We start from the raw sequence: 55,197 nt of genomic DNA, 5'->3' as shown, positions 1-55,197 counted from the left end.
GGCGATCGCGCTGGCCGAGACGCACGGCCACGCCGAGCACGCCCCCTACGCGCTCAGCAACACCGCCGGTCTGTACGGCCTGGCCGGTGATCCGGCCCAGGCGCTGCGCCGGGCCCGGGAGGCCAGGGCCCTGCTCGTCGAGCACCCGCTGGCCGTCTTCCACCTGTCCGCGATGATCAACGAGGCGCACGCCCTGCAACTGCTCGGCCGCCACGCCGACGCGGAGGAGGCCTGGCGGCAGACGGTGGAGCGCTGCCGGTTCGCCGGCGCCGTCCATCTGCACGCGGTCGCCGAACGCCACTTCGCCGACTTCCTGCTGGCGACCGGCCGCACCCCGGAGGCCGTCGGCACCCTGCGCGCGGCCCGCGGACTGTACGGGCGGCTCGGCGACACCACGGTCGTCGGCGAACTGGACCGGCGGCTGGCGGTGTTAGCCGGCTGAGGCGCGTCCGGACCCCGGGTCCCCCACCCCGGGCTCCCCCTGCCCCGCCAGCTCGGCCGTCAGCATCGTGACGCCGTCCTCGCCGAAGCGGTGCAGCAGCAGCGCGACCCACGTCACGGCCTCGGCCCGTTCCCGCGCCGTCCACGCGCCCGCCGACGGGTGCTCGTCCACCACCAGGGCCTCCGCGACCAGCCGCAGCCCCTCCGGCACCACCGACGGCGGACCGTCCCCGGCCAACCGCCGGGCGGCCGCGACCACCACCGCCCCGGCCGCCGGGGGCACCGCCCACCCGCCGCCGGGCCCGTCCTCACCGGTCCGCTCCGCCGCGAGCCACCCCGCGACCAGCTCCCGGACTCCCGCCTCACCCACCGCTTCCGCCATGGCGGCCAGCTTGCCAGCACCACGTCCCGAGGTCATCACTGTCACACCGACGGATACGGCCCGGACCCCGCCGCGCGTTCACCGGACCGGACGGTCCGGGCCCGGTCCGGCACCGACCGGGCGGCCGCCGGACGGCCTCAGGCCCCGACCTCCCCGTCGATCGCCTCGCGCAGGAAGTCCGCGTGCCCGTTGTGCCGCGCGTACTCGTGGATCAGGTGCAGCATCACCAGCCGCAGCGAGACGTCCGCCTGCCAGCGCGGCTGGTACCCGGTGACGTCCAGCGACGGCGCCTCCCGCTCGATCCGGCGGGCGTGCTCCACCTCCGCCTCCCAGGCCGCGAAGGCCTCGGCCCGGTCCGCGCCGCTCGCGTCGTAGGCGGCCTGGTAGTCGCCCTCGGCGGACCACACCAGCGGGACGTCCTCCCCGTCGATCACCCGCCGGAACCAGGTCCGCTCGACCTCCGCCATGTGGCGCACCAGCCCGAGCAGGGTCAGCGTGGACGGCGGACTCGACCGCAGCCGCAGCTGCTCGTCCGTCAGCCCGGCGCACTTCATCGCCAGGGTGGCCCGGTGGAAGTCCAGGAACGCCCGCAGCGTCTCGCGCTCGCCCCCGGTCAGCGGCGGGGCGATCCGCCCGTCCCCCGCGCCGCTCGCCGCGCCGACACCCGTACCCGTACCCGTACCCGTACCCGTACCCGTACCCATGGTGCTCCCCGTCCCCTTCGGATCCGAACGATCGATCGGCGCCCAGTCTGGCAGGCCGACCGCCCCGTCGACAGCGAGTTCCCGTCCGTCCCTCCTGACCTGCTGCGCCCCTCCTGAAACCACCTCCTTCGGGTAGTTCCACCGGTGGCCGGTTTGGGTACGTACTGCGGCGCGCGCCCGCGGGAGGCCCGGTCCACCGGCCCCTCCCCGCCCGCACCGTCACCCCGGCCACCGCCGTCACCCGGCCGTCACCACGACACACGAGGAGCCCGAGCGAACCATGAACCAGGACCGCATCCCAGGACCGGTACGCCGGACCTACGGCGCCGACGACCTCTCGCAGGCCGCCTCCTTCGCGGGCGGATTCATCAACTTCGGCGACTGGAGCGGCATCCGCACCACCGACCCGACGACCGAGGACCGGATCCGCAGCCAGGAGAACCTCTACCGGCGGGTGCTGCGCACCTTCCCCGGGCCGGCCGAGTCGCTGCGGCTCGGCGAGGTGGGCTGCGGGCGCGGGCTGGGCGCGGCGCTCGCGCTCTGCGAGTTCCGCTTCGCCGCCGTCACCGGGGTCGACATCCACCCCGACCAGATCGAGCGCGCCCGCACCGTCAACGCCAAGGCGCTGGCGACCTTCCCGGACCGGCTCCGCTACACCCTGGGTTCCGCCGACGACCTGCCGTTCGCGGACGCCTCGCTGGACGGCCTGTACTCGGTCGAGGCGGCCCAGCACTTCCGTGAGCTGACCGGCTTCGCCCACGAGGCGGCCCGGGTGCTGCGCCCCGGCGGCCGGCTTGCGGTGGCCACCTTCTTCTCGGCCGAGGGGCCCGACGCGGTCGAGCGGCTGAGCATCCTGCTCGGCAGCTTCGCCAACGGCCTGGACGTCGCCCATCCGCTGGCGGGCTTCACGGCCGACCTCGGGGCGGCCGGCTTCGCCGAGGTCGCCGCCCAGTCCATCGGCCCGGACGTCTGGCCCGGCCTCGACCGCTATCTCGAGGGCACCGTCCCGCCCGGCCATTGGACCCGCAACTTCCTCCCCGCCTGGCGCGACGGCCTGCTCGACTACTACCTGCTCACCGCGACCCGCGGCTGAGCCGCCGCCGACCCGCCGCCGGTCCGTCACCGGTCCGGCGGGCCGCGCCGCCGACCGGCACCCGAGCGATCCCCGCACACCGCGGGGACCGCCCAGCCCCGGGCGGCCGCTGTGCACCGGCAGCATGCTCCGGACGGCCGACTCCGGCGCGCCCCCGATCCGGGCCCGCCCGACGCTCAGGCCTGCCGGGTCGGCAGGGCGACCAGGTGGCGGAGGTTCACATGGCGCGGACGGGTGACGGTGAAGGCGATCAGCTCGGCGATGTCCTGCGCGGTCAGCGCGGGCATCGCCTCGAACATGCCGTCGAGCTGCTGCCGCAGCACCGGGTTGTCGATGTGGCCGCCGAGTTCGGTGTCGGTGAGCCCGGGCTCGATCGCGGAGACCCGCACGTCCCGGGGGCCGAGTTCGGTGCGCAGCGCGGCGGAGAGCTGGGTGAGCGCCGCCTTGGTGGCCCCGTACACGGCGTAGTCGGGGAACAGCACGTGGGAGGCGATGGAGGAGACGTTGACCAGGTCGGCGGCGCGGCCCTCGGCGGCGGCCGCGACGAGGTCGGCGGAGAAGGCGCGGACGATCCGCAGCGCGCCGGTCAGATTGGTGTCGATCATCCGGGTCCACTCGTCGATCCGCCCGTCCGCGAGCGGATTGGGCAGCATCACCCCGGCGTTGTTGACCACCAGGTCGACCGGGCCCCAGGTGTCGTGCACGGTCCGGACGGCGGCGTCCACCGAGGACTGGTCGGTGACGTCGGCGGTGACGGCGAGGGCCCGGCCGCCGTCCGCGCTGATCGCGGCGGCGAGGGCGTCCAGCCGCTCGGCGCGGCGGGCCAGCAGGGCGACCCGGGCCCCGCCGGCGGCGAGCAGCCGGGCGGTGGCCTCGCCCATGCCACTGGCGGCCCCGGTGACGACGGCGGTGCGGGCGGCGAGGGCGGGCTGGGCGGTGCGGTTCATGTTCTGCTCCGGTGCGGTTCGTTGGCGCGGACGGCCTGACGGGACCACTCTGGTCCCACCGTCGCGCGCCACCCAGGGCCCTGTTCCACCCGGGTCCGGTGGACCCTGGGTCCGGCAGACCCTGGTTGCGCCGTCACGCCGTCACGCCGCTGCACCACCGCACCGCTGCGGCACGAGGTGCCACGTGCCGCGGACCGGGGCCGGTCCCGCCGATTTCGCCGCGGCCCCGGAAGGATCCGCGGGACCGGCCCCGGTCAGTGCTTCATCAGCAGGTGACCGGCACGGTGACGGTGGCGGTCGACGGCGGCCAGCCCCACTGGGTCACGTTGAACGTGGCCTGGACGCTGGAGCCGCAGGGCGCGGTGCCGGAGACGTTGCCGACCGGGATGCCGCCGCCGGGGATGAGCACGTAGGGCGAGTCGCTCCCGATCAGGGCGCCGCCGACGACACCGGCGGTCAGGTTGAAGGCGACCTTCTGCGGGGTCCAGGCGATGCTGGCGGGGGTCGCGTACCCGGAGAACACGACCTGGTCACCGGTCACCGAGGCGCAGAGCCTCAGGTTGACGATGCCCGGGAACCCGTCGACGCAGTTCTTGGTGCCGGGGCCGGAGGGGCCGCCGGTGGTCTGGGCGGAGGCCTGGGTGGCCCCGGTGACGGCCAGCGCGGAGAGCGCGGCGCCGGTGGCGAGGAGCGCGGCGAATCGCTTCATCTCGGTACTTCTCCTTCGGACGAACGGAGGGTGGTTTCGTTCGCGAGGCAGACATCGCAGGTGATCGCCCGTCAGGTCCGATCGCACGTCACATGTGCAATGTCACGCCTCACATGCGAGATGCTGCCACGCCCGCCCCGGAACTACCGCCCGGTAGCCCGGGTTCCGAAGATCCTTACCGGATTTGACCTTCATCTGGCGCGATTTCGCGGCCGTGCCGCAGACTCTCCGGGACGGCTCCCACCGCACCCACCCGCACCAACCCCAGCACCACCCCGCATCCGCACCAGCGCATCGGAGAACCCCCACGGTGACCACGAGTCGACAACTGGAGATACCCTTCGCCGACGGCCGCTCCGGCAGCGGCCCCGCCACCTGGGGCCAGCGAGCCATCTGGGACGTCGTCAACCGTCTGGCCCCCGCCGACCGCCCCCGCTACAACATCGGCACCGCCACCCCGCTCGACCCCGGCCTGCCGCTCCCGGTGGTCCTGGACGCCCTCGGGCACCTGCTGCACCTGCACGACTCCCTGCACACCCGGCTGCTCCCCGGCCCGGACGGCACCGGAGCACCGGACCGCACCGAGGCACCCGACGACACCGGAGCACCGGATCGCACCGAGACACCCGACGGCACCGCGCTGCGTCAGACCGTCGACCCGGCGGGCACCCTGCCCGCCCTGGTCCGGGACCTCCCGGCCGGCACCGACCGGGCCGGGCTCACCGCCGCCGGAACGGCCCTGTACCGGGAACTGACCGACCGTGCCTTCGACTGCGCCACCGAGTGGCCGATCCGGGTCGGCCTGGTCGTCGCCGACGGCCTGGTGCGGCACATCTCGCTGGTGCTCTCGCACACCGCCGTGGACGGCACCGGGATGGGCCTGCTGGTCCGCGACCTCACCGCGCTCGCCCTGGGCGCCGACCCGGCCGCGCTCCGGGCCGGCCGGACCACCCAGCAGCCCCTGGAGGAGGCCGAGTTCCAGACCTCCGAACGCGGCCGCAAGCGCGACGCCAACGCCCGCGCGCACACCCTGCGCAAACTGCGCTCCGCCCCGGCCCGGCTGTTCCCGCCCGCCCCGGCGGCCGACCCCGCCGCCCGGTTCCCGAACGCCGTCCTCAGCTCGCCCACGCTGCTCCGCGCGGTCGACACGGTGGCCGCCGCCCACCGGGCCGGCTCCTCCGCCGTGCTGCTCGCGGCCACCGCCGCCATGACGGCCCGGCTGGCCGGCCGCCCGGACGCGGTGCTCCAGGTGGTGGTCAACAACCGCTTCCTGTCCGGCCTCACCGACGCGGTGAGCGTGGTCGCCGGCGACGCCCTGCTGCACCTCCAGGACGCCGACGGCGAGTTCGGCGCGGCCGTGCGCCGCACCCACGCCGCGTCGATCGCCGCCTACCGGCACGCCTACTACGACCGGCGCCTGCTGGACGCCGAGATCGAACGCCTCACCGCCGACCGGGTGCCGCTCGCCGACCGCTCCTGCGTCTTCAACGACACCCGCGACCTGCTCCCGGGCGGCCTCTCCGCCCCGGACCCGGCCGTCGCCGGGGCCGCGGCCGACGGGGACACCACCCTGGACTGGCCGGTCGAGTTCGACCCGCGCCCCGGGCTCACCTACGCCCTGGACGCGCAGCGCACCCCGACCGCCCTGCAACTCGCCATGACGGCCGACCCCGCAGTGCTCCCCCGGGCCACGATGGAACGCTTCCTGCGCGGCATCGAGGAACTGGTCCTCACCGAGGAGCGCGCGCTGCGCCCCTGACCCGCGCCCCGGCAGAGCGCCCCTGGAACCGGGAGAGAGCACCACGGGGGAACACCCCGGGGGGAGCACCAGGGGCCCGGCCGACCGCCCGCGGGGGCGGCCGGCCGGGCCCGTGCCCGCTCCGCGCGGGCGACGACGCGTCAGCCCCGGTGCTCGTGCACCGCGTTGGTGTCCTGGATCTTCTGCCAGGACTTCGGCTGCGCCGGAGCCGCCGCCGACGCCCCCGGGGCGAGGCCCTCCGCCGCGGGCGCCGCCGCGAGCGCCGAGCCGGCCGCCGCACCCGCCGAGCCCACCGCCGGCTTGCCGGCGGTGAACAGCCAGGTGTTGAACAGCCCGCCCAGCGGCTTGCCGGAGATCTTCTCCGCATAGGCCTGGAACTGCGGGATGGTGGCGTTGCCGTACTTGCGCTCGGTCGGCCACCCCTTCAGGATCGCGAAGAACTTGTCCTCCCCGACCGTGTTCCGCAGCGCCTGGATGGCGATCGCACCCCGGTCGTAGACGGCGCCGGCGAACTGGTGGTCCGGGCCCGGGTCGCCCGGCCGCACGGACCAGAACGCGTTGTCGGCCGCGTAGTTGTTGTAGACGTAGTCGGCCAGTTCCTGCGCGGTGCCCTCGTTCTCGTGCTCCGACCAGAGCCACTGCGCGTACCGGGCGAAGCCCTCGTTGAGCCAGATGTCGCTCCAGCGCTGCACCGAGACGCTGTCGCCGTACCACTGGTGGGCCAGCTCGTGCGCCACGACGGAGGTGTTGGCACCGCGCGCGAACTGCGCGGGGCTGTAGAAGACCTGTCCCTGGGTCTCCAGGGCGTACCCGGTCGGCACGTTGGGCACGTAACCGCCCACGGTCTCGAACGGGTACGGGCCGAACACCGTGCTCAGCCAGTCGGTCAGCTCGCCGGTCCGCTCGACGCTGGCCTGCGCCGCGCCGAGGTTGACGCCCAGGTCCGGGCTGTAGGCGGTGATGACCGGCAGTCCGCCCTCGGTGGTGTCCTTGCGGATGTCGAACTTCCCGATCGCCAGCGTCGCCAGATAGGTGGCCTGCGGCTTGGTCTGCCGGTAGTTGTAGCGGGTCCAGCCGGGCCGGGAGCTGGTGGTCTGGGTGCCGTTGCTGACCACCTGGGTGCCTTCCGGGACCAGCACCGAGACGTCGAAGGTGGCCTTGTCGGTCGGGTGGTCGTTGGCCGGGAACCACCAGGCGGCGCCCTCGGGCTCGTTGGCGGCCACCCCGCCGTCGGGGGTGCGCAGCCAGGCGGAGTACCCGCCGCGCTCGACCTCGCCCGGCTTGTCGGCGTAGCGGACGACCACGGTGAGCGGGCTGCCCTTGGCGACGGTGCGGGACGGGGTGATCACCAGCTCCTGCTCGCCGCTGGTGGTGAACTTGGCGGCCCGGCCGTTGACCAGCACCTCCTTCACGCTGAGCACGAAGTCGAGGTTGAAGCGGGTGAGGTCCTGGGTGGCGGTAGCCAGGACGGTGGTGGTGCCCTCCAGTTCGTCGGTGGTGGGCGTGTATTTCAGCCGGATGTCGTAGTGCGAGACGTCGTAGCCGCCGTTGCCGGCGTTCGGGTAGTAGGGATCGCCGATGCCCGCCGCACCCGGGCCGGCCTGGGCGGCGGAGGCGGGGACGGACAGGAGCAGGGCGAGCGCGCCGGCAGCGGCAGAGACGATCAGCCTCTTGCGCACAGGGGTCCTCCACAGGGTCACTGGGACAACGGGTCGGATCGATCCTTGTCCCAACGAACCCGGTCCTACGCCTGAACGATGAAATGTTCATGAGAAGAAACAGGCCGAAATGGCCGGGCGGCCCAGTCGTGACACGACGTCACCGCCCGGCCGTCGAGGCGCCACTGCTGTACCGTCAGGCGCCCAGCGCCACCGGGGCCCGGACCAGCGAGCCGTACTCGGTCCACGAGCCGTCGTAGTTCTTGACGTGCTCGTACCCGAGCAGCTCGGTCAGCGCGAACCAGGTGTGCGCCGAGCGCTCCCCGATCCGGCAGTAGGCGATCACCTCCTGCTCCGGCCCGACGCCCCGGCCGCCGTACAGCTCCCGCAGCTCCTCGGCCGGGCGGAACGTCCCGTCCTCCCTGGTCGCCTGCGACCAGGGGATGTTGACCGCGCCCGGGATGTGCCCGGGCACCTGGGCCTGCTCCTGCGGCAGGTGCGCCGGGGCCAGCGCCTCGCCCCGGAACTCGGCCGGCGAGCGGACGTCCACCAGCGTCGCGTCCGAGCCCGGCTTGGCGAAGACCTCGGCCTTGGCCAGCACCTCGTCCCGCAGCGCCCGCACCTCCGGGCGCTCGGGCCCGGTCAGCCGGTACGGGCTGTGCTGGTGGTCCATCACCTCCGCGGTCAGCTCCCGCCCCTCCAGCTCCCACTTCCGGCGCCCGCCGTCCAGCAGCCGCACCGGGCCGAAGCCGCGCAGCCGCAGCAGCCAGAAGGCGTAGGCGGCGAACCAGTTGTTGTTGCCGCCGTAGAGCACGACGGTGGTGTCCTCCTCGACCCCGGCCGCGCGCAGCAGGTGCTCGACGCCCGCGCGGTCCACGTAGTCGCGCCCGACCGGGCTGTGCAGATCGGTGGCCCAGTTCCAGCCGACCGCGCCGGGCAGGTGCCCGCGCTCGTAGGCGCCGTTGTCCTCGTCCACCTCGACCACCCGCAGCGTGCCGTCGTCCAGGTGCCGGGCGAGCCACTCGGTGCCGACCAGTGCCTCGGGGTGTGCGTAGCCGTTGCCGGTCATCGCCGCTCTCCTTCGCTCGGGTCCTCGGGGCCTGCCCCCGCCGGGGCCCTAGGCCGCGACGGCCAGCCGCGCCACGTAGTACTGGTTGAGCGGATCGCCCTCGATCCGCGACACGTCCACCGAGCCGAAGCCGGCCTCGGCGAGCATCCGGCGCGCGGTCTGCTCGCCCCAGACGGTGCCCAGCCCGGCGCCGCCCTCGCCCAGCGAGACCGTCATGCAGTAGAAGGTCGAGAAGGTGTACAGCGCCGGGGCGAGCGGGTGGTCGATGTTCTCCTCGAGCAGGCTGCTGGCGGCGATGTCGCCCATCAGGAAGACGCCCTCGGGCCGCAGCACCCCGGCGACGGCCCGCAGGGTGCGGTCGGGGCGGGCCAGGTCGTGGACCACGTCGAAGGCGGTCACCAGGTCGTACCCGCCGGTCAGCTCGGCCGAGTCGGCGAGCACGAAGCGGGCGTTGTCCAGGCCGTGCACGGCGGCCTCGGCCTTGGCCGCGCCGATGCCCTGCTCGGAGATGTCCACCCCGGTGAACCGGCTGGCCGGGAAGGCACTGGCCAGGACGTTGACGGCGTGGCCCTGCCCGGTGCCGATGTCCACCGCGTCGATGCCCTCCCGCAGCCGCTCGGCGAGGCCGGGCACCAGCGGCACCACGGCGTCCACCAGGGCCAGGTCGTAGCCCGCCGCGCTCTCCTCGGCCTGGAGCTCCTGGAAGCGCGGGTAGGCCGAGTACGGCAGCCCGCCGCCGGTGCGGAACGCCTCGACGATCCGGTCCTCGACCTCGCCGAACAGGGCGAGGTACTGCATCATCCCGGCCAGGTTCTCCGGCCCGGCGGCCCGGGTCAGCGAGGCGGCGTGCTCCGGCGGCAGCCGGTAGGTGCCCTGCTTCGGCTCGTACTCGACGAAGCTGCCGACCACCATCGCGCCCAGCCACTCCCGGACGTAGCGCCCGTCAAGCCCGGCGGTCCGGGCGAGGTCCTCGACCGTCGACGGCGGAAGGCCGGCCATAGTGTCGAAGAGACCGGTCCGGTGGCCGACACTGGCCATGAATCCCAGGCAGGCGTCGTTGAGCACCTGCAATACGCGACCCGCGAACTCCTCCTGCTCCGCCGGGTCCGGTTCCCGTTCGGACATCGTTCCTCCTGCGCCGTGTCGGGACCTGCGCGAACCCCTCCCCCGGCCACGCTACGCCGTTCGGGTGCGTTCCACCGTCCGTGACGGCTACCGGTCCGGCCAGGGCACCTCGGGCCGGCGCTCGTAGGCGTATCCGGCGGCCTCCCAGCGGGCGCCCTCCTCGGCGAGGCGGGCCTTGAACCGTCCCCAGTCGTGGCTCGCCCGGGGCGACCAGCCCAGCTCGGCGAGCGCCGGCAGCCGGGGCAGCAGCATCAGGTCGAGCTCACCGGGGGTGTCCAGGGTCTCGGTCCACAGCGGGGCCTCGACGCCGACCACCGAGCCGTCCCGCAGCGGCAGCAGGGTGTCCGGGTCCCAGTCGTACGCGGTCCGGACGTCGATGGTGCCGGCCCAGACCAGGCCGAGCGGATAGCCCGACTCGTACTTCATGTCCAGGTAGCTGCGGCCGGACGGCGACATGATCACCTCGGCGCCGCGTTCGGCGGCCTCCCGCAGTTCGGTGTCGCGCCCGGCCCGGCCGTCCCAGAACTGCAGCAGCCCGATCCCGCCCGGCGCGGTCTGGTTCCAGCCGACGGGGGTCTTCCCGGCCGCGCGCACCTGCTCGCCGACCCGCCGGACGAACTCCGCGTACTCGGCCGGCGCGACCCGCTTCACCTCGTCACCGCCGATGTGCAGCAGCGGCCCCGGGGTGAGCCGGGCCAGCTCGGCGACCACGTCCCGGGTGAAGGCGAACACCGCGTCACCGGTCGGGCAGAGGGTGGAGAAGCCGACCTCGGTCCCGGTGTACGGCCAGGGTCGGGCGCTGCCCGTGCAGTCCAGTTCGGGGTACGAGGCGAGGGCCGCGTTGCTGTGTCCCGGCAGGTCGATCTCCGGGACGACGGTCAGGTAGCGCTCCTGGGCGTAGCGGACGATCTCCTGGTAGTCGGCCGCGGTCCAGTACCCGCCGGGGGTGCCGTCGACCTCGCTGGTCGCGCCGACCGCCGTCAGGGCGGGCCGGGCCGGGATCTCGATCCGCCAGCCCTGGTCGTCGGTCAGGTGCAGGTGCAGGTGGTTGAGCTTGTAAAGCGCGAGGCGGTCGATGAAGCCCTTGACCTCGGCCGGGGTGAAGAAGTGCCGGGCGACGTCGAGCATCGCGCCCCGGTAGCGGTAGCGCGGGCGGTCCTCGACGGTGACCGGGGCGAGCGTCCACTCCCGGCCGTCGGCGACCGGGGCCGGGCTCTCGATCCGCGGGGGGAGCAGCTGCCGGAGCGTCTGGGTGCCCCGGAACAGGCCCTCGGGGGCGCGGGCGGCGATCCGCACCCCGTCGGCGTCGGCGGTCAGCCGGTAGCCCTCGGTGCCGGTGGCCTCGGGGAGCGCGGGGTCGAGCACCAGGGCGATGCCGCCGCCGGCGGCGGGTTCCACCACCGGGAGGGGCAGTCCGGTGGGGCGGCGCAGCGCCTCGGCGAGCCGCTCGGCGATCCCCCGCACCTCCCCGGCCTGCCGCTCCTGCGCCGTGCTCACGGGCGCGGTCCGGATCACGGTGCGGTCGGTGAGCCGGTAGCCGGGCCCGGAGCCGGGGGTGACGGAGAGCGGCACCGGGACGATCCGGTCGGCGGTGCGCGGTCCGGCGGGGACGGACCGGGCGGCGGTGCCGCCCGGGGAGCCGAACACGTGCTGGAGGCCCCACCCGGTCGCGGTGAGGCCGAGCAGGCAGAGGACGGTCAACAACGTGCGGGCCCGGGCGGACAGCCCGGCGATTCTTCTCGGCACGGCCGCTCCCGGTGTCGGTTCACCGGAATGGTCTCAACCAATCGCCGGACTGTCCCGCACTTCGCCGAAGTGGGCCGGCTCAGGAGAAGACGACGGAGCGCAGCTTGAGGCGCTGGCCGAGGATCTTGCCGGGGTTCATCACGTAGTAGACGTCGCCCGCGCAGTCGAACTCGACGAAGACCGTGGCGGTCGACAGCGTGAGGTTCCGCGGCGAGTGGGCGGGTTCGTCGTCCGACGTGCCGGGCAGGTTGAGGCAGTCCTCGCTCGGCGGGTCGGTCAGCCCGTGCGGGAGGCCGGGGCCGGTCTTGTAGAGGAACTCACCGGTCGCCGCGTTGGCGGAGGAGGGGACGGCGAGGACGAGCGCGACCGCACTGGCGGCGGCGATCACGGTGTTGCGCAGACGCATGACAGGGGGCCTTTCGGGCGGCACACAGGGGTGCCGAGGGAAATGGTGTGAGATCACCCTAGAGGCCCCAAAATTGGGGAAACGATTCTGCTTGTCCATCCTTTCGGGTGGTTTATCCCTGGTTTGCGCGACCTTTTCGCGTGCAGCCCCACACCCTCGACGACTCACCCCGGCGGGGCCGTGAAGTGGTACCCGGAGTCGATCAGCACCGGCAGGTACGCCTTCAGCGCCGCCACCGTCTGCGAACGGTCCCCGCCGCCGTCGTGGTTGAGCACGATCGCGCCGGGCCGGACGTCCTTGAGGATCCGGTCGGTGATCACGGCCGTCCCCGGGCGGGCCCAGTCCCGGGGGTCGACCGACCAGGCCATGGAGCGCATGCCCAGCTCGGCGCTCACCTTCAGCGAGGCCGGGGACCAGTCCCCGCCGGGCGCCCGGAACCAGGTGGGCGCCTTCCCGGTGGTCCGGTGCAGCAGCTCGGAGGTGCGCTCCAGTTCCTCGCGGACCTTGGCCTCGGAGAGGTGGCGCAGGTCGGGGTGGGTCCAGGTGTGGTTGGCGAGGTGGTGGCCCCGGGCGGCGATCTCCCGGACCAGCTCGGGGTGCTCGACGGCGTTCTCCCCGATCAGGAAGAAGGTGGCCCGGATGCCGTGCTGCTCCAGCAGGGCCAGCACCGTCGGGGTGTGCCGGGGGTCGGGCCCGTCGTCGATGGTGAGCGCCACCACCCGCCGGTCGGCGTCGAGCTCGTACACCGGACGGCTCTCGGCCTCCGTCAGGGCCCGTGCGGGCGCCGCTCCCGCCTGGTCGCCCGAGGACGGCGCGCTCGGCGGCGCGCTCGGCACCGCGGCGGACGGGACGGGGGCGGACGGGGCGGCGGAGGCGGTCGCGGGCGGCCCGTCGGCCACCGGCGCCCCGGGCGGCGCCGCGGGCGCCGGGTCCGCCCCGGCCTCCGGCGTCGGGTCCGGCTCGGCGGAACGGAGCCGGGCGGCGGTCGCCGCAACCTCCTCCGCCCGGCCGCAGCCGGCGACCCCGAGCAGCGACATCCCCGCCGCGACCAGCAGCAATCTTCGCGAAGTAATCTGACGATCAGACAGCATGACGGATCTGTCCCCCGTTCATCCGCCCGTCTCCCAGCGGCCGCCCCGACGGGTTCGATCACCACCCCAACGGCCCAAGGCGTCCCCCGTGCACCGGCTGTTCGCCCACCCCGTGACCGGATCGCCGCCGGGCCCGCTAATCTGACCTCTCCCAGTGTGATGATCTGTCTTAAAAGGACGTGGCCATGACGACGAGTCAGGACTTCGCCGACCGGTCCGAGAACGATGCCGCCGAACTCAGCCAGTGGGAGAAGTACGGGGTCGACACCAGCACTCCGCACTCCGCCCGCGTCTACGACTACTGGCTGGGCGGCAAGACCAACTTCCCGCCCGACCGGGCGATGGGCCAGGCCATCGAGCAGGCCGTGCCCACCATGAAGGCGCAGGCCAAGGAGAACCGCGGCTTCCAGAAGCGCGCCGTGCGCCACCTCGCCGAGCGCTACGGCATCCGCCAGTTCCTCGACCTCGGCACCGGCATCCCCACCTCGCCGAACACCCACGAGATCGCCGAGTCGGTCAGCTCCGGCACCCGGGTCGTCTACGTGGACAACGACCCGATCGTGCTGGCCCACGCCCGCGCGCTGATGGTCTCCACCCCGGCCAGCCGCACCACCTACATCCACGCCGACCTGGGCAAGCCCGCCGAACTGCTGGCCGACCCGGCCCTCAACACCACGCTGGACCTGGACCGGCCGGTCGGCATGCTGATGATCGCGGTCCTGATGCTGATCGCCGACGAGGACGACCCGTGGGGCAAGGTCGCCGCCCTGCGCGACGCGCTCCCCTCCGGCAGCTACCTCGCGCTCACCCACCCCACCCAGGACTTCAACGAGGCCGCCGTCGCCCAGGTGACCGCCTCCGCCCGCGCCGCCGGGATGACCCTGGTGCCGCGCAGCAAGGAGGAGGTCACCCGGTTCTTCGACGGCTGGGAGCTGATCGAGCCCGGCGTCGCCCCGGTGATGGCCTGGCACCCGGACGGCGAACAGCCGGCCGACCCGTACGCGGCGTACTACTGGGGCGGCCTCGCCCGCAAGCCGTAGGCCGTCCCCTCCGGCGCCCCGCCGGCCCCGCCTCCTCCGGAGGAACGGGGCCGGCCGCTCCGGCGCGCGCCACCGGCGGCCGCACTACTTCAGCAGCCGGGACATCCGCCGGTCCGCGAGCGGCTTCCCCCCGGTCTGGCAGGTCGGGCAGTACTGCAGCGAGGAGTCCGCGAACGACACCTCCCGCACGGTGTCCCCGCAGACCGGGCAGGGCTGCCCGGTCCGCCCGTGCACCCGCATGCCCAGCTTCTTCTCCGCCTTCAGCTCCCCCGCCGCCAGTCCGCGCGAACGCTCCACCGCCTCCCGCAGGGTCGAACCGAGCGCCTCGAACAGCCGCGCGGTCTCCTCCGCCGACAGGTCGGCCGCCAGCTTGTACGGGGACATCCGCGCCACGTGCAGCACCTCGTCCGAGTAGGCGTTGCCCACCCCGGCCAGCACGCTCTGGTCCCTCAGCACCCCCTTGATCCGGCGGCGCTCACCGGCCAGCAGCGCCCGGAAGCGCTCCAGGTCGAAGTCCGGGTCGAACGGGTCCGGGCCCAGCCGGGCCACCCCCGGCACCTCCCCGGCGTCCCGCACCACGTACACCGCGAGACCCTTCTTGGTGCCCGCCTCGGTGAGGTCGAAGCCGTCCCCGTCCGGACCCTCCAGCCGGACCCGCAGCGCCAGCGGATTGCGGCCGCCCGGCTTCGGCGGCTCGACCGGCAGGTGCTCGCGCCAGCGCAGCCAGCCCGCCCTGGCCAGATGGACCACCAGGTGCAGCCCGTCCACCCCGATGTCCAGGAACTTCCCGTGCCGGACCACCGGGCCGACCGTCCGCCCGGCCAGTGCCGTCACCGGCGGGTCGTAGGTCTTGAGCGCGCTGATCGCCACCGGCCGCACCTCGGCGATCACCCGCCCGGTCAGCCGTGCGGACAGGAAGACGGTCAGGGCCTCGACCTCGGGCAGCTCCGGCATGTGCCCAGTCTCGCCCGACCGCCCGCCGTCCGCCTCTTCCGCCGCCCCGCCGTTCCCCACCGTCACCCCGCCGTTCCCCTCTTCCGCCGCCCCGCCCTTTGCCCGGGGCCGCCCGGCGGCGCAGTCTGGAGGGGCGGCCCGCGCGCCAACCCGAGGAGGTCCGGCCGGCCATGAGCACGCTGGAGGAACAGATCGACATCGACGCCCCCGTCCTGGCGGCCTGGGAGCAGTTGCACCGCGTCCACGAGTACCCGCGCTTCGTCGACGGCGTCCGCACCGCCCAGCCGCACGGCCGCAACCTGGCCCACCTCGGGGTGGAGATCGCCGGCGCCGAACTGGACGTCGAGACCGAGATCACCGACCGGGGCCGGGGCCGGGTGATGGCCTGGCGCACCCTCGACGGTCCGGCGCTGCACGGCGCCTTCGCGCTGCGCCCGCTCGACGCGGCGCACACCCGGGTGCAGGTCCGGATCGAGTACGACCCGGGGGTGGTCCGGGAGGTGTTCGGCGGGCCCGGCGGCTTCGCGCTGGCCGGGGCGATCGAACGGACCGTCCGGAGCGACCTGGAGCACTTCCGGGAGCTGGTCGAGGCCCGGGTCGCGGCCGCCGCGACACCGCCCGAGCCGGTCGTCGAGGCTCCCGGCACGGTCACCGTAAACGGCGTATAAGCCCAGCTCAGAGCCGGTGGTGAGGATCTTCACAGCGGGCCGGGGAGCCACTCGCCGGGCGTTCGACCTGTGGCACACTCGGGAGTCATGAACTGTGCCCGGGACACCAGGACGCTGCGCGCGGCGGTCTTCGCCGCGCTGCTCGTGCTGCTCGCCGGGCTCGGCCAGGTGCTGGTCACCGGCCGCCCGCTGCCGCTCGGCACGCTGGCCGTGGCCGGGGCCGCCGTCTTCGCGGTGGCCTTCGCGCTGTCCGGCCGCGAGCGCGGCTACCGGGTGGTCGCGGCGGTCTTCCTGCCGCTGGAACTCGGCCTGAGCGCCCTGTTCGACTTCGCCCAGTCCACCTGCCCCTCGCTGCCGCCCGGCACCGCCCGCGGCCTCGAACCGCTGCTGTGCGGCGGCGGCTCGCTCGGCGGCCTGCTGCTCGGCCACGGCCTCTCCCGGCCGGTCGGGCTCGCCCTGCTGCTGCTCCTGCACACCCTGCTCGCGCTGGCCGCCGCGTACTGGCTGCGCAGCGCCGACGCCGCGCTGTCCGGGCTGGCCCGCGCCGCGCGGATCCTCGGCGACTTCGCCCGGCGCTTCCCCGCCGCGGCCGGTCACTGGCTGACGCTGCTGACCGCACCGCTGCCGGCCCGCCCGGTGGCGCGGGTGCCGTTCCCCCGGGCCAGCCGGGTGCTGGTCCCCGCCGAGTCCGTCCGGCTCCGGCCCGCCGTCCGGCGCGGCCCGCCCGCGCGGCTGCCGGCGCCCGCCCGCTAGGAGACCCCGCGGACCCTCCCGGTCCCCCGGTCCCCGGCCGGCCGTGCGCCCGACGCGCCCGCACGCCCCGCCACGAGCACCAGGACGACCTCCACCATGAGCACCTCCCCCAAGAAGAGCACCACCCCCGGCGACCGGAAGGCCGCCCGCCGGGCCGCCACCGAGCGGATGCGCCAGGAGCGCGAGCAGGCCGAGCGCTCGGCCCGGATCCGCCGCCGGGCCGTGGTCGGCACCGCCTCCGCCGTCCTGCTCGCCCTCGCCGCGGGCGTCGCCTTCGCCGTCGGCGGCTCGAGCGGCTCCGGTTCCGGCGACACCGCGGCCTCCGGCCCGCTGGTCGTGCCGGCGAACGCGAGCGGCGCGGACGGCACCGTGGTCACCTACGGCAAGGCGGACGCCCCGCACACGCTGGAGGTCTACGAGGACTTCCGCTGCCCGTTCTGCGAGCAGCTGGAGACCACCACCGGCCCGACCGTCCAGCAGCTCGCCGACGCGGGCAGCTACAAGATCGAGTACCACCTGGCGACCTTCCTCGACCAGGGCCTCGGCGGCAAGGGCTCGCGCACCGCGCTGGCCGCCGCCGGCGCGGCGCTGAACGAGGGCGTGGACAAGTTCAAGCAGTTCCACGACGTGCTCTACGCGAACCAGCCGGACGAGCGCGACGACGCCTTCGCCGACGTCAACCACCTGCTCGACCTGGCGGACAAGGTGCCGGGCCTGAAGACCGACGGCTTCGTCAAGGCGGTCCGCGAGGGCACCTACCTGCCCTGGGCCGGCCAGGTCAACAAGGCCTTCGACAAGAGCGGCGTCACCGGCACCCCGACCGTCCGCCTGGACGGCAAGAAGCTCGACGTGTTCTCCGGCGGCAAGGCCGTCTCGCCCGAGCAGTTCACCGCGATGGTCAAGCAGGTGACCGGATGACGGCCGCCCCCGCCCCTGCCCCCGCCGCCCCGTCCCCCGCCGGCACCCGGACCGGGTACGGCGCGAGCCGCCCGTTCGCCCTGCTGCTGGTGATCGGCGGCGCACTGGGGCTGTTCGCCTCGGCGGTCCTCACCCTGGACAAGATCCGGCTGCTGAAGGACCCGTCCTACGTCCCGAACTGCAACATCAATCCGATCATCAGCTGCGGCTCGATCATGCGCAGCGACCAGGCCGAGGCCTTCGGCTTCCCCAACTCGCTGCTCGGCCTGGCCGGCTTCGCCGTGGTGATCGCGATCGGTGCCGGACTGCTGGCCGGCGCCACCTACCGGCGCTGGTTCTGGCTGGGCCTCCAGGCCGGCACGGTCTTCGGCATCGGCTTCGTCACCTGGCTGATGTACCAGGCGCTGTACCGGATCGGCGCGCTCTGCCCGTTCTGCATGGTGGTGTGGGCGGCGATGATCCCGCTGTTCTGGTACACCACCCTGCACAACCTGCGCACCGGCGTCGTCCCGGTCCCCCGCGCCCTGCGCCCGGCCGTCCGCGAGGCGGCCCGCTACCACTGGGTCGTCCCGGCCCTCTGGTACGCGGTGATCGCCCTGCTGATCCTGAAGCGCTTCTGGTACTACTGGTCGACCCTGCTCTGACCGGACACCCACGACGGCTCCCACCTGCGGTTTCCCGGGTGGGAGCCGTCGGCTTGTCCGCTCCGCGCCGCCGGGAGGCCGCCGCCGGGAGGCCGCCGCCGGGAGGTCGCCGGTGGGCAGTCGCCGGTGGGCCTCAGCGGCGCTCGACGAGCCACAGGGCGAGCCGGCCCGCGAGCGGGTCGAGGGCGGTGGGGCCGGGATCGCGCGGTCCCACCCGGGGGACACTGCCGGGGTGGTACTGGAAGAAGAGGCTCAGCTCGCCGTCGCCCGCGGCCAGGGAGGCCAGGGGAAGCGAACGGTCGACTCCGGCCGGGAAGCGCGGGCTCTCCCACTCCGGCGAGATTTCGGCGATCGGGGAGCCTCCGGCACGGTCCGGGCCGAGGAACACCACCCAGCGGGCTCCACGCATGCGGAGCGGGTAGTCGGCCACCCGGGCCACGAGATCGCCCAGGGTGGTGGCGCCGTCGACGGTGGTGTCCTGCCGGTGCGGCGCGAAGCTGTCGTCCCCCATGCACACGCTGTCGCGCGTCAGGACCACTTTCACGGTCATGCCCGGCACGGTAGCCCCGGGACCCGCTTATCGTCAATCTGACATTAATTGCGACCGGAACAGTCCGCCGGGACGCGGGCGCCGGGGCCCGGGAAGCGGTCGCCCGCCGAGCGGAGATCGCTTTCGGCCGTCCCCTCCGGACCCGGCCGACCGGTTTCGCGGGTCCCGCCTTCCGCCGGCAGCGGAACACCGGCCCCACGGGCCCGGCGCTCACTACAGTCCGGGCAATGACAACGGTTACCGCACGCACGGTCGAGTACGCGGCCGACGGCCTGACGATGATCGGGCACCTCGCACTGCCGGCCGGTGCCGGCCGCCGGCCCGCGGTCCTGGTCGGACCCGAGGGGATGGGGCTCGGCGACGTCGAGCGCCGCCGGGCCGAGGCGCTCGCCGGACTGGGATACGTGGCGCTCGCCTTCGACCTGCACGGCGGGCGCTATCTGGGCGACCCCGAGGAGATGCTGGCCCGCTGCCTGCCGCTGCTCGCCGACCCCGAGCGGATGCGCGGCATCGGCCACGCGGCGCTCGACGTGCTCCGCGCCGAGCCGCGGACCGATCCCGACCGGATCGCCGCCGTCGGTTACGGCACCGGGGGCGTGATCGCGCTGGAACTCGGGCGCGACGGCGCCGGCCTGCGGGCGATCGGGACGGTCAACGGACTGGCCACGGGCCGGCCGGGCGAGACGGCGCGCATCCGCTGCCCGGTGTGGGCCGGGGTCGGGTCGGAGGACCCGATCGTGCCGCCCGCGCAACGGGACGCGTTCACCGCCGAGATGCAGGCCGCGGGTGTCGACTGGCGCCTCACGGTCTACGGCGGCGCCCTGCACGCCTTCCACCATCCCCCGGTCGACCACGCCACGGTCCCCGGGGTCGGTCACCACCCGGGGCACGCGCGGCGGGCCTGGCGCGACGTCCTCGACCTGCTCTCCGAGTGCGTGCCCGTGGCGGAGTGACCCGGTCGGAGTGACCCCGTCGGCACGCCCCGACGGTCGACCCCGCTCCGACGCGCCGCGGCGCCGTCCCCGCTCCCGGGGGCGGCGCCGCGGGCGGCTCAGCCGCGGCCGGCGTCAGGCCCGGCCGGCGTCAGGCCCGGCCGGCGTCAGGCCCGGCCGGCGTCAGGCCCGGCCGGCGTCAGGCCCGGGCGGTGCCGAACTCGTAGGCGGCGACCTCGGCCAGCAGGGCGGCCCGGCGCTCCTCGTCGAGGAACGAGGCCCGGAAGGAGTTGGCGGCGAGCAGTCGCAGAGTGTCCTCGTCCAGGCCGAGCGCCTCGGCGAGGGCGTCGAAGGTGTCGCCCACGTAGCCGCCGAAGTAGGCCGGGTCGTCGGAGTTGACGGTGGCCAGCAGCCCGGCCGCGAGGATCGCGGGCAGCGGGTGGTCGGCCAGGGTGTCGACGCAGCGCAGCCGCACGTTGGAGAGCGGGCAGAGGGTGAGCGGGATCCGCTCCCGGACCAGCCGCTCGACCAGCGCCGGGTCCTCCAGGCAGCGCAGCCCGTGGTCGATCCGCTCCACCCCGAGCACGTCCAGGGCCTCGGTGATGTACGCGGCCGGGCCCTCCTCCCCGGCGTGCGCGACCCGGTGCAGCCCGGCCTCGGCGGCCCGCCGGTAGACCTCGCGGAACTTGGCCGGCGGGTGGCCGACCTCGGCGGAGTCCAGGCCGACCCCGGTGATCCGCCCGCCGAACCAGGGCCGGGCGGCCTCGAAGGTCTCCAGCGCCGACTCGGCGGACTCGTCCCGCAGGAAGCACATGATCAGCCGGGTGCTGATGCCGTGCCGCCGTTCGGCCCGGTCCAGCGCCCGCCCGAGCCCGTCCACGACGACCGGCAGCGGGATCCCGCGCGCGGTGTGCGCCTGCGGGTCGAAGAAGATCTCCGCGTGCCGCACCCCCTGCGCCGCCGCCCGCGCCAGATAGGCCTCGGCGAGCTCCTCGAAGTCCTCCTCCGTCCGCAGCACCGCCATCAGCGCGTAGTACAGGTCGAGGAAGGACTGCAGGTCGCCGAACGCGTACGCCCGCCGCAGCTCCTCGGCGTCCGCGAACGGCAGCACCACGCCGTTGCGCCGGGCCAGCGCGAACGCCAGCTCGGGCTCCAGGGTGCCTTCGATGTGCAGGTGGAGTTCGGCCTTGGGAATTGCCATCGACGCCTGTCCGGTGGTTTCGGTGCGAATACGAAGGTTTCATCCTACGTTTTCCCGCCTCCGCCCGGAGCCGGGCGGTCCCGGCGGCGGCCCCGGCGCGGCCCCGGCGCGCCCCCGCCCGGCTCGAACGGGTGTACCGGCGGGGCCGACGGGGCACCGGGTACTGGGGGGAGTTCCCGTTCTAGGAGGCAGTGGACATGGCGCACCCCGACACCGCGCACGCCAGGCCCGAGGGCATCTCCCCGCACGCCCTGGGCAACGACACGCTGCTGCACGAGCTGGAGCAGCTGCACCGGACCAGGCACGAGACCTTCCTGTACGGGTCGGACGACGCCCTGAAGCGGCACACCCTGCGCACCGGGCAACTGGAGGCCGAGTACCTGCACCGGTTCCCCAACCGCCTGACCACCGCCGGGCGGACCAGGGCCGGTGCCCGGGCCCGCGACGCGGCGGCCCGGGCGGAGGCGCTGCCGGAGTAGCACCGGAAGGCCCCGCGCGGCGGGACACGCCGGGCGCGGGTGGTACCCGGCGCGCGGGCGGTGGGCCAGGGTGGGAGGACCGACACCTCCACCCCCGCGCACCCCTGGGAGGGGCCCCGATGCCCATCGCAAGCGTGAACCCGGCGACCGGCGAGACCCTGGAGACCTTCGAACCGCTGGACGCGGCCGGTCTGGAACAACGGCTGGCCCGCGCCGAGGCGACCTTCCGCACCTACCGCACCACCTCCTTCGCCCAGCGCGCCGGACTGCTGCGCCGCGCCGCCGAACTGCTCGACGAGGACCGCGAGGGCATCGCCCGGACCATGACCGAGGAGATGGGCAAGCCGATCGCCGCCGCCCGCGCCGAGGCCGCCAAGTGCGCCAAGGCGATGCGCTGGTACGCCGAGAACGCCGAGGCGCTGCTCGCCGACGAGCACCCGGAGCCGGCCGACGTGGCCGACGCCGGGGCGGCCCGCGCCTATGTGCGCTACCGGCCGCTGGGCGCGGTCCTGGCGGTGATGCCGTGGAACTTCCCGTTCTGGCAGGTGGTGCGGTTCGCCGCGCCCGCGCTGATGGCGGGCAACGTCGGGCTGCTCAAGCACGCGTCCAACGTGCCGCGCACGGCGGTGGCGCTGGAGGAGCTGTTCCTGCGGGCCGGCTACCCGGAGGGCTGCTTCCAGACCCTGCTGATCGGCTCGGCGGCGGTGGAGGGGGTGGTCCGCGATCCCCGGGTGGCCGCGGTCACGCTGACCGGCAGCGAGCCGGCCGGGCGGGCGGTCGCGGCGGCGGCGGCCGACGAGGTGAAGAAGGCGGTGCTGGAGCTGGGCGGCAGCGACCCGTACGTGGTGATGCCGAGCGCGGACCTGGACGCGGCCGCGGCCACCGCCGTCACGGCGCGGGCGCAGAACAACGGGCAGTCCTGCATCGCCGCCAAGCGGTTCATCGTGCACACCGAGGTCTACGACCGGTTCACCGCGGCGTTCACCGCCGCCATGGCGGCGCTGCGGGTCGGCGACCCGATGGACGAGGCGACCCAGGTCGGCCCGCTGGCCAGCCGGCAGGGCCGGGACGAGATCGCCGAGCTGGTCGAGGACGCCCGGGCGCACGGGGCCCGGGTGGAGTGCGGCGGGCGGCGGCCGGAGGGCCTGGACGCGGGCTGGTTCTACGAGCCGACGGTGCTGACCGGCATCACCCCGCGGATGCGGATCCACCAGGAGGAGACCTTCGGCCCGGTGGCCACGGTCTACCGGGCGGCCGACCTGGACGAGGCGGTGGCGCTGGCCAACGACACCCCGTTCGGGCTCAGCTCCAACGTCTGGACCGAGGACCCGGCGGAGCAGGAGCGGTTCGTCCGGGACATCCAGGCGGGCGGGGTGTTCTTCAACGGCATGACCGCCTCGCACCCGGCGCTGCCGTTCGGCGGCGTCAAGCGCTCCGGTTTCGGCCGTGAGCTGTCGGGCCACGGCATCAAGGAGTTCTGCAACGTCACCACGGTGTGGATCGCCTGAGTCCGCTCCCCTCGCGCGACCTGTGCGCCCCCGGCCGGGGCCGAGCGCCCCGGCCGGATCCGGCCAAGTTCGGGCACTCTCGATTGCTCCGATTTGCCCGTTTGTCCCGGACCGGCGACCCGAAGGGGAACCCGCCACCCTTCACCGGGCCCGGACAGACCCTCCACAAAAACCCCTTCGACAACGAACGGCTGTGAATTGTTGAGCTGATATTCAGAGCATTTTTCCGACAACATTCCCGATGGCCGAAGAAAGACAGTCGGAACCGGCCACCATATCGCCGGGCACGCATTTCCGGATAAGTTCCACAACGACCGGCCGGAGGGCCGGTCACCACGGGAAGGAAATGCGATGAATCTCCTCCAGCGCACCGTCGCCCTCGTCGCCTCGACCGCCGTCCTGGCCGGCGGCGCGACCGTTCTGGCCGCCGGTCAGGCGAGCGCCGCGACCACCGAGATCACCCTCCAGAACGTCGCCACCAGCCGCTACCTGGACAGCAACGGCAACGGCAACGTCTACACCCTCCCCGGCAACGGCGGCTCGTACCAGCGCTGGTACGCCAGCGACCTGGGCAGCTCCACCTTCAACCTGCGCAACAAGGCCACCGGCTTCTGCCTCGACTCCAACGGCAACGGCAACGTCTACACGCTGAGCTGCAACGGCGGCAGCTACCAGAAGTGGGTCCGGGGGAACGGCCCCTACGGCCACACCTACCGGAACCTCGCCACCGGCCTCTACCTGGACAGCAACGGCAACGGCGACGTGTACACCCTGGGCGGCAACGGCGGCTCGTACCAGCAGTGGAAGTGAATGCCGATCAGATCGCCGATCGTCGCTCCAGCAAAATGATCTGACGATCAGACAGAAATGATCACCCTCCCCGGCGCCTCAATCGCCGGGGAGGGCTTCTCCATGCTACGGTGCCCGCCCGGGGGCCGACACGCCCGGCGGCGTTCGCCCGTGGCTGAACCCGCCCGCCACCCCGAGGCGTCGAACAAGAATCGGCCGCAGACCACTCGCACCCGGAACGACGGGGATGTTCAGTGACAATTAGTACACTCACATCAGCACTTCAGCGCAGGACGGAGGGTGACGAACCGTCGAGCACGACACCACCCGCCGATCGGCGGGTGCGATTCATCCCCTGGGCGGTCGCCCTCACCCTTTTCCTGGTCTACGCCTTCTTCACCATTCGCCGTCATGAACTCCTCCTCACCAGCGGGTACGACCTCGGGATCTTCGAGCAGGGCGTGCGCGGCTACGCCGAGGGCCGCGGCCCGATCGTGGAACTCAAGGGCCCCGGCTTCAACCTGCTGGGCGACCACTTCTCGCCCGCCCTCGCCGCCCTCGCCCCGTTCTACTGGCTCTGGCCCTCCGCGAAGGTCCTGCTGCTGGCCCAGTCCGCCCTGGTCGCCGTCGCCGCCGTCCCGATCACCCGCTGGGCACAACGCGAGCTCGGACCGGCCGCCGCCGGGGTCACCGGCCTCGGCTACGGGCTCTCCTGGGGGCTCGCCTCCGCCCTCGGCTTCGACTTCCACGAGATCACCTTCGCCGTCCCGCTGATCGCATTCTCCGTCGTCGCGCTCGGCGAACGGCGCTGGACCGCCGCCCTCGCCTGGGCCGCGCCGCTGGTCCTGGTCAAGGAGGACCTCGGCATCACCGTGGCCGCCGTCGGCGCCTGCATCCTGTGGCGCGGCGACCGGCGCGTCGGCGTGGCCGGCATCCTGCTCGGCGTCGGCTCCTCGCTGCTGGAACTCCTGGTGCTGCTCCCCGCGATGAGCCCCGGCGGCAGCTTCGCCTACTGGGACAACCTGAGCGGCGGCTCCGGCGGGCGGAACCTGCTCACCCTGCCGCTCGACCTGGTCACCCCCGGCGAGAAGGTCACCACCGTCCTGCTGCTGCTGGCACCGACCGTGCTGCTGGCCGCCCGCTCCCCGCTGATGATCGTCGCGCTGCCCACCCTCGGCTGGCGGCTGCTCTCCAACAACCCGGCCTACTGGGGCACCAACTACCACTACAGCGCCGTACTGATGCCGATCGTGTTCGCCGCCTTCGTCGACGTCCTGGTGAAGGCCCGCGGCTGGCGCGGGACGGTACCCCGCTGGATCGCCCGCGCGGCACTGCCGGTCAGCCTGACGGTCACCCTGGCACTGCTGCCGGGCTTCGCGTTCGGACAGCTCTTCTCCACCGAACTGTGGCGGACCCCGGCCCGGGTCGAGGCGGCCCGCTCGGTGCTCGCCACCGTCCCGGACGACGCCCGGGTCGCCGCGTCGAACCGGCTGGTTCCGCAGCTGACCAACCGCTGCGAGGTCATCGTGTTCGGCTGGCCGCAGAACTGGTCGACGGCCGAGTGGATCGTGGTCGACGAGGGACAGCCGATGGGCTGGCCGATGTCGCCCGACCGCGAGCGCCAGGAGGTCGCCACCGTCAAGAACAGCGGCTACCAGGTGGTGCGCAGCGACCACGGCATCACCCTGCTGCGGCGGGCCCCCGGCACGGTCGCACCGCCGGCCGCCGCCACGCCGCCGCCCGCCGCTCCCGGAGCCGGCTGATCCGGGGCGGCCGCCCCGCGGCCCGCCCGAACAGCAACCCCCGCCCCCGACCACCTCAGGGATCCCGTGCCAGTCGAAACCGGGCTCAGCCCGTCCACCCGCCAGAACCGTCCGCTGCTGCCGCGCGTCGTACGCCCGCCCGCACCCGGCGCCGCCGCGCTCTCCGGCCGCCGGACCGCCGTGCTGACGCTGCTCTGCTTCGCCGTCACCGCGGCGTGCGGGCTCCAGCAGTGGTCCGCGGTCCTGCTGGGCGGATTCGACCTCGGCATCTTCCACCAGGGTGTGGCCGGCTACGCGCACTTAGAGCTGCCGATCTCGCCGGTGAAGAGCTACCACCACGAGTTCCCGCCCTCCTTCTCCCTCCTGGGCGACCACTTCTCACCGATCCTGGCCGCGCTCGCCCCGCTCTACTGGATCTGGGAGGACCCGCGCACCCTGATCCTCGGCCAGGCGCTGCTGCTCGCCGCCGGCGTCCCGCTGATCCGCCGGATCGCGGTGCGCTGCTTCACCCCTCCGACCGACGTCACCGCGACCGGGACCGGGACCGGGACCGGGACGGGCCACGGTGACCCGGCCGGGACCGACCCCGCGCGCCTGCGGACCGTGCGCCTGGCCGCCGACCTGGCCGGCCTCGTCTACGGCCTCGGCTGGCCCCTGCTCGCCGCCGGGCGGGGCGGCTTCCACGAGGTCGCCTTCGCCGTCCCGCTCACCCTGCTGATGCTCGAACGCGGCCTGGCCCGCCGCTACGGCACCGCCGCGCTCGCCGCCGCCCTGCTCTGCCTCACCAAGGAGGACCTCGGGCTGCTGGTCGGCACCTACGGCCTGGTCCTGCTGTGGCGCGGCCGCCCGCGCGGCGACCGCGGGGGCGACCGGGCCGGGGACCGCCGCGCCCTCGCCTGGGGCGCGGGCCTGCTGATCGGCGGCCCGCTGGCCTCCGCGCTCGCCATCGTCGAACTGATCCCCGCCATGGGCGGCCAGCCCGACTACTACTGGGTGTACGGCCCGCTCGGCCCGGACGCCGGGACCGCGATCGGCAACGTCCTCGGCGACCCGCTGCTGCTGCTCCAGGTCGCCACCAACGCCACCGTCAAACCGCTGCTGCTGCTCTGGCTGTTCGGCACCCTGCTGCTGCTGCCGCTGCGCTCCGCCACCGCGCTCTGCCTGGTGCCGCTGCTCGCCGAACGCGTCCTGTCGGACAACCCCAACCACTGGTCGATCGCCCACCACTACGACGCCTTCCTGTGGCCGGTGCTGCTCACCGCCACCCTGGAGGCGCTCGGCCGCCTGCACGCCCGGGGCGGCACCCACCGGCGCACCGGCCACGGCCTGGGCATCGCGGCGGTCGCGATCTCCCTGGTCAGCAGCCTGCTGCTGGGCGGGATCAGCCTGCTGACCCCGGCCTTCTGGCGCCCCTCGGCGAGCAACGCGGCCCTGGTCCGGGGCGCCGCGCAGATCCCCGACGGCGCCCTGGTGGAGGCCGACAACCAGGTGGTGCCGCGACTGGTCGGCCGCACCGACGTGGTCCTGGTGGACGGCGTGCCGCGCGGCCGCGACTACGTCCTGATCCGCTCCGACACCCGGACCTTCCCGTTCCAGACCTCGGCGGAGCAGGCCGAGCGGATCGAGTTGCTGCTGGCCCACGGCTACCGGCAGGTCTGGGGCGAGCACGGGGTGGTGCTGCTGCACCGCGAGGGCGACGAACCGGTGCCCGGCGCCAGGGTGCCCGACGACAGCAGTACGCCGGTCAAGGAGATCGTGCCGTCCGACGTCGGCCACAACCTCTTCAAGGGCTGAGGGCCGGAGAGGTCCCGTGCCCGGGCCGCTGCCCGGGCACGGGACCTCTCCGCTTCCTGGGGTTCCCCGGGGTTCCTGGGGTTCCTGGGGACGGTCAGGTGGCCATCCGGTGGCGGCCCCGGCCGGGTGTGGCCCACCGGGCGACGACGCCGACCAGCGCCAGCACGGTCACGCCCCAGACGACACTGAAGACGATCAGCCAGGTCAGCGAGGCCTGGGTGCCGATGGCGCCGAGGCCGATCGAGAGGCCGACCAGGAAGACCACGGCCGTCGGGGAGAGACTGCACAGCCAGTGCCAGGCCCGGTGCGCCGGACTCGGGTGGGCGGGCGCGTCGGGGCCGGTGTCCTGCGCCTTGTAGGTGATCAGGTCCATCGGGAATCGCCTCCGGGGGTGAGGGGGGAGGTCACGAGGCCTTCCGGGGAGCGGCGGGCTTCCGGGTCGCGGTGGTCGTGCGCTTCCTCGCGGTCGTGCTCTTCTTGTCGGTCGCGCCGCTCCTGTCGGTCGTGCTCTTCCTCGCGCTCGTGCTCTTCTTGTCGGTCGCGGACGTCGGCGCGGCGGCGGACTTCTTCGCGGTCGTGGACTTCCTCGCGGTCGTGGGCTTCTTGCTCGTGGCCGCCGCGGCCTTCGGGGCCGTCGTCCTCTTCGAGGCGGCGCGTCTGCGCGGCGGCGACTGCTCCTCGGCCGGCTCAGACTCCGGCTCCGGCTCCGACTCCGACTCCGGCTCCGGCTCGGCGGCCGGCCGGCCCGGGTGGGCGTCCTTGGCCTTCCGCAGGCTGCTTCGCAGCGCCTCCATCAGGTCGATCACGTTGTCCGGCGCCTCGCCCGCCTCTTCCTCGTGCGGCATCTCGACGCCCTGCAGCCGCGCCTCGATCACCTGCTGCAGCGCCTGCTGGTAGTCGTCGTGCAGCTGCTCGAGGTCGAAGTCCTCGGAGAGGGTCTCCATCAGCGAGCGCGCCATCCTCAGTTCCTGCGGCCGGACCGTGATGTCCTCCTCGGGCGCGATCCCGGCCGCCGGGCGAACCTCGTCGGGCCAGATGCAGGTCTGGAGCACCAGCGTGCCGTCGTGCACCCGCAGCACGGCCGGCGACTCCCGGCTGCGAAGCGCGATCTTGGTGACGGCGATCTGCCCGGAATCCACCAGGGCGTCCCGCAGCAGCGCGTAGGGCTTCGACGCGGCCTTGTCGGCGACGCCGACGTAGTAGGCCTTGGAGAACATCAACGGGTCGATCTCGCCCTCGTCGACGAAGGCCAGCACGTCGATGATCTTCTTGCTGGGCAGCGGGAGGTCGGCGAGGTCCTCGTCGGTGAGGGTGACCGTGCGGCCGTCCGGGGACTCGTAGCCCTTGGCGATCTCCGCGTACGGGACCTCCTTCTCCTCCTGCTCGCAGTACCGCTTCATCCGCACCCGGCCGCCGTCCTTGGCGTGCACCTGGTGCAGGGGGACGTCGTGCTCCTTGGTGGCGGAGTACAGGTGGACGGGGATGGAGACCAGGCCGAAGCTGATCGTCCCCTTCCAGGTGGTCTGCATGGGGTCGCTCCTTCCCGGAGCCGTCCCGGTGGTTCACGCGACGGGTCGCGCCGGCCGGGGTGACCGGCTCCGGAGATTTCCACTCTGCCCGGGTTCGCCCCGATCGGCCACCGGCCGCCGACCGACGGACAATGGACGGCGGAACGGAGGTGAACGCACCGTGCGCGAACCCGGACCTCCCCCGCCGCCCGACACCACGACGTACCGCGTCCGCTACGCCCTGTCCGGCAGCGCGGACGTGCGGCAGGCGGAGATCACCCTCGTCCCCGGTCACTCCCGGGAGAGCGACATCCCGGCCCTGCTCGCCGCCCGGCTCGACCCCCGTCCGGGCGGCCGCCTGGTCGTCCTCCTCGACGTCACCGAAGCCTGAACCGGTCGGACCGGGACCCGCCCGGCGCTCAGACCCGGAGCGAGGCGAGGGTGACGATCGTGATGTCGGACGGGGCACCGACCCGCACGGGCGGACCCCAGGCGCCGGCGCCGCGGGTGACGTAGAGCTGGGTGTCGCCGTACCGCTCCAGCCCGGCGACGGTCGGGTTGGCCAGCTCCGCGATGTAGTTGCCCGGCCAGAGCTGCCCGCCGTGGGTGTGCCCGGACAGCTGGAGGTCGACGCCGTGCCGGACCGCGTCGTGGATCGTGACCGGCTGGTGCGAGAGCAGGACGGCGGTGCGGGCCGGGTCGCGGTCCCCGAGCGCCCGGCCGAAGTCGGGACCATCGCCCTCGCGCTCCCCGGCGATGTCGTTGACCCCGGCCAGGTCGAAGCCGCCGAGCTCGACCCGGGCGTTCTGCAGCGGGTGGACACCCAGCTCGCGGACGAAGTCCACCCAGGGCGCCGCGCCGGAGAAGTACTCGTGGTTGCCGGTGACGAAGTAGGCCCCGTCGCGGGCCCGCAGCTGCGCCAGCGGCTCGGCGTCCCGGCCCAGCTCGGGGACCGTGCCGTCGACCAGGTCTCCCACGATCGTGATCAGGTCGGGCTTCGCGGCGTTGATGGTGTCCACGATCCGCTGGGTGTGGGCGCGGCCCAGGATCGGGCCGAGGTGGATGTCGCTGACCACCGCGATCCGGTAGCCGTCCGCACCGGCCGGCAGCTTGGCGAGCGGGACGGTCACCTGCTTGAGCCGCGGTCCGCGCAGCACGCCGTACATGCCGGTGCCGACCACGGCCGCGGCGGCCCCGGAGGCCCCGATCGCGACCGCGCGGGCGACGAACAGCCGCCGCTCGGGCGAGGGCGCGGTCGGGGCGGCGGCGGGGGCGGACTCGGCGGGTGCGGCCTCGGACTCGAACTCGGACTCGAACTCGGACTCGGCAGGTGCGGCGTCGGCAGGCGCGGACTCGACGGACGCGGACTCGACGGGCGCGGGGGCCTCGGGGACCGCAACGGCCCCGGGGACCGGAACGGGTGCCCTGCGGCCGGCGGGCAGGCGCAGCAGCAGCGGCCGGACGAGCTCCCCGACGGCGAGCGCGAGCAGCAGGTACAGCAGCACCGCGAGCCAGAGGTAGCCCGGCCAGGCGAACCAGCGCTCGACCGCTATCGGGAAGGCCCGCCCGCCGATCAGCGCCCCCACCGAGAGCAGCGGCAGGACGAAGGCGAGCACGGTGCCGGTCCGGCGCCAGCGGCCGCCGGGCGCCGAGACGTCGCGCACCAGCCGGCGCCAGAGGTACCAGTGGACGAGGGTCAGCAGGGCGAGCACGAGGAGAACGCCGAGCACCACGAGGACGATCATCACGCCGCCAGTATGTACGGCGGCCCGACAAACCCCCCGGGAGGGCCCCGAGTTGCTGGCGGTGCGTCAGATCTGAGCTTTCCGGGCCCCCACTTCACCCGCCCTGACCTGGGCTTTTACGTCCGCTGAGCGAACAGTTCCCGGTGCCTTGTTCCGATACCCGGAGGTAGAGGTTAGGTTGCACCGCAATGCGCGGATCCGTCCCCCACCCTTCGGTGATCGAGCCGAGGGTCGGGCCGCGCCGGAAAGGCACAGGGCACCCTCACGATGAGTGCGGACACCACAACCCGGGCCGGATCACCCCCGCCCCGCGACTCCGCCCAGCAGCACCCCGCCGGGCACGGCGGGCACGGCCACGGCGGCGACGGCCACCTCAAGGCCGGGCTCAAGAACCGCCACCTGTCGATGATCGCCATCGGCGGCGTGATCGGCGCCGGCCTGTTCGTCGGCTCGGGCGCGGGCATCGCGGCCACCGGCCCCGGCATCCTGCTCTCCTACGCGCTGGCCGGTGTGCTGGTCGTCCTGGTCATGCGGATGCTCGGCGAGATGGCCGCGGCCGACCCGCAGAGCGGCTCCTTCTCCGCGTACGCGGACCGGGCGCTGGGCCGGTGGGCCGGGTTCAGCATCGGCTGGCTGTACTGGTTCTTCTGGGTCGTGGTGCTGGCCGTCGAGGCCACCGCCGGCGCGAAGATCCTCAACAACTGGATGCCGGGCGTCCCGCAGTGGGCGTTCGCCCTGATCGTGATGGCCGTGCTGACCGCGACCAACCTGGGCTCGGTCGCCTCCTACGGCGAGTTCGAGTTCTGGTTCGCCGGTATCAAGGTGGTGGCCATCGCCGCCTTCCTGGTGGTCGCCGGCCTCGCCGTGTTCGGCCTGCTCCCCGGCACCCACGCCGTCGGCACGGCCAACCTGACCGGTCACGGCGGCTTCCTGCCGCACGGGGTGGGCGCGGTCTTCACCGGCATGCTCACCGTCGTCTTCGCCTTCATGGGCAGCGAGATCGTCACCCTGGCCGCCGGCGAGTCCGAGGACCCGGAGAAGGCGGTCAGCAAGGCCACCAACAGTGTGATCTGGCGGATCGGCATCTTCTACCTCGGCTCGATCCTGCTCGTGGTGACCCTGCTGCCGTGGGACTCCGCCGCCGTCAAGGGCAGCCCCTACGTCGCGGTGCTGGAGCACGTGGGCATCCCGGGCGCCGGCCGGGTGATGGACGTGATCGTGCTCACCGCCGTGCTGTCCTGCCTCAACTCGGGCATGTACACCGCGTCCCGGATGGCCTTCTCGCTCGGGCAGCGCGGCGACGCGCCCAAGGCCTTCGCGACCGTGACGAAGCGCGGCGTGCCGCGGGTGGCGATCCTGTCCTCGGTGGTGTTCGGCTTCGTGGCCGTCTTCTTCAACTACACCTCCCCCGACACGGTCTTCTCCTTCCTGCTGAACTCCTCCGGCGCGGTGGCGCTCTTCGTGTGGCTCGTGATCTGCTTCTCCCAGCTCCGGATGCGCCGGATCATCGAGCGCGAGATGCCGGAGCGGCTGACCGTCCGGATGTGGCTGTACCCGTACCTCACCTGGGCCGCGATCGGCATGATCGGGTTCGTGATGGCGTACATGTTCACCGACGCCGACGGTCGGAAGCAGATGTACCTGTCGCTGGTCGCCGCGGCCATCGTGCTCGCGGCGTCGGCCGTGGTGGGCCGTCGGCGGCGGGCCGCGGCGGAGGCGCCGGCATCCTGAGCCGGCGCGCAGTACCGTCCGCGGGCACCGGGCCCGGGAGCCGTTGCGGAGGCTCCCGGGCCCGGTGCCGTTGTGCCCGGGTGTCGTGTCCGAGCGTTGTGTCCGGGCATCGCGTCCGGGCGTCACGTCCCGGCCCGGTGCGCCTTGGGCCGGCGCCGGTGCGCCTGTCCCGGGCGCCTGTCCCGGGCGCCGGGCCCCTGACGGCGGCCCCCTGACCCCGGTCACCGTTGCGGCCGTCCCCGACACCGTTCCGCGCGTCGCCGGGCCGGGAGGCTCCGGTTCCGTTCCGTGACCGGACGGACATGACCCGGCGACCCGTCAGCACCTACCCTTCCCCTCATGCGAGATCTTGCAGCGGGGATGGGGTACCTGGCCAAGGGCCAGCGGTGGGTGGCGCGGCACGGCCGCTGGTGGGCGTTCGGAATGATCCCGGCGCTGATCACCCTGGCCGGTTACGTGGTGGCACTGTTCTTCCTCGGCGGCTGGGCCGGGGACATCGCCGCCTGGGCCACCCCGTTCGCCGACCACTGGACCTCGTTCTGGCAGGACCTGCTGCGCACCACGCTCGCCGCACTGGTGTTCGTCGGCGGCCTGCTGCTCTCCGTGCTCACCTTCACGGCGGTCACCCTGCTGGTCGGCCAACCGTTCTACGAGGAACTCTGCGAGAAGGTCGACGAGACCGAGGGCGGCGCGCCGACCCCGCCGGACGTTCCGCTCTGGCGCGAGCTGGTGGTGGCGGCCCGGGACAGCCTCTTCGTCCTGGTGCGGGCGGGCGGGTTCGGCCTGCTGCTGTTCGCGGCCGGCTTCATCCCGGTGGTCGGGCAGACCGTCGTCCCGGTGCTGGGCTTCCTGGTCTCGGGCTTCTTCCTCACCCTGGAGCTGACCTCCGTCGCCCTGCAGCGGCGCGGCGTGGCGCAGCGGGAGCGGCTGCGGCTGCTGCGCGGGCGGCTCGGGCTGGCCTTCGGCTTCGGCGTGCCGCTGGTGCTGGGGTTCCTGGTCCCGCTGGTGACCGTGGTGGCCATGCCGGGCGCCGTCGCCGGGGCGACCCTGCTGGCCCGCGACCTGGTGCCGGTCGAGGAGGAGCCCGCGACGGACGAGGACCCGTCGGACGGGGAGGCGTCGGACGGGGAGCCCTCGGGCCCGGCGGCCGTCCCGGACGTACCGGAGTACCGGGCGCAGCGCCCGGCGGCGGCCAACCCGTACGCCGGGAACCCGTACGTGGACAACCCGTACGTGGACAACCCGTACACGAAGGACTCCCGCACCGGCGCACCGCTGCCCGCGGAGCCGAACCCGTACCGGAGCACGTGACCGGACCGTCACAGCGCGTGCAGTTCGCCGCCCCCGCGTGTGAGGCCCCCCACAGGCCTTCGGCGATCCACTACCGCCGATAGTGGCGAGCCGCGCGTCGGCCCCCCGCCATCGGCCGGGGGTGGACGGCCCGCCACCGGGCCGGGTCGGTGGACCGGCCGTCACGGACCCGGAGAACGCAGGCGGTCGGCCGGTTCGGGCCGATCGTTCGTCGACGATCCCGGGGCACGGCCCATCGATTCACAAAAACGGACAAATGCTGTCGAAGCGCCCGCCATCGGTCGGGCGCTTCGCCATTTCCGGGCCTTCCTTCCACTACCGGCCGTAGTAGCCGGCGCCTTTGCCGCCCGTGTCGGGCTCTGCCAAGAATGGTCCGTCGCCAGGCAGCGCGGCGGTCCCCCCGCCGCGCAGCTCCCGCCGCCCCGCACCTCCGCCGGGGCAGGCACGCACACCACGGCCGTCCCGTACGCCATCACGGGCCGCTCCCCCGAGCGGGCCCCGTGTGATGCCCGGCGCCCGCGCCGCCGCCCCGCCCGGGGCCGGCACGCCACGACGGCCACCCAGGCCCTGACGGCACCCCGACGGAAAAGGATTGTCCGCTCCATGCAGCTCAGCCATGCCCGCCGCAACTCGCTGATCACCGGTGTCGCCACTCTCGTGGTGGCGAGCGCGGCCACCGCCGCCCTCGCCGTCCCGGAGAGTGGGACCGCCGTCGCCGAGGCGCCCGTCGCCGCGGTGGCCGCCACCACGGGCGGGACATCGGCGGACGCGCTGGCCGCCGCGCAGGCACAGGCCGAGGCGGACGCCAAGGCCCAGGCCGCCGCGCAGGCCGCCGCACAGGCGGAGGCGGACGCCGCTGCCGCTGCCGCCTCGCAGGCGCAGGCGCAGGCCGATGCTCAGGCGCAGGCTCAGGCCGAGGCGCAGGCTGCGGCGAAGGCCCAGGCCGACGCCAAGGCGAAGTCGGACGCCGCCGCCTCCCGCTCGCAGGAGCGCTCCGCGCTGAACAGCAAGCCGACCTACTCCGGCAGCCCGCGCGAGATCGCCGCCCAGATCGTCCCGGCCGGCCAGCTCCAGTGCTTCAACAACATCGTGTCCCGCGAGAGCAGCTGGAACGTCACCGCCACCAACGCCTCCTCCGGCGCCTACGGCCTGGTCCAGGCCCTGCCCGGCTCCAAGATGGCCTCGGCCGGCTCCGACTGGCGCACCAACCCGGCCACCCAGATCAAGTGGGGCCTGGACTACATGAACTCCCGCTACGGCAGCCCGTGCGGCGCCTGGTCGTTCTGGCAGTCCCACCACTGGTACTGAGCCGACCCCGGCCCGTCGTCGGCCTTCGGCCCACCCCGGCATCGGCCTCTGCCCTCAGCACTTTGCAAAGTGTGACTTTGCAAAGTGCTGAGGCATACCCAGAGCAGTGCAGCCCCACCACTAGAACTGCAGGTAGAGCGGCTGGTGGAGCTGCGGGAAGCCGTGAACCACCGTTTCCTGCACTTTGCAAAGTCACACTTTGCAAAGTGCAGGGAAGAACGAACAGCCCCCCGAGCCCGCAGGCCCACGCCTGCGGGCTCGGCGGCGTACGGACTCAGCGGCGTACGGGCTCGGCCCCGAACGTGGGCGGGCCCGGCGAGCGCTCCCGCCGCCGCTCCCGTCAGGGCGGCGTCCGGAGTCCGGCCGCCGTCAGGACCCGGCGGCGTCCGAACCCGGCCCGGGTGCAGGTCCGCGAACTCCGGCCCCGACCCCCGGCATCAGGCCCCGGCCCCCGACCCCGCACCCGTCAGGTCCGGGCCCCGCCGGACCGCCGCCCGCCCGTGCTCCCCGCGCCGCCCGGACCTCCGGTACCACCGGCACCTCCCGGTCCACCGGCACCTCCCGGGCCACCAACACCTCCCGGACTACCGGGACCGCCCGGGCGCCCCCACAGCGCCTGCCGCAGCAGCGGCAGGTACGAGCGCGCGATTTCATCGGCCGGCAGCGCGGCGAGCGGTTGGAGCCGCAGCACGTAGCGGGCCATGATCAGCCCGGCCAGCTGAGTGCCGAACAGACAGGCCCGCCGACGGGCGTCCGCACCGCCGAGCCGGGCCGCGATCAGGTCCACCATCTCGCGCTGCACCACCTCGCCCACCAGTTGCGCGACCGCCGGGTCCAATGCCGAGCCGCCGATCATGGCACGCAGCGGGCCCGCGCTGTCGGGGGCGTCCCAGACCCCCAGCAGCAGCCGCAGGGCCCGCTCGGGAAAGGTCTCCAGCCCGCCCTCCAGCGCCCCGGCGAGCAGCACCGCCGGGTTCCCGGTCAGGGCGAGGGCGGCCCCGAACAGGCCCTTCTTGCTGCCGAAGTAGTAGCTGACCAGTGCCAGGTCCACGCCTGCCTCGGCGGCCACCGACCGGAGCGTGACCGCCTGGTACCCCTCGGCCAGGAAGCGGCGGCGGGCGACGGCGAGGATCTGCTCCCTGGCCCCGGAGTTCCCGCTGCGGCGCCCGCGCCGGGGTGCGGGTCCCCCCACGGGCCTCCCGGACGGCTTCCCCGACGGTCCGGCGGACGGCTCCCCGGACGGCCCCCCGGCCCGGGCTCCGTCCGGCACCCCGCCCGCGGCGACCTCCGACGCCCCGGCCCGGTCGCCCGCCGGCCCCGCCTCCGCCTCCGCCTCCGCCTCCGCAGAATTCATCATGGTTGAAATGCTAGCCGCAGCGCGCCCACGCTGGTCGGGCACCGACCGTCCAGCGTGAGGAAGTCCCGCCATGCCCGCCACCGCCGCGCCCCCCGACCGGGCGGCCGCCGCCGCCTCCCCGGACCGCCGCCACCGCGCCGTCCTCCTCGTCACCTGTCTCGCGCTGGCCACCGTGGTCGCCGCGATGGCCTCGCTCAACGTGGCCCTGCCGGACATCGCCCGCGCCACCGGCGGCAGCCAGACCCAGCTGTCCTGGATCATCGACGCCTACAGCCTGGTGTTCGCCGCCCTGCTGCTGCCGGCCGGCGCCATCGGGGACCGGTTCGGACGGCGGCGGGCCCTGCTGGTGGGCCTGGCGCTGTTCGGCGCCGGTTCCGGGCTCGCCGCACTGACCACCGACCCCGGCGCCCTGATCGCGCTGCGTGCCCTGCTCGGCGTCGGCGCGGCGCTGGTCATGCCGGCCACCCTGTCGACGATCACCAGCACCTTCCCGGCGGAGCGGCGGGCCCGGGGCGTCGCCGCCTGGGCGGCGGTCGCGGGCGCGGCGGCGGTGCTCGGCCTGTTCGCCACCGGCGTCCTGCTGGAGCTGTGGTCCTGGCCGTCGATCTTCGTCCTGAACGTGGTGCTCGCGGTCCTGGCCCTGGCCGGCACCCTGCTGTTCGTCCCGGAGTCCGCCGAGCCGGACGCGCCCCGGCTGGACGTCGTCGGCGCCCTGCTGGCCGTGACCGGTCTCGGCGCCCTGGTCTACGCGGTGATCGAGGCACCGGTCCGGGGCTGGGCCGACCCGTGGACCCTCGTCTGCGGGCTGGCCGGGCTGGCGCTGCTGGTCGGCTTCGTCCGGTGGGAGCTGCGGCGGCGGCACCCGCTGCTGGACCCCCGGCTGTTCCGCGAGCGCCGGTTCGCGGCCGGGACGCTGTCGATCACCTGCCAGTTCTTCGCCTTCTTCGGCTACCTCTTCGTGATCATGCAGTACCTCCAGCTGGTCCGGGAGCGCAGCGCCCTGGCGGCGGCCGTCGCGCTGCTGCCGATGGCGCTCGGGATGATGCCCGGCGCCCGGCTCAGCCCCCGGCTGACCGACCGGTTCGGCGCGCGCGGGCCCTGGGTCGCGGGCCTGCTGCTGGTCGCGGGCGCGCTGGCCTCGCTCGCGCTGCTGGACGCCGGCAGTTCCGGTTGGCAGATCGCGGCCGTCCTGTTCCCGCTCGGCCTGGGCGCCGGGCTCGCCATGACGCCCGCCACCACCGCCATCACCGAAGCCCTGCCGAGCGCCCTGCAGAACGTCGGCTCGGCGATGAACGACCTGGCCCGGGAGCTGGGCGGCGCCCTCGGGATCGCCGTGCTCGGCAGCGTCCTGACGGCCGGCTACCGCGCCCGCGTGGACGTCACCGGTCTGCCGCCGCAGTTGGCCGACGCCGCCCGCGCCTCCCTCGGCGCCGCCTCCCGGTTCGGGCCGCCGGTCGCCGACCGGGCCCGTGACGCCTTCGTCGGTGCCATGCACCTGACCGTCCTCACCGCCGCCGGGGTCGTCGCCCTCGCCGCCGTCGCGGTGGCGCTGCTGCTGCGCGGCACGACGACGCGGACCGGCCGCTGAGCGCACCCCGCGGACGCGGCGCCTCCGGGCCGTCCCCGTGCCGTCCGGGGGCGGCCCGGGGTTCGTTCATGGCTCGCCCGACGCTCGCCCGACACTCGTTGAGGGCTCGTCGAGGGTTCGCCGGGGGCTCGTTCGAGGACGGTTCACGGTGTTTCGTGGACAGTCCGTTCGGGTGCGGGCTGGCCGAAATCCCAGTGGCCCGGCGGGCGCGCGCCGGGCCAGAGTGGGCCCATGGATCAGGTGAGGCTGTCGGACGGGGTCGTCACGCTCACCCCGTTCCGGGCGGCGGACATCGACGCGCACCTGGCGGGCGAGGACGACCAGCTGGTGCGCTGGCTGAACGGCGGGCCGAGCACCCGCGCGGGCACCGAGGAGTACGTGCGGCGGTGCACCGCGCAGTGGCTGTACCGGGGACCGGCCCGGGTCTTCGGCATCCGGACCGGTCCGGAGCCGGTGCTGGCCGGCACGATCGACCTGCGGTTCGCGATGCCGCGCCTCGGCCCGGGGCAGGTCAACATCGCCTACGGCCTCTACCCCGGCTGGCGGGGGCGGGGCCTGGCGACCCGGGCGGTGCACCTGGTGTGCCGCTACGCGGCGCAGGAGGGCGCGAGCGAGGGCGTGATCCGGGTCGACCCGGAGAACACCGCCTCGGCGGCGGTCGCCCGGCGGGCCGGGTTCCGGTACTCCGAACGGGTAATGGAACCGACGGGCAACCGGCTCGACTGGTACCTGCGCGAGCTGGCCGCGGCCCCCGTGGAGCACCCCGTCCCGGCAGAACGCCCCGTCCCGGCGGCCGGCTGCAGCGTCTGACGGCCCGCCCGGTCCTACGCCGGCTCCGGTGGTGTCCGCTCCCCGCGCCGGGCGGCCGCCAGCACCTCGCCCGCCAGCAGGCCCACCGCGATCGTCGTCAGCAGCGTCACCAGCTGCGTCAGATCGCGGAAACCCGCGATGGGGTGGCCGCCCGCCAGGTCGGTCAGCCCGCGCATGCCGAGCGAGCCGACGGTCAGGGTGAAGAAGCCGGGCAGCAGCAGGATCAGCCGCGGCGGCCCGTCCGGCCGGTGGGCGACCCGGGTCGCTGCGGCGCTGAGCGCCGCCGCGGCGACGAAGGTCCCGACTACCTCGCCGGCCAGCCAGGTGAACAAGGTCTGCACCGCCACCGTCAGATAGACCAGCAGCAGCAGCGGCAGCCCCAGCCGCAGCGGGATCGCGAAGGCCAGCACGGTGCCGGCCGTGAAGACGATCCAGGCGGTGAACAGCGCCCAGCGCGGCAGGTCCTGCGCGACGGCCACGTCGAACAGCTCGTGCCGGTCCTGCCCGGTGACGGCGAGTCCGACCAGCACCCCGACGTACAGCTGGAGCAGCAGGAACACCGCGTACACCAGCCGTACCGCGCCCGGGGTGATGTGCCCGGCGGCGAGCTCGGCGGCGGCCGCGCTCAGATAGTCGCCGGGGACGAAGAAGAACAGCGCGGGCAGCATGATCAGCACCGGCCCGCCGTGCTCAGGGGTCCGGGCGAACACCAGCAGCGCGACCACCGACACCAGGACGGCCGCCACGAACGGCAGCACCGCGCCCAGCCGGGGCCAGCGGGCCGCCCCGACCGCGAGCGCCGCGCTCACCGTGCCGAGGACGGCGGTGGAACCGATCTCCCACCAGGTCGGCTGCATCAGCGGGGCGAAGCCGACGGCGAACAGCACGATCCCGATCGCCTTCACCCACCAGGGGTACGGTGGCGGGGCCGAGTCGATGACGGCGAGCCGGGCCGCCGCGGCCGGCAGGTCGAGCCGGCCGGCCTCGATCTCGGCGAGCATCGGCTTCACGGCGGCGACCTGGTCCAGTCGGAACACCTCGGGGAACGCCCGGACCGTCACCGTCCCGGTCTCGCCGCCGGCCGTGACGGTCAGCACCGCGCCGTCCGGGACAACCAGCAGTTGCGCCGCGCCGCCGAAGGCCCGGGCCGCGCCCTCCACCTCGGGCTCCAGCCGCTGGACGCCCTCCCCGCTGTTGCGCAGCAGGACGGAGGTCAGCCGGGTCAGGAAGGCGGTGAGCTCGCCCCGCCGGGGCGGCCGCGTCCGCTGCTCCATACCCGCCTCCGTCCGCGCGCCGCCGCGGCGTCCCCGCGGCATCGCCTCCAGACTGCCCGCCGGTGCCGGATGCCGCGCGCCGAACCAGCGGCGGGGACGTCGGCGGCGGGGAACCTCGGTGGGAGCTCGGCGGGACGTCGGGGGGACGTCGGGGGGGACGAGGTTCCTGACGTGGACGCGACCGGAATGGCTGGTGAAGATATGGCGTACGTCCATACGATTTGACAGACCTTGCCCTGATTTACGGACCGTCAGGGCTTTGCCACCGTTCGCAGGCGCTCCTACGCTCCGGCGTCATGCCCTCACCCCTGATCAGCGTCGTGATCCCCGCCTACGACCAGCAGAAACAGCTGGCGGACTGCCTGGACTCGCTGCTCGCCCAGTCCTTCCGCGACTTCGAGGTGCTGGTGGTCGCCGACCGGTCCCCCGACTGCCCGGCCCAGCTCGTCGAGCGCTACGCCGCCCGGCACCCCCGGGTGTCGGTGCTCCAGCTCGACGCGGCGGTCGGCGTCGGCGTCGCCCGCAACGCGGGCGCCGCCCGGGCCCGCGGCGAGTACCTGCTGTTCCTGGACGCCGACCACCTGCTCGCCCGCGACGCCCTCGGCTCCTTCGCCGACCACCTGGAGCGGACCGGCCCGGTCGACCTGCTGCTGTTCGGTCACACCCGGCAGCACGGCGGGCGGGACTGGCCGGGCGGCGCCGAGACGCTGCTGGCCGAGGCCGGACCCGGGGTCTTCGGCCCGGCGGACCGTCCGGAGCTGCTGGGCGCACCGCCGCTGGTCTGGGACCGCCTGGTGCGGCACGAGCACTGGCGCGGGCAGGCGCTGGCCTTCCCCGAGGGCCGCTACGAGGAGGTCCCCGTCGTGCACCGGGCGATGCTGACGGCCCGGCGGATCGCCGTCCTGCCGCGTGCCTGCGTGCAGCTGCGCCGCCGCGAGACCGTGCACCCGACCGGATCGCCGGGGAGCAGCAGCTTCGACCTCTTCGACCAGTACGAGCGGACGTTCGCGCTGCTGGACGAGCTGGACGTCCCCGACGCCGTCCGTGAAGCGCTGTTCACCCGGATGGTCCGGCACTACCTGTTCGTCTTCGACCTGGCCGGCTGCGTCGCCCGCGCCGAGCGCCCGCAGTTCTTCCACCGCGCGGCCGAGCACCACCGGCGCTTCCAGCCGCCGGGCCACCGCCGCCCGGGCGGTCGGGAGGGGGTCAAGTTCTCGCTGCTGGCCGGGGGCGCGTACCCGGCCTTCGAGGTGGCGAAGCTCTCGCACATCGCCGCCGGCACCCTCACCGGGGCCTCCCGGCGCCGCTGAGGGCGGTGCGGGGCCTTTCGGCGTCGCCGTGGGCGGCGGACCGGGGCGGGGGCGGCGCGCGGGTCCGTGCCGTCCCCGGGCCGTCGGGTCAGGCGTGCGCCGTGCCCCCGTCGGCGGCCATGGCGGTGGCGATGCGGTGCAGGGTGTCCGCGCGGAGCTCGTCCGGCAGCGGCGGGAGCAGGTCCATCCAGAGCGCGAGCGTGGAGCCGATCAGCTGGCGCTGGCCCTCGGGGCGGGCGATCAGCCACAGGGGGAGATGGGCCCCGCCGTCGCCCCAGCGGTTCACGTGCACGCGCCCGACACCGCCGAGCCCGAGGACCGCCCGTTCCACCCGCTGGAGCATCGGGCCGAGTTCGACCGCCCGGGCCGGCGGGAGGTCCGTCAGGTCGTGGTGGTCGCGCGGGCCGAGGAACAGCACGGCGGGCAGGCCGTGCGGCGGGTCGAAGGCCCTCAGCCGCCAGTGCTCGTCGGTCCAGACGAAGTCCTCCTCCGGACGGCGGCACTCGTGGCACTCCGCCGCCCCGGCCTCGCCGTGCCGGGCGGGCTCGGGCAGCTCGGCGGCCTCCAGCGGACGGACGGTCAGCTCGCCCTCGTAGGGGAAGATCGACCAGGAGGGTGCCGCGTCCTCCGGTATCGGGAGCCGCTCGCCGATCGGCAGATGGGCGCGGAAACGGCGGGGGTCGTCAGGGTTCTCGATGGTCACGGGGACCGACCGTCCCACACTCCCCGGGAGCGCCGCCAGCGCTTTTCCTCCGTGCCCGTCCCGCCGGTCCGACCTGCGGGCCTTTGTCCTGGCCCGCACCGCCCGCCTCCGCGTTCCGGCTCCGTGCCCCGCCCCCGTGTGCCTCGACTCCACGTCCCGGCTCCACGTCCCGGCTCCACGTCCCGGCTCCGTGCGCCCCGGCTCCGTCCCCGTCGCCCCGGGCGGGCTGCGATGATCGGTGAGGACCGTTCGCCACCGCCCGGGAGGACCGCCCGTGAGCCGCCCCGACCCCACCTCCGGCCTCGCGCCCGGCCCCGCGCCCGAGCTCGCGCCCGAACTCGCGCGCGAGCTGGCCGCCGCACTGCGCGGCGAGGTCCGGTTCGACGCCGCCGAACGGACCGTCTACAGCCACGACGCCTCCAACTACCGGCAGCTGCCGCTCGGCGTGGTCAAGCCCGCCGACACCGAGGACGTGCGCACCGCCCTCGCCCTGTGCCGTCAGTACCGGGTGCCCGTGGTGGCGCGCGGCGCCGGGACCAGTATCGGCGGGCAGGCGATCGGCCCCGGCGCGGTGGTGCTGGACTTCCGCCGCCACCTGGGCGGCGTCCTCGGCATCGACCCGGAGCGCCGCACCGCCCGCGTCCGGCCCGGCACCGTCCTCGACGACCTCCAGCGCGCCGCCCGCCCCTACGGCCTGCGGTTCGGGCCGGACCCGTCCACCCACAGCCGCTGCACGCTCGGCGGCATGATCGGCAACGACTCCTGCGGCGCCCACTCCGTCGCCTGGGGCCGCACCGCGGACAACGTCGAATCGCTGGACCTGCTGCTCGCCGACGGCACCGAACTGACCGTCGGCGGCCCGCTGATCCCCGCCGAACGCACCGCCCTCGCCGCCCGGCCCGGCCCCGAGGGCGATCTGCACCGACGGCTCCAGGAGTTCACCGACCGGAACCTCGCCACCCTCCGCCGCGGCCTGCCCGCACTCCCGCGCCGGGTCTCCGGCTACCCGCTGGACGCCCTGCTGCCCGAACACGGCCACCACCTGGCCCGCGCCCTCACCGGCACCGAGGGGACCTGCGCGCTGCTGCTCGGCGCCACCGTCCGGCTGGTCGAGGAACCGCGCGCCCGCGCCCTGGTGGTGGCCGGCTACCCGGACGAGACGGCCGCCGCCGACGCCGTTCCCGCGCTGCTCCCGGACGGCCCGCTCACCGTCGAGGGCATGGCCGCCGACCTGATCGCCGCCCTGCTCGCCGCCGGACCGCGCCCGCCCGCGCTCGACCGGCTGCCCGACGGCGCCTGCTGGCTCTTCCTGGAAACCGGCGGCGCCACCGCCGCCGAGGCCCTCGACGCCGCCCGCCGCCTCGCCGGGACCGTCCGCCGCGAACGCACCGCGACCGCCACCGTGGTCACCGACCCGGCCGAACAGCGCCAGCTCTGGGCCGTGCGCGAGGCCGGCGCCGGGATCGTCACCCGGCTGCCCGACGGCGGCGAGGCCTGGCCCGGCTGGGAGGACTCGGCCGTCCCGCCGGAGCGGCTCGGCGACTACCTGCGCGGACTGCGCGCCCTGCTGCGCCGGCACGGCCTGCGCGGCGTGCCGTACGGGCACTTCGGCGAGGGCTGCGTCCATCTGCGGATCGACTTCCCGCTCACGCGGCCGCAAGGGCTGCCGGTGTTCCGGGAGTTCATGGAGCAGGCGGCCGATCTGGTGGTCGCGCACGGCGGTTCGCTCTCCGGCGAGCACGGGGACGGGCAGGCCCGCGGCGAGCTGCTGCCGCGCATGTACCCGCCCGAAGTCATCGACCTGTTCCGCGAGTTCAAGCACATCTGGGACCCGGAGAACCTGCTCAACCCCGGCACCGCGGTCGACCCGCGTCCGCTGGACGCCGACCTCCGCTTCGGCGGGCGGCCGGTGCGCGAGCTGCCGCTCGCCCTGCCGTACGAGCGGGACGACGGCAGCCTCGCCAAGGCGGTCCGCCGCTGCGTGGGGGTCGGCAAGTGCGTCGACCCGACCACGGGCGTGATGTGCCCGAGCTACATGGCCACCGGTGAGGAGCGGCACTCGACCCGCGGGCGGGCCCGGCTGCTCGCCGAGATGCTGCGCGGCGCCGGGGAACGCCCCGGTGCCGGGGCCGCGATCACGGACGGCTGGCGGTCCGCCGAGGTCCGTGAGGCACTGGACCTCTGCCTGGGCTGCAAGGGCTGCGCGAGCGACTGCCCGGTCCAGGTCGACATGGCCACCTACCGGAGCGAGTTCCTGTACCAGCACTACCGGCACCGGCCGAGGCCCGCCGCGCACTACGCGATGGGCCGGCTGCCGCTGTGGCTGCGCGGCGCCGCGCTCGCACCCGGCCTGGTGAACGCGATCACCCGCTCACCGGCCGCCCCGCTGCTCAAGCGGCTCGGCGGCATCGACGGACGCCGGGCACTGCCGGTCCTGCCGCCGGAGACCTTCACCCGCTGGTTCCGGCGGCACCGCGCCGGGCACCCGGCCCCGGCGGGCGCCCGGCCCGTCCTGCTCTGGCCGGACACCTTCTCGGACCACCTCCAGCCGGAGGTCCTGCGCGCGGCCGTCGAGGTCCTGGAACACCTGGGCTTCGACGTCCGGCTCCCGTCCGGCCCGGTCTGCTGCGGTCTGACCTGGTACTCCACCGGCCAACTCCCGGGCGCCCGGCGGACGATGCGTCGAAGCCTGGCCTCGCTCGCCGCCACCGGCCTGCCCGCCGGCACACCCGTCGTCGGGATGGACCCGAGCTGCACCGCCACCCTGCGCGAGGAGGTGCCGCGCCTGCTCGGCGCCGAGGGCCGCCCGCTGGCCGAACGCACCCGCACCTTCGCCGAGTTCGTCGACGAGTACGCGCCGGACGCGCCGCTGCCGCGGCTGCGGGTGGACGCCGTCACCCAGACCCACTGCCACCAGCACGCGGTGCTCGGCAGTACGGCGGACCGCCGGATCGAGCGGCGGATGGGCGTCGAGAACCGGGTCCTGGACTCCGGGTGCTGCGGGCTCGCGGGCAACTTCGGCTTCGAGCGCGGGCACTACGAGATCTCGGCGGCGATCGCCGAGCGGGTGCTGCTGCCGGAGGTCCGGGCCGCCGGACCGGACACCGTGGTCCTCGCGGACGGCTTCAGCTGCCGCACCCAGATCGCCCAACTGGCCGACGGCCGACGGGCCCTGCACCTGGCGGAGCTGATGGCCCGGGCCTTGCGGGAGCGGCCGGACGGGCCCTCGGCGGGGTAGCCGGCGCGCCGTCCTCCGCCGCCCGGGTGCGCCGTCCTCCGCCGCCCGGGTGCGTCGTCCGCCGCCGCCCGGGCGCGCCGTCCTCCGCCGCCCCGACTCCCCGACACCCCTGACACCGCCCGCGGTGGCCACCACAATGACGGCATGACCCTCACCACCGCCGAGGCGGACAAGATCCTGGCCGACAACTTCGCTCCCTGGGTGCAGGCGCTCGGCCTGTCGGTGACCGCGACCGGGGAGCGTCACGCCGTGCTCCGGCTGCCGTGGTCCGACCAGCTCGCCCGGGAGGGCGGCGGCCTGTCCGGCCAGGCGCTGATGGCGGCGGCGGACACCGCCAGCGTGATCGCGGTGTCCGCCGCCCGGGGCGGCTTCGGCCCGATGACCACCGTCCAGCAGTCCACCAGCTTCCAGCGCGCGGTCGTCGGACAGGACGTCCTGGTGCACGCCCGGGTCACCAAGCTGGGCCGGCGGATCGCCTTCCTGGACATCACCCTCACCGCCGAGGGCGAGGAGGAGCCGGCCGCCCACGCCACCACGGTCTACGCCCTGGCCTGAGCCCCCGCCCGGTCCCGCGACCGGTCCCGGCACTGCTCCCGGCCCGGTGACCGGCCCGGGAGCAGTACCGGAAGCAGTGCCGGAAGCAATGCCGGAAGCAATGCCGGGAACCGCGCCGGGTAGAGTGGCCCACTGTCGGGCTCCTGCCGCTGCCCGACGGTCCGGTGGGCCGGGGCCGTCGCCGCCCCCGGCCAGGGTCCCCCTCTTCCGCAGGAGACGAGCGTGCACGAGGCCAGAACGCCCGGCACCGCCGCCTGCCCGCCGTGACGCCCCGCCCCCGGGCGTGAGACCTGCCCGCGCTCGGCGCGCGGGCCACGACCGCGCCCCTCCGTGCTTCCGGCCCCGGCCTCCTCGCCGGGCCTCGGCGGGGTGCCCTCCGCACCCGCGCCCGCCTCCACCCAGCGCGCCCGGTGTGCCCCCGGCCGCGCCCGAGTACGACAGGTCCTCCGCGTGTCCGTTCCCCCCTCGTCCCGCACGCCCCGCACGTCCCGGGTGGTCCGCTCCGCAGGGCCCGGCGGTCTGCTGCCCGCGTGGTGCTCGGACCCGAAGGTCTGGCGCACCGAGGTACTGGCCGGCCTGGTGGTGGCGCTGGCGCTGATACCGGAGGCGATCTCCTTCTCGATCATCGCCGGAGTGGACCCGAAGATCGGCCTGTTCGCCTCCTTCACGATGGCGGTGACCATCTCCGTCGTCGGCGGACGCCGGGCAATGATCTCGGCCGCCACCGGCGCGGTGGCGCTGGTGATCGGGCCGCTCAACCGCGAGCACGGGTTCGGGTACCTGGTGGCCGCCGTCGTCCTGGCCGGCGTGTTCCAGATCGCGCTGGGCGCGCTGGGGGTGGCGAAGCTGCTGCGGTTCGTGCCGCGCGCGGTGATGGTCGGCTTCGTCAACTCCCTCGCGATCCTGGTGTTCGTCGCGCAGCTGCCGGAACTCGGGCGGGTGCCGTGGGCCGTGTACCCGCTGTTCGCGGGCGGTGTGGCGCTGCTGGTGCTGCTGCCGCGGGTGAGCACGGTGGTGCCGGCGCCGCTGGTGTCGATCGCCGTCCTGACCGCGATCACCCTGGGCGCCGGGATCGCGGTGCCGACCGTCGGCGACAAGGGCGCGCTGCCGACCTCCCTTCCGGTGCCGGGACTCCCCGACGTGCCGTTCACGCTCGGGACGCTGACCACGATCGCGCCCTACGCGCTGGCGATGGCACTGGTGGGCCTGATGGAGTCGCTGATGACCGCCAAGCTGGTCGACGACATCACCGACACCCGCTCGAACAAGACCCGGGAGTCGATCGGGCAGGGCATCGCCAACATCGTCACCGGGCTGTTCGGCGGCATGGGCGGCTGCGCGATGATCGGGCAGACCATGATCAACGTCAAGGTGTCCGGGGCCCGCACCCGCCTGTCGACGTTCCTGTCGGGCGCCCTGCTCATGGTGCTGTGCGTCGTCCTCGGGCCGGTGGTGTCGGACATCCCGATGGCGGCACTGGTCGCCGTGATGGTGATGGTGTCCTTCGCGACCTTCGACTGGCACTCGATCGCCCCCGCGACGCTGCGCCGGATGCCGCTCGGCGAGATCGCGGTCATGGTGATCACGGTCGTCTGCGTGGTCGCCACCCACAACCTCGCGATCGGGGTCGTCGTCGGCTCGGTCACCGCCATGATGGTCTTCGCCCGGCGGGTGGCCCGGCACGCGGACGTCACCGCCGTCACCGACCCGGACGGGACGCAGGTGGTGTACGCCGTGACCGGGGAGCTGTTCTTCGCCTCCAGCAACGAGCTGGTCGGGCGGTTCGACTACGCGAACGATCCGGACGACGTGGTCGTCGACCTCAGCGGCGCGCACGTCTGGGACGCCTCCTCGGTCGCGGTCCTGGACACCGTGACGGCCAAGTACGCCCAGCGCGGCAAGACCGTCCGGATCACCGGCCTCAACGAGCCCAGCGCCGAACTCCACGGCCGCCTCACCGGCGAACTCGTCGCCGGCCACTGACCCGCCCCCTGGCAGGCTCTGCCCCGGGGGCCCGGGCATGACCGCTGCCCCACTCGCTCACGGACTTCGGGCGGCCGGCCCGAGCGAGCCGCCCGGGCCCGGCTACACCGTCGAGCCCTGTCCCTGCTCCATCGCGACCCAGGCGCGGGCGATCGCCTGCACGCAGATCTCGCGCATCCGGTCGAAGGCCCCCAGCGGATCGTCGTAGTCGCGCCACGGGCCGTCCACCTCCCGGCCCATCACCCGGAACAGCTCGAACGCGTCCACCGTCCGGGCATTCATGACGAGCCCCCAGGCCGCCCAGCCCCGGGCCTGCTGGAGCCGCGGATGTGCCGGGTCGGCCTGCGCCAGGTCGGCCAGCAGGGCGTCCACGGCCGCAGTGAACTCCGGCGTCCGGTAGGCGGCGGCCGGGGCCTTGTCCCGGGAGACCTTTTCGAGAAACGCCCGTATCCGCAGAACGGGCAGCAGGCTGCCGGCCGGCGCGCCGGCGAGCGCGGTGTCCACGAAGGCGTGCATCAGCTCGTGGCTGCCGTGCCACTTGGCGCACCAGTACTGCAGCGCACCCTCGTGCGCCCCCAGGTGGTGCGGGTCACGGGCCACCACCTCGGCCCAGAGACTACCGAAGTCCTCGCGCGACCAGCTCATGCCCATGGCGATGGCGATCTGCGCCACCCAGGGGTTGGGGTCCTCGGCCGGCGCCGTGTCGACGGCCTGCTGCGCGACCTGCTCCGCCTCGCGCAGTACCTGGCGGAACCCCCGGAACTGCTCCTCGCTCACCTCCGAGGCGAACTTGCTGGTGCGGATCTCCCAGGCACGATCGACCAGTACAAGGGTCTGCACCAGAGCGGCCGCCGCACTGCGCGGGTCCTCCTCGCGCCACTGCCGCAGCCAGCGGTCGTCCTCGGCCGCCACCTTGCACCAGGGCCCCAGCCGCGCCCAGCGCCAGGACGCGTCGGGGTAGCCACCGACCTCGGCCAGGTACCCGGCCGCCGGACGCCAGTCACCGGCCCGGGCCGCGTCGAGCGCGGCGGCCAGCTCGGCGGGCGGTTCCTCACCTTTCAGCACGAGCTGCTCGCGCGGGACGAGGGTCGCCCGCAGCTCATCCTCCCGGCGGCTCTGCCGCCCCTTGGCGAGCAGCGGCGGAACGACTTTGACCGCACCGGCGACCACGAGCACGACAGCGGTCAGAAGGACGGAAACGAGGATCATGAACTGCTTTCCTGGCCGGCGAGGCAACGACAAACCGTCCGGATCCGGGCGGTCACGGGTGGGCACCGGGCGCGGCGAGGGACATCGTGCGGACGCGCCGCGCCAGCCCTGGCCCTCGCACCCGTGTGCACGGCGAGGAGGATCGTACCGGCACCACGCGGCGCCCTCCCGACCGAGGCCGGACCTGCCCTGACCGGCCGACAGGTTCGTCCCCTTCGGCCGGACATGTCCTCGGCCCAGCGAGCGTCCGATGCCGATCCGCGCCACCGTGGACCCCACCGGGTCGGCCCGGGGCGTGGCCCCGGGCCGACCCGCACCCCCGCCGCTCCCTCGTGCACCTGCCCCGCCCCGCACCTCCTCGCTTTCCCCTTCCCCGTCACACGCCCTGCGGCGTGTCCAGTACCTCCTTCGAGCGGGGCGGGTCCTCGGCGCAGACCGCCGTCACGAACTCCGCCAGCCGCGTCTGCGGCATGCCGCGCGCGATGTCCGCCTCGCTGATCATTCCGACCAGCTCGTGCTCCGGGTGGTTGATCACCGGCAGTCGCCGCACCCGGTACTGCTCCATCACCCGCAGCACCTGTTCGACGTCCTCGTCCGCCTCCACCGTCATCGGCCGCCCCTGGGCCACCTCGCCCGCCGTGACCTGCTCCGGGTCGAGGCCCTCCGCGACGCACTTCAGCACGATGTCCCGGTCGGTGAGGATCCCCAGGAGCTTCTGCCGCTCACCGCAGATCGGCAGCGCCCCGACGTCGCGTTCCTTCATGAGCCGGGCCGCGGTGGCGAGCGTCTCGTGCTCGCGCACGCACTCGGCCCCCTGATGCATGATGTCGCCCGCACTGGTCATGATCGGCCTCCTGACCTGCCTGCCACTCCCGTCACTCCATCGTGGTCCGGCCGCCGGGGCCCCGCCACCGGGCCTGCGCGGCGGCTCCCCGCCCACCCTCGGGGCCCTCCGACGACCCGGCCGGGTCGTCGGCCGGAACCTCGCCCGGCACGTCGAGCGGCGAGCTCTCCAACACCTCTTCCAACGGCGGGAGCTCGTGCACCTCGGCAGCGCGCACCGAAGGTGTCCCGTCCTCCGCACCCGGGACCTCGGCCGACTTCCCCGCCCTCGGCTCCCCCGGCCCCGACTCCCCCGGTCCGGCGCCGGCGGCCGTGCCCGCGGCCCGCCGATGGGTCTCCGCCGCGCTGTCCAGGAACCGCAACAGCTCCACCGGGAACGGCAGCACCAGCGTCGAGTTCTTCTCCGCCGCGACCTCCACCACCGTCTGCAGCAGCCGCAGCTGGAGCGCCGCCGGGGTCGCGCTCATCACCGCCGCCGCCTCCGACAGCCGCGCCGACGCCTGGTACTCGCCGTCGGCCGTGATGATCCGCGCCCGCCGCTCCCGCTCGGCCTCCGCCTGCCGCGACATCGAGCGCTTCATCGACTCCGGCAGGGCGACGTCCTTGATCTCCACCCGGTCGATCTCGATGCCCCAGCCGAGGGCCGGGCTGTCGATCATCAGCTCCAGCCCCTGGTTGATCGGTTCGCGGTTGGCCAGCAGGTCGTCCAGCTCGCTCTTGCCGATGATCGACCGCAACGAGGTCTGCGCGACCTGGGAGATGGCGAAGTTGTAGTCCTGCACATTGATGATCGCCTTCACCGGGTCCTCCACCCGGAAGTACACGACCGCGTCCACCCGGACGGTCACGTTGTCACGGGTGATGCCCTCCTGTGCCGGGATCGGCAGCGTCACGATCTGCACGTTCACCCGGCGCAGCCTGTCCGCGACGGGTATCAGCGTGACCAGCCCCGGCCCGCGCACCTCGTCGAGCACCCGGCCGAACCGGAAGACCACACCCTGCTGGAACTGCTGCACCACGCGGACGCTCAGCCCCGCCACCACGGCCGTCAGCATCAGCACGACGACGACCACCGCTATCACCACATCGACGACCATCACGGCCTCCTCGCGCGGCAGCGAGCCCCGGCCGTCGCCGGCCCAGCCGGCCGACGGCAGCCGGAACAGCCGGTTCCACGCTACGCCTGCCCCGTCCTGGCCGGGACGAACCCCGCGCAGCCCTAGGATCGTCGCCATGCCGCAGCCCCCCGACGAGTACGCGGACACCCCGGACCACCCGCGGCACCCCGCCGCGGCCGCCGCCCGGGCGCCCGACCTCGCCGCCCTCGACCGTGTCGTCACCGGCTGCCGGGCCTGCCCCCGGCTGGTCGAGTGGCGCGAGGAGACGGCCCGGGTCAAACGCCGCGCCTACCTGGACTGGGACTACTGGGCCCGCCCGATCCCCGGTTTCGGCCCGCCCGACGCCCCGCTCGTCCTGGTCGGCCTCGCCCCCGCCGCGCACGGCGCCAACCGCACCGGCCGGATCTTCACCGGCGACCCCTCCGGCGACCTGCTCTACGCGGCCCTGCACCGCCTGGGCCTCGCCAATCGCGCGCTCTCCGTCCGGCACGGCGACGGCCTCGCGCTGCACGGTGTGCGGATCACCGACCCGGTGCGCTGCGCGCCGCCCGACAACCGGCCGAGCACCGCCGAGCGCGACACCTGCCGGCCGTGGATCGCCCGCGAGTTCGAGCTGCTCCGCCCCACCGTGCGCAGCGTGGTGGCGCTCGGCGGGTTCGCGTGGCAGACGCTGCTCCCGGTGCTCGACGCGGCGGGCTGGACCGTTCCGCGTCCCCGGCCGCGGTTCGGCCACGGCGCGCACGTCACCCTGGCCGCCCGTGACGGCGGGCCGCCGCTGGAGCTGTACGGCTGCTACCACGTCAGTCCGCGCAATACGAACACCGGCCGGCTCAGCACCGTGATGCTGCGCGAGCTGCTCCGCACCGCCGCCCGTTCCGCCGGGCTCGACCCGGTGGAGGAGTGACGGCGCGGAGCGTCGGTCGTGCTCCGGGCCTCGGCTCAGCCGAAGCGGGCCAGCTTCGGCCGGGCCGCCCGCTCCCACACCTCCGGCAGTGCGCGCCGCGCCCGCTCCGCCTCGGCCAACTGCTGTCCGTACAGCACGCCGTAGCCGAAGGGCTCCTTCGAGGCCCGTGCCTGCTCGCGCAGCGCGGTCGAGGCCACCACGGCGTCCTGGTGCTCGCCGAGGACCTCCTGGACGGCCTTCATCCGGGAGACGTACCGCTCGGCCGCCCGGCCCGCCACCGGCAGCGCCGTCTCGCCCGCGTACCGGGCGCGTTTGGCGGCCTTGCGGGCCTCGTGCAGCGCGATGTCCTGTTCCGTGCCCTCGTCGGCCAGCGCGGTGCGGATCCGGTCGGCGGTGCGCCGCTGTTCCTTCGCCGCGACGCGGCTCAGCTCGGGGCCGGCCGCCCGGTCCGCCCGGCCGCGCAAGGGCGGGTCGGTGAGCAGTGCGGCGAGTCCGTCGGCGAGTGCCCGGCGGCGCGGGCTGTCCAGGGCGGCGACGACCTCCGGCCAGACGCGGCGGTACTCGGTCTTCCCCCGGCGTTCCAGTTCGGCGGCGACCTGTTCGGGTCCGCATTCCGCGGGCAGTTCGCGGGCCCGCGCCGCCAGCCGTTCGCCGAGGACCTCCTGGTCGCGGGCCCGGCCCAGCGCGGCCGCGAGCCAGCGCAGCTCGGCCACCAGTTCGTCGGTCGCTCCGGGGGCCAGCAGTCGCCGGTAGGTCCGGAACGCGCTGCGCAGGCGTCGACAGGCGACCCGCATCCGGTGCACGGCGTCCGGTTCGTCGGCGCGGACGGCGTCGTCCAGTCCGGCCAGTACCTCCGTCTGCGCCCGGATCCGTCCGAGCACCACCTCACCCACGGTGACCATGTCATCGGCCATCCGTCTGCACCCCCTTCCGGGGCGTCCGGGAATCGCTCCCCAGGCTAGCCCGCACCCCGGCCCGGGGCAGCGCACCTTTGCGCCACCCGCCGCACCCGTCCCCGCGCCCGTCCCGGCCCCCGCCCCCACCGCCGCAGCGCGGCGGCGCTCAGGGGCGCAGCTGGATGGCGAGGCACAGGGTGTAGCCGACGAGGGCGGCGAAGAAGACGACAGCTGTGGTGTAGCGGGGGACGAAGGGGAGGCCGGCGAGGGCGGGGTAGAGGAGGACGGCGATGCCGGCGGCGACGTCGGCGAGGTAGAGGCCGCGGGGCGGCAGGACGCCGGTGCTGCGGGCGGCCCAGCCGGTGGCGACGAGGAAGCCGGTGAGCAGCATGAAGCCGGAGAGCAGGCCGGAACCGATGCTGGAGAGGACGGGGTGGGGCTCGGGCGGGAGTTCGCCCTCGGGGACGGCGGGGCGCAGTCGGTGGGCGATGGCCAGGGAGCCGACGGCGAGGGTCACGCAGGCGGCGGCGCTGAGCAGGGGGAGGGGGTTCATCGGCGGCTCCGGGAGCTGGTGCGGTGGTGGCCGAGGGCTGCGGCGAGCGCGGCCGGGACGAGGACGGTGAGGAGGAGGACGGTCGTCCAGGTGGTGGGGTCGAGGCCGGCGGTCGGGGGCGCGGCGGGGGGCGGGGGTGCGGCGACGACGGCGGTGAGGGTGGCGGTCGGAGCGGGGGGCGGCGGCATGGGCGGGGGCTGTGCCGTCCAGTCGGGCGGAGCCTGTGGGTGCGGGCCCTGTGGGTGCGGGGGCGAGGGGTGTGCTCCGGGTCCCGGCCGGAGGGTGACGGGGCCGTGCGGCGGGAGCGGTGGCGGGGCGGGTTTCGCGGGCTGCCGGGTGACGGCCGGGGCTGCGGGGTCGGTCCGCACGGGCGACGGCGCGGACAGTTCGGGGGCGGCGGACGGCTCGGGGTGTGCGGTCGCAGCCGGGGTCGGGACGGGCGACGGTACGGCCGGCACCGACGGGGACGGCGAGGGAGGGAAGGTCGGCGTGGGCGTGGGCGTGGGCGTCGGCAGCGGGGTGGCTGAAGGCGAAGGCGACGGGCAGGGCGTCGCGGAGTGCGAAGGGTGCGAGGGGTGCGGGGGCTGCGGGGTGTGCGGCGGGAACCACGGCCACGGCGGCCACGGCGGTGACGGCACCGCGGGCGTCCCCGGCACCTCCGGCCCCTCCGGCACATCGGGCGCCCCCGGCCCCGGGCCATGGGCATAGTCCATCGCCCGATTGTCGGACCGTCCCACCGCCCCGTCAGCGGCTGACGGCCCCTCACCCGCCGCCGCGCCGTCAAACCCATCGCCCCGGTGAACTCCCCGCCCCCGGACCGCGAACGAACGACCGATGCGGGACAATCTGTGCGCCGATCCGGCCGCCGGCCCCCACGCACCCTCGTGCCCGGCGTAAGGGCCGTGACATACTCCCGAGCGTGACGACCTCCACCCACGCGACGAGGGCCCTGCGGGCCGCGGTGTTCACCGCGCTCGCCGTGCCGCTGTCCGCGCTGGGCCAGGTGGTGATCACCGGTCGCCCGCTGCCGCTCACACTGGTGGCGGTCGCGACCGCCGTCGTGTTCCTGGTCGCGGCCGCGCTGGCCGGCGGGGAACGGCGGTTGACGCAGATCGCGGCCGTGATGGTCCCGGTCGAACTGCTGCTCAACACGACGTTCAACCTGGGCCAGACCAGTTGTGGTCCGGTCCTCGGCGCCGACCTCCCCGCCCGCGGCATGAACCTGCTGGTCTGCGGCGGCGGCTCGGTGGACGGGTCGTCCCTGCTCTACGGCCAGTTGGGGCACTCCGGGCGGCTGGCGCCCGCGGCCACCCAACTGCTGCTCCTGCTGGTGCACCTGGTGATCGCGCTGGCCGCCGCGGCCTGGCTGCGGCTGGGCGACGCGGCGCTGTCCGGCCTGGTGCGGGCGCTGCGCGCGCTGCGCCTGGCGGTCGCGGCGCCGCTGCGCGCGCTGGTCGCGCTGCTGCTCCCGGCGCCGGTCCGACCGGTGCTGCGGGTGCCGCTGCCGGTTCCGGACCGTCGCCGCCCGCGCCGCGAGGACGTGGTGCTGAGTCCGGCGCCGCGCCGCGGTCCGCCGCTGCCGGCGCCCGCCCGCTGACGACGTCCTGAGGACCGCCCGATGACGGGCCCCCGGGTGTCCGGCGGGCGGTGCGCGACTCCGCCCCCCGCCCAGTAGTCCCCTCCGGCCCGTACCCGTACCTTGCGCCGGCGCCCCCGTGCGCCCGTGCCGTACGCCGCGTGCCGGGGTGGGGACATTCCGCGCGCCCCTCGGCGCGCCCCATTACGGAGTTGGTCCGACATGACTCACCCCAACCAGAAGCCGTCCCGCAAGCAGGCCCAGAAGATCAGCGCCCGTGAGCGCATCCAGGAGGCGCAGCGTCTGGAGAAGCAGGCGAACGCGCGCCGTCGGCGGATCGTCGTCGGTGTCTCGCTGGCCGTCGGTCTCGCCCTGGTCGGCGGCACCGCGCTGGCGATCAGCACGGCCGGCGACAGCAAGTCCTCGTCGGCGGACGCGGTCGAGCCGACCGCGATGGTCGTGCCGGCGAACACCTCGGGTGCGGACGGCACGGTCATCACGTACGGCAAGGCGGACGCCGCGCACACCCTGCAGGTGTTCGAGGACTTCCGTTG

At 74.4% G+C, this 55,197-nt stretch carries 52 protein-coding genes (2 of these 52 cut by a window edge); 27 read left to right on the top strand and 25 right to left on the bottom strand.

Features of this window, described 5'->3' with window-relative positions; translation table 11 throughout:
• On the top strand, positions 1-442 hold the final stretch of the coding sequence (locus BLU95_RS32915; RefSeq protein WP_093863189.1) for an AfsR/SARP family transcriptional regulator. It extends 2,714 nt beyond the left edge of the window; only the last 442 of its 3,156 coding nucleotides appear in the window; its start codon lies beyond the left edge, outside the window; the stop codon is at positions 440-442.
• Here BLU95_RS32915 and BLU95_RS32910 read toward each other — a convergent pair.
• Positions 431-859, bottom strand: coding sequence for a hypothetical protein (locus BLU95_RS32910; RefSeq protein WP_159425078.1), 429 nt, complete (start codon positions 857-859; stop codon positions 431-433). The genes BLU95_RS32915 and BLU95_RS32910 overlap by 12 nt on opposite strands.
• Before the next feature lie 101 nt (positions 860-960).
• Positions 961-1,527, bottom strand: coding sequence for a DinB family protein (locus BLU95_RS32905; protein ID WP_093863187.1), 567 nt, complete (start codon positions 1,525-1,527; stop codon positions 961-963).
• Positions 1,528-1,807: 280 nt separating this feature from the next.
• Between BLU95_RS32905 and BLU95_RS32900 the strand changes: the two genes are divergently transcribed.
• A complete protein-coding gene (locus BLU95_RS32900) occupies positions 1,808-2,620 on the top strand; it encodes a class I SAM-dependent methyltransferase (RefSeq protein ID WP_093863186.1) in 813 nt (270 codons plus the stop codon).
• Between the two features lie 176 nt (positions 2,621-2,796).
• Here BLU95_RS32900 and BLU95_RS32895 read toward each other — a convergent pair whose 3' ends face one another.
• Positions 2,797-3,567 (bottom strand): SDR family oxidoreductase, encoded by a 771-nt coding sequence (locus BLU95_RS32895; RefSeq protein ID WP_093863185.1) that lies wholly within the window; start codon positions 3,565-3,567, stop codon positions 2,797-2,799.
• 265 nt (positions 3,568-3,832) lie between these two features.
• On the bottom strand, positions 3,833-4,276 hold the full coding sequence (locus BLU95_RS32890; RefSeq protein WP_093863184.1) for a hypothetical protein: 444 nt from the start codon (positions 4,274-4,276) through the stop codon (positions 3,833-3,835).
• Positions 4,277-4,586: 310 nt separating this feature from the next.
• Here BLU95_RS32890 and BLU95_RS32885 point away from each other — a divergent pair, with 310 nt between their 5' ends.
• Positions 4,587-6,035: a condensation domain-containing protein gene (locus tag BLU95_RS32885; protein ID WP_093863183.1), complete on the top strand. Its 1,449-nt coding sequence runs from the start codon at positions 4,587-4,589 to the stop codon at positions 6,033-6,035.
• Between the two features lie 140 nt (positions 6,036-6,175).
• Here the strand turns inward: BLU95_RS32885 and BLU95_RS32880 are convergent, their stop codons facing one another.
• The 6 genes from BLU95_RS32880 to BLU95_RS32855 form a co-directional block, all read right to left on the bottom strand.
• Positions 6,176-7,714, bottom strand: coding sequence for a M1 family metallopeptidase (locus tag BLU95_RS32880; RefSeq protein WP_093863182.1), 1,539 nt, complete (start codon positions 7,712-7,714; stop codon positions 6,176-6,178).
• A gap of 175 nt (positions 7,715-7,889) precedes the next feature.
• Positions 7,890-8,762: a sulfurtransferase gene (locus BLU95_RS32875; protein WP_093863181.1), complete on the bottom strand. Its 873-nt coding sequence runs from the start codon at positions 8,760-8,762 to the stop codon at positions 7,890-7,892.
• 48 nt (positions 8,763-8,810) lie between these two features.
• Positions 8,811-9,887: a class I SAM-dependent methyltransferase gene (locus tag BLU95_RS32870; RefSeq protein WP_093863180.1), complete on the bottom strand. Its 1,077-nt coding sequence runs from the start codon at positions 9,885-9,887 to the stop codon at positions 8,811-8,813.
• Between the two features lie 87 nt (positions 9,888-9,974).
• A complete protein-coding gene (locus BLU95_RS32865; protein WP_231977989.1) occupies positions 9,975-11,633 on the bottom strand; it encodes a beta-N-acetylhexosaminidase in 1,659 nt (552 codons plus the stop codon).
• A 79-nt stretch (positions 11,634-11,712) separates the two neighbouring features.
• Complete coding sequence (locus BLU95_RS32860) at positions 11,713-12,039, bottom strand: hypothetical protein (protein WP_093863179.1); 327 nt, start codon at positions 12,037-12,039, stop codon at positions 11,713-11,715.
• Positions 12,040-12,203: 164 nt separating this feature from the next.
• Positions 12,204-13,130, bottom strand: a complete 927-nt coding sequence (locus tag BLU95_RS32855; protein WP_093863178.1) for a polysaccharide deacetylase family protein — start codon at positions 13,128-13,130, stop codon at positions 12,204-12,206.
• A gap of 185 nt (positions 13,131-13,315) precedes the next feature.
• On the opposite strand from BLU95_RS32855, the gene BLU95_RS32850 reads away from it, so the two are divergent.
• Complete coding sequence (locus BLU95_RS32850) at positions 13,316-14,170, top strand: SAM-dependent methyltransferase (protein ID WP_093863177.1); 855 nt, start codon at positions 13,316-13,318, stop codon at positions 14,168-14,170.
• A gap of 84 nt (positions 14,171-14,254) precedes the next feature.
• Here the strand turns inward: BLU95_RS32850 and BLU95_RS32845 are convergent, their stop codons facing one another.
• The gene (locus tag BLU95_RS32845; RefSeq protein ID WP_093863176.1) at positions 14,255-15,124 is read right to left on the bottom strand and encodes an Fpg/Nei family DNA glycosylase; all 870 of its coding nucleotides are present in this window, start codon (positions 15,122-15,124) and stop codon (positions 14,255-14,257) included.
• Between the two features lie 170 nt (positions 15,125-15,294).
• Between BLU95_RS32845 and BLU95_RS32840 the strand changes: the two genes are divergently transcribed.
• The 4 genes from BLU95_RS32840 (at position 15,295) to BLU95_RS32825 (ending at position 18,107) form a co-directional block, all read left to right on the top strand.
• Positions 15,295-15,792: an SRPBCC family protein gene (locus BLU95_RS32840; protein WP_093863175.1), complete on the top strand. Its 498-nt coding sequence runs from the start codon at positions 15,295-15,297 to the stop codon at positions 15,790-15,792.
• An 87-nt stretch (positions 15,793-15,879) separates the two neighbouring features.
• Positions 15,880-16,545: a hypothetical protein gene (locus BLU95_RS32835; RefSeq protein ID WP_093863174.1), complete on the top strand. Its 666-nt coding sequence runs from the start codon at positions 15,880-15,882 to the stop codon at positions 16,543-16,545.
• Between the two features lie 96 nt (positions 16,546-16,641).
• A complete protein-coding gene (locus BLU95_RS32830; protein WP_093863173.1) occupies positions 16,642-17,463 on the top strand; it encodes a DsbA family protein in 822 nt (273 codons plus the stop codon).
• The gene (locus tag BLU95_RS32825) at positions 17,460-18,107 is read left to right on the top strand and encodes a vitamin K epoxide reductase family protein (protein ID WP_093863172.1); all 648 of its coding nucleotides are present in this window, start codon (positions 17,460-17,462) and stop codon (positions 18,105-18,107) included. The genes BLU95_RS32830 and BLU95_RS32825 overlap by 4 nt, the downstream gene beginning before the upstream one ends.
• 133 nt (positions 18,108-18,240) lie before the next feature.
• Here BLU95_RS32825 and BLU95_RS32820 read toward each other — a convergent pair whose 3' ends face one another.
• Positions 18,241-18,657 carry a hypothetical protein gene (locus BLU95_RS32820; protein ID WP_093863171.1) on the bottom strand — a complete coding sequence of 139 codons (417 nt, stop codon included), beginning with the start codon at positions 18,655-18,657 and terminating at the stop codon, positions 18,241-18,243.
• A gap of 227 nt (positions 18,658-18,884) precedes the next feature.
• Between BLU95_RS32820 and BLU95_RS32815 the strand changes: the two genes are divergently transcribed.
• Positions 18,885-19,610, top strand: a complete 726-nt coding sequence (locus tag BLU95_RS32815; RefSeq protein ID WP_093863170.1) for a dienelactone hydrolase family protein — start codon at positions 18,885-18,887, stop codon at positions 19,608-19,610.
• A 178-nt stretch (positions 19,611-19,788) separates the two neighbouring features.
• Here the strand turns inward: BLU95_RS32815 and BLU95_RS32810 are convergent, their stop codons facing one another.
• The gene (locus BLU95_RS32810; protein WP_093863169.1) at positions 19,789-20,790 is read right to left on the bottom strand and encodes an adenosine deaminase; all 1,002 of its coding nucleotides are present in this window, start codon (positions 20,788-20,790) and stop codon (positions 19,789-19,791) included.
• 197 nt (positions 20,791-20,987) lie between these two features.
• Here BLU95_RS32810 and BLU95_RS32805 point away from each other — a divergent pair, with 197 nt between their 5' ends.
• From BLU95_RS32805 to BLU95_RS32785, 5 genes are all read left to right on the top strand, one after another.
• Positions 20,988-21,269 carry a DUF6158 family protein gene (locus tag BLU95_RS32805; RefSeq protein ID WP_231977987.1) on the top strand — a complete coding sequence of 94 codons (282 nt, stop codon included), beginning with the start codon at positions 20,988-20,990 and terminating at the stop codon, positions 21,267-21,269.
• A 119-nt stretch (positions 21,270-21,388) separates the two neighbouring features.
• Positions 21,389-22,777 (top strand): NADP-dependent succinic semialdehyde dehydrogenase, encoded by a 1,389-nt coding sequence (locus BLU95_RS32800; protein WP_093863168.1) that lies wholly within the window; start codon positions 21,389-21,391, stop codon positions 22,775-22,777.
• 351 nt (positions 22,778-23,128) lie between these two features.
• On the top strand, positions 23,129-23,587 hold the full coding sequence (locus BLU95_RS32795; RefSeq protein WP_093863167.1) for an RICIN domain-containing protein: 459 nt from the start codon (positions 23,129-23,131) through the stop codon (positions 23,585-23,587).
• 320 nt (positions 23,588-23,907) lie between these two features.
• Positions 23,908-25,329 carry a DUF2079 domain-containing protein gene (locus tag BLU95_RS32790; protein ID WP_231977985.1) on the top strand — a complete coding sequence of 474 codons (1,422 nt, stop codon included), beginning with the start codon at positions 23,908-23,910 and terminating at the stop codon, positions 25,327-25,329.
• Positions 25,330-25,395: 66 nt separating this feature from the next.
• Positions 25,396-27,123: a DUF2079 domain-containing protein gene (locus BLU95_RS32785; RefSeq protein ID WP_093863166.1), complete on the top strand. Its 1,728-nt coding sequence runs from the start codon at positions 25,396-25,398 to the stop codon at positions 27,121-27,123.
• 94 nt (positions 27,124-27,217) lie between these two features.
• Here the strand turns inward: BLU95_RS32785 and BLU95_RS32780 are convergent, their stop codons facing one another.
• Together BLU95_RS32780 and ku are read right to left on the bottom strand one after the other, a co-directional pair.
• The gene (locus tag BLU95_RS32780; protein WP_093863165.1) at positions 27,218-27,496 is read right to left on the bottom strand and encodes a hypothetical protein; all 279 of its coding nucleotides are present in this window, start codon (positions 27,494-27,496) and stop codon (positions 27,218-27,220) included.
• A 31-nt stretch (positions 27,497-27,527) separates the two neighbouring features.
• On the bottom strand, positions 27,528-28,652 hold the full coding sequence (ku, locus tag BLU95_RS32775; protein ID WP_093863164.1) for a non-homologous end joining protein Ku: 1,125 nt from the start codon (positions 28,650-28,652) through the stop codon (positions 27,528-27,530).
• Between the two features lie 160 nt (positions 28,653-28,812).
• On the opposite strand from ku, the gene BLU95_RS32770 reads away from it, so the two are divergent.
• Positions 28,813-29,022, top strand: a complete 210-nt coding sequence (locus BLU95_RS32770) for a hypothetical protein (RefSeq protein WP_093863163.1) — start codon at positions 28,813-28,815, stop codon at positions 29,020-29,022.
• A 28-nt stretch (positions 29,023-29,050) separates the two neighbouring features.
• Here the strand turns inward: BLU95_RS32770 and BLU95_RS32765 are convergent, their stop codons facing one another.
• Positions 29,051-30,376, bottom strand: a complete 1,326-nt coding sequence (locus BLU95_RS32765) for a metallophosphoesterase (protein WP_093863162.1) — start codon at positions 30,374-30,376, stop codon at positions 29,051-29,053.
• Positions 30,377-30,643: 267 nt separating this feature from the next.
• On the opposite strand from BLU95_RS32765, the gene BLU95_RS32760 reads away from it, so the two are divergent.
• From BLU95_RS32760 to BLU95_RS32750, 3 genes are all read left to right on the top strand, one after another.
• Positions 30,644-32,107, top strand: coding sequence for an amino acid permease (locus BLU95_RS32760; protein ID WP_093863161.1), 1,464 nt, complete (start codon positions 30,644-30,646; stop codon positions 32,105-32,107).
• Positions 32,108-32,446: 339 nt separating this feature from the next.
• Complete coding sequence (locus tag BLU95_RS32755) at positions 32,447-33,418, top strand: EI24 domain-containing protein (RefSeq protein WP_093863160.1); 972 nt, start codon at positions 32,447-32,449, stop codon at positions 33,416-33,418.
• 603 nt (positions 33,419-34,021) lie between these two features.
• Positions 34,022-34,726, top strand: coding sequence for an aggregation-promoting factor C-terminal-like domain-containing protein (locus BLU95_RS32750; protein ID WP_093863159.1), 705 nt, complete (start codon positions 34,022-34,024; stop codon positions 34,724-34,726).
• Positions 34,727-35,192: 466 nt separating this feature from the next.
• Here the strand turns inward: BLU95_RS32750 and BLU95_RS32745 are convergent, their stop codons facing one another.
• Positions 35,193-36,083: a TetR/AcrR family transcriptional regulator gene (locus tag BLU95_RS32745; protein WP_197698646.1), complete on the bottom strand. Its 891-nt coding sequence runs from the start codon at positions 36,081-36,083 to the stop codon at positions 35,193-35,195.
• 70 nt (positions 36,084-36,153) lie between these two features.
• On the opposite strand from BLU95_RS32745, the gene BLU95_RS32735 reads away from it, so the two are divergent.
• Entirely contained in the window at positions 36,154-37,671 is a 1,518-nt protein-coding gene (locus tag BLU95_RS32735; protein ID WP_093863157.1) for an MFS transporter, read from the top strand.
• 231 nt (positions 37,672-37,902) lie between these two features.
• Positions 37,903-38,481 (top strand): GNAT family N-acetyltransferase, encoded by a 579-nt coding sequence (locus BLU95_RS32730; RefSeq protein WP_093863156.1) that lies wholly within the window; start codon positions 37,903-37,905, stop codon positions 38,479-38,481.
• A gap of 14 nt (positions 38,482-38,495) precedes the next feature.
• On the opposite strand, the gene BLU95_RS32725 is transcribed toward BLU95_RS32730, so the two are convergent.
• Complete coding sequence (locus tag BLU95_RS32725) at positions 38,496-39,755, bottom strand: threonine/serine exporter family protein (protein WP_093863155.1); 1,260 nt, start codon at positions 39,753-39,755, stop codon at positions 38,496-38,498.
• A 296-nt stretch (positions 39,756-40,051) separates the two neighbouring features.
• On the opposite strand from BLU95_RS32725, the gene BLU95_RS32720 reads away from it, so the two are divergent.
• Positions 40,052-41,065 carry a glycosyltransferase family 2 protein gene (locus tag BLU95_RS32720; protein ID WP_093863154.1) on the top strand — a complete coding sequence of 338 codons (1,014 nt, stop codon included), beginning with the start codon at positions 40,052-40,054 and terminating at the stop codon, positions 41,063-41,065.
• Positions 41,066-41,153: 88 nt separating this feature from the next.
• Here BLU95_RS32720 and BLU95_RS32715 read toward each other — a convergent pair whose 3' ends face one another.
• Positions 41,154-41,768 (bottom strand): hypothetical protein, encoded by a 615-nt coding sequence (locus BLU95_RS32715; RefSeq protein WP_231977983.1) that lies wholly within the window; start codon positions 41,766-41,768, stop codon positions 41,154-41,156.
• Between the two features lie 274 nt (positions 41,769-42,042).
• Between BLU95_RS32715 and BLU95_RS32710 the strand changes: the two genes are divergently transcribed.
• The 3 genes from BLU95_RS32710 to BLU95_RS32700 all read left to right on the top strand — a co-directional run bounded on the left by BLU95_RS32710 (position 42,043) and on the right by BLU95_RS32700 (position 47,544).
• Entirely contained in the window at positions 42,043-45,006 is a 2,964-nt protein-coding gene (locus tag BLU95_RS32710) for an FAD-binding and (Fe-S)-binding domain-containing protein (RefSeq protein ID WP_093863153.1), read from the top strand.
• Between the two features lie 144 nt (positions 45,007-45,150).
• Positions 45,151-45,561 (top strand): PaaI family thioesterase, encoded by a 411-nt coding sequence (locus tag BLU95_RS32705; protein ID WP_093863152.1) that lies wholly within the window; start codon positions 45,151-45,153, stop codon positions 45,559-45,561.
• A gap of 492 nt (positions 45,562-46,053) precedes the next feature.
• Positions 46,054-47,544, top strand: coding sequence for a SulP family inorganic anion transporter (locus tag BLU95_RS32700; RefSeq protein WP_093863151.1), 1,491 nt, complete (start codon positions 46,054-46,056; stop codon positions 47,542-47,544).
• A gap of 102 nt (positions 47,545-47,646) precedes the next feature.
• Here the strand turns inward: BLU95_RS32700 and BLU95_RS32695 are convergent, their stop codons facing one another.
• The 3 genes from BLU95_RS32695 to BLU95_RS32685 form a co-directional block, all read right to left on the bottom strand.
• Positions 47,647-48,753 carry a DUF4034 domain-containing protein gene (locus BLU95_RS32695; protein ID WP_093863150.1) on the bottom strand — a complete coding sequence of 369 codons (1,107 nt, stop codon included), beginning with the start codon at positions 48,751-48,753 and terminating at the stop codon, positions 47,647-47,649.
• Positions 48,754-49,129: 376 nt separating this feature from the next.
• Positions 49,130-49,597: a CBS domain-containing protein gene (locus BLU95_RS32690; protein ID WP_093863149.1), complete on the bottom strand. Its 468-nt coding sequence runs from the start codon at positions 49,595-49,597 to the stop codon at positions 49,130-49,132.
• A gap of 31 nt (positions 49,598-49,628) precedes the next feature.
• Positions 49,629-50,693, bottom strand: a complete 1,065-nt coding sequence (locus BLU95_RS32685) for a slipin family protein (protein WP_093863148.1) — start codon at positions 50,691-50,693, stop codon at positions 49,629-49,631.
• 136 nt (positions 50,694-50,829) lie between these two features.
• Here BLU95_RS32685 and BLU95_RS32680 point away from each other — a divergent pair, with 136 nt between their 5' ends.
• A complete protein-coding gene (locus tag BLU95_RS32680; protein ID WP_093863147.1) occupies positions 50,830-51,618 on the top strand; it encodes a uracil-DNA glycosylase in 789 nt (262 codons plus the stop codon).
• A gap of 35 nt (positions 51,619-51,653) precedes the next feature.
• On the opposite strand, the gene BLU95_RS32675 is transcribed toward BLU95_RS32680, so the two are convergent.
• The 3 genes from BLU95_RS32675 to BLU95_RS32665 all read right to left on the bottom strand — a co-directional run bounded on the left by BLU95_RS32675 (position 51,654) and on the right by BLU95_RS32665 (position 53,255).
• A complete protein-coding gene (locus tag BLU95_RS32675) occupies positions 51,654-52,532 on the bottom strand; it encodes a CHAD domain-containing protein (protein ID WP_093863146.1) in 879 nt (292 codons plus the stop codon).
• Between the two features lie 148 nt (positions 52,533-52,680).
• Positions 52,681-53,067, bottom strand: coding sequence for a hypothetical protein (locus BLU95_RS32670; protein WP_093863145.1), 387 nt, complete (start codon positions 53,065-53,067; stop codon positions 52,681-52,683).
• Positions 53,064-53,255 carry a hypothetical protein gene (locus BLU95_RS32665; RefSeq protein WP_093863144.1) on the bottom strand — a complete coding sequence of 64 codons (192 nt, stop codon included), beginning with the start codon at positions 53,253-53,255 and terminating at the stop codon, positions 53,064-53,066. Before BLU95_RS32665 ends, BLU95_RS32670 begins: the two co-directional genes overlap by 4 nt.
• Before the next feature lie 731 nt (positions 53,256-53,986).
• Between BLU95_RS32665 and BLU95_RS32655 the strand changes: the two genes are divergently transcribed.
• Positions 53,987-54,664, top strand: a complete 678-nt coding sequence (locus BLU95_RS32655; RefSeq protein ID WP_093863142.1) for a hypothetical protein — start codon at positions 53,987-53,989, stop codon at positions 54,662-54,664.
• Positions 54,665-54,865: 201 nt separating this feature from the next.
• Positions 54,866-55,197 carry the beginning of a DsbA family protein gene (locus BLU95_RS32650; protein WP_093863141.1) on the top strand. Its footprint extends 493 nt past the window's final position, so the window shows 332 of its 825 coding nt (coding positions 1-332); its start codon is at positions 54,866-54,868; its stop codon lies off the right edge, out of view.

The organism is Streptomyces sp. TLI_053, assembly GCF_900105395.1.
In the GTDB taxonomy this organism is placed as follows: Bacteria; Actinomycetota; Actinomycetes; order Streptomycetales; family Streptomycetaceae; genus Kitasatospora.
Note: the sequence above shows the minus strand (reverse complement) of the source record. Positions and strands in the feature narration are given on the sequence as shown.

Excerpts from the sequence above, each read along its gene's own strand:
- BLU95_RS32760 (WP_093863161.1), top strand. The coding sequence starts at position 30,644 with ATGAGTGCGGACACCACAACCCGGGCCGGATCACCCCCGCCCCGCGAC.
- BLU95_RS32665 (WP_093863144.1), bottom strand. The coding sequence starts at position 53,255 with ATGCCGCCGCCCCCCGCTCCGACCGCCACCCTCACCGCCGTCGTCGCC.
- BLU95_RS32750 (WP_093863159.1), top strand. The coding sequence starts at position 34,022 with ATGCAGCTCAGCCATGCCCGCCGCAACTCGCTGATCACCGGTGTCGCC.
- BLU95_RS32675 (WP_093863146.1), bottom strand. The coding sequence starts at position 52,532 with ATGGCCGATGACATGGTCACCGTGGGTGAGGTGGTGCTCGGACGGATC.
- BLU95_RS32905 (WP_093863187.1), bottom strand. The coding sequence starts at position 1,527 with ATGGGTACGGGTACGGGTACGGGTACGGGTACGGGTACGGGTGTCGGC.
- BLU95_RS32685 (WP_093863148.1), bottom strand. The coding sequence starts at position 50,693 with ATGGTCGTCGATGTGGTGATAGCGGTGGTCGTCGTCGTGCTGATGCTG.
- BLU95_RS32860 (WP_093863179.1), bottom strand. The coding sequence starts at position 12,039 with ATGCGTCTGCGCAACACCGTGATCGCCGCCGCCAGTGCGGTCGCGCTC.
- BLU95_RS32720 (WP_093863154.1), top strand. The coding sequence starts at position 40,052 with ATGCCCTCACCCCTGATCAGCGTCGTGATCCCCGCCTACGACCAGCAG.
- BLU95_RS32705 (WP_093863152.1), top strand. The coding sequence starts at position 45,151 with ATGACCCTCACCACCGCCGAGGCGGACAAGATCCTGGCCGACAACTTC.
- BLU95_RS32840 (WP_093863175.1), top strand. The coding sequence starts at position 15,295 with ATGAGCACGCTGGAGGAACAGATCGACATCGACGCCCCCGTCCTGGCG.
- BLU95_RS32805 (WP_231977987.1), top strand. The coding sequence starts at position 20,988 with ATGGCGCACCCCGACACCGCGCACGCCAGGCCCGAGGGCATCTCCCCG.
- BLU95_RS32680 (WP_093863147.1), top strand. The coding sequence starts at position 50,830 with ATGCCGCAGCCCCCCGACGAGTACGCGGACACCCCGGACCACCCGCGG.
- BLU95_RS32820 (WP_093863171.1), bottom strand. The coding sequence starts at position 18,657 with ATGACCGTGAAAGTGGTCCTGACGCGCGACAGCGTGTGCATGGGGGAC.
- BLU95_RS32890 (WP_093863184.1), bottom strand. The coding sequence starts at position 4,276 with ATGAAGCGATTCGCCGCGCTCCTCGCCACCGGCGCCGCGCTCTCCGCG.
- BLU95_RS32900 (WP_093863186.1), top strand. The coding sequence starts at position 1,808 with ATGAACCAGGACCGCATCCCAGGACCGGTACGCCGGACCTACGGCGCC.
- BLU95_RS32845 (WP_093863176.1), bottom strand. The coding sequence starts at position 15,124 with ATGCCGGAGCTGCCCGAGGTCGAGGCCCTGACCGTCTTCCTGTCCGCA.
- BLU95_RS32755 (WP_093863160.1), top strand. The coding sequence starts at position 32,447 with ATGCGAGATCTTGCAGCGGGGATGGGGTACCTGGCCAAGGGCCAGCGG.
- BLU95_RS32690 (WP_093863149.1), bottom strand. The coding sequence starts at position 49,597 with ATGACCAGTGCGGGCGACATCATGCATCAGGGGGCCGAGTGCGTGCGC.
- BLU95_RS32695 (WP_093863150.1), bottom strand. The coding sequence starts at position 48,753 with ATGATCCTCGTTTCCGTCCTTCTGACCGCTGTCGTGCTCGTGGTCGCC.
- BLU95_RS32825 (WP_093863172.1), top strand. The coding sequence starts at position 17,460 with ATGACGGCCGCCCCCGCCCCTGCCCCCGCCGCCCCGTCCCCCGCCGGC.
- BLU95_RS32795 (WP_093863167.1), top strand. The coding sequence starts at position 23,129 with ATGAATCTCCTCCAGCGCACCGTCGCCCTCGTCGCCTCGACCGCCGTC.
- BLU95_RS32850 (WP_093863177.1), top strand. The coding sequence starts at position 13,316 with ATGACGACGAGTCAGGACTTCGCCGACCGGTCCGAGAACGATGCCGCC.
- BLU95_RS32725 (WP_093863155.1), bottom strand. The coding sequence starts at position 39,755 with ATGGAGCAGCGGACGCGGCCGCCCCGGCGGGGCGAGCTCACCGCCTTC.
- BLU95_RS32670 (WP_093863145.1), bottom strand. The coding sequence starts at position 53,067 with ATGAACCCCCTCCCCCTGCTCAGCGCCGCCGCCTGCGTGACCCTCGCC.
- BLU95_RS32730 (WP_093863156.1), top strand. The coding sequence starts at position 37,903 with ATGGATCAGGTGAGGCTGTCGGACGGGGTCGTCACGCTCACCCCGTTC.
- BLU95_RS32810 (WP_093863169.1), bottom strand. The coding sequence starts at position 20,790 with ATGGCAATTCCCAAGGCCGAACTCCACCTGCACATCGAAGGCACCCTG.
- BLU95_RS32895 (WP_093863185.1), bottom strand. The coding sequence starts at position 3,567 with ATGAACCGCACCGCCCAGCCCGCCCTCGCCGCCCGCACCGCCGTCGTC.
- ku (WP_093863164.1), bottom strand. The coding sequence starts at position 28,652 with ATGCAGACCACCTGGAAGGGGACGATCAGCTTCGGCCTGGTCTCCATC.
- BLU95_RS32780 (WP_093863165.1), bottom strand. The coding sequence starts at position 27,496 with ATGGACCTGATCACCTACAAGGCGCAGGACACCGGCCCCGACGCGCCC.
- BLU95_RS32855 (WP_093863178.1), bottom strand. The coding sequence starts at position 13,130 with ATGCTGTCTGATCGTCAGATTACTTCGCGAAGATTGCTGCTGGTCGCG.
- BLU95_RS32835 (WP_093863174.1), top strand. The coding sequence starts at position 15,880 with ATGAACTGTGCCCGGGACACCAGGACGCTGCGCGCGGCGGTCTTCGCC.
- BLU95_RS32735 (WP_093863157.1), top strand. The coding sequence starts at position 36,154 with ATGCCCGCCACCGCCGCGCCCCCCGACCGGGCGGCCGCCGCCGCCTCC.
- BLU95_RS32875 (WP_093863181.1), bottom strand. The coding sequence starts at position 8,762 with ATGACCGGCAACGGCTACGCACACCCCGAGGCACTGGTCGGCACCGAG.
- BLU95_RS32910 (WP_159425078.1), bottom strand. The coding sequence starts at position 859 with ATGACCTCGGGACGTGGTGCTGGCAAGCTGGCCGCCATGGCGGAAGCG.
- BLU95_RS32830 (WP_093863173.1), top strand. The coding sequence starts at position 16,642 with ATGAGCACCTCCCCCAAGAAGAGCACCACCCCCGGCGACCGGAAGGCC.
- BLU95_RS32870 (WP_093863180.1), bottom strand. The coding sequence starts at position 9,887 with ATGTCCGAACGGGAACCGGACCCGGCGGAGCAGGAGGAGTTCGCGGGT.
- BLU95_RS32745 (WP_197698646.1), bottom strand. The coding sequence starts at position 36,083 with ATGATGAATTCTGCGGAGGCGGAGGCGGAGGCGGAGGCGGGGCCGGCG.
- BLU95_RS32765 (WP_093863162.1), bottom strand. The coding sequence starts at position 30,376 with ATGATCGTCCTCGTGGTGCTCGGCGTTCTCCTCGTGCTCGCCCTGCTG.
- BLU95_RS32815 (WP_093863170.1), top strand. The coding sequence starts at position 18,885 with ATGACAACGGTTACCGCACGCACGGTCGAGTACGCGGCCGACGGCCTG.
- BLU95_RS32800 (WP_093863168.1), top strand. The coding sequence starts at position 21,389 with ATGCCCATCGCAAGCGTGAACCCGGCGACCGGCGAGACCCTGGAGACC.